Source organism: Litorisediminivivens sp. KMU-197 (assembly GCF_056858395.1).
In genome coordinates this window covers 960,058-1,016,335 of the sequence record NZ_JBXEQG010000001.1, presented here as the reverse complement: position 1 = coordinate 1,016,335, position 56,278 = coordinate 960,058, and the positions used below count along the sequence as shown (strand labels likewise).

General features: G+C 65.1%; 54 protein-coding genes. 32 read left to right on the top strand and 22 right to left on the bottom strand.

Features of this window, described 5'->3' with window-relative positions; genetic code table 11:
• Positions 1-18 precede the first annotated feature (18 nt).
• Both AC04PT_RS04885 and AC04PT_RS04880 read right to left on the bottom strand, forming a co-directional pair.
• Positions 19-516: a tyrosine-type recombinase/integrase gene (locus tag AC04PT_RS04885; RefSeq protein WP_482872415.1), complete on the bottom strand. Its 498-nt coding sequence runs from the start codon at positions 514-516 to the stop codon at positions 19-21.
• 81 nt (positions 517-597) lie between these two features.
• Complete coding sequence (locus tag AC04PT_RS04880) at positions 598-795, bottom strand: hypothetical protein (RefSeq protein WP_482872413.1); 198 nt, start codon at positions 793-795, stop codon at positions 598-600.
• A gap of 833 nt (positions 796-1,628) precedes the next feature.
• Between AC04PT_RS04880 and AC04PT_RS04875 the strand changes: the two genes are divergently transcribed.
• From AC04PT_RS04875 to AC04PT_RS04850, 6 genes are all read left to right on the top strand, one after another.
• Positions 1,629-3,269 (top strand): LuxR C-terminal-related transcriptional regulator, encoded by a 1,641-nt coding sequence (locus tag AC04PT_RS04875; protein ID WP_482872411.1) that lies wholly within the window; start codon positions 1,629-1,631, stop codon positions 3,267-3,269.
• A gap of 116 nt (positions 3,270-3,385) precedes the next feature.
• A complete protein-coding gene (locus AC04PT_RS04870; protein ID WP_482872410.1) occupies positions 3,386-4,585 on the top strand; it encodes a flavin-containing monooxygenase in 1,200 nt (399 codons plus the stop codon).
• 31 nt (positions 4,586-4,616) lie between these two features.
• Positions 4,617-5,054, top strand: a complete 438-nt coding sequence (locus AC04PT_RS04865) for a DUF302 domain-containing protein (RefSeq protein ID WP_482872409.1) — start codon at positions 4,617-4,619, stop codon at positions 5,052-5,054.
• A 466-nt stretch (positions 5,055-5,520) separates the two neighbouring features.
• Entirely contained in the window at positions 5,521-6,522 is a 1,002-nt protein-coding gene (gene dusA / locus AC04PT_RS04860; protein WP_482872408.1) for a tRNA dihydrouridine(20/20a) synthase DusA, read from the top strand.
• Positions 6,523-6,586: 64 nt separating this feature from the next.
• Complete coding sequence (locus AC04PT_RS04855; RefSeq protein WP_482872407.1) at positions 6,587-7,411, top strand: sulfite exporter TauE/SafE family protein; 825 nt, start codon at positions 6,587-6,589, stop codon at positions 7,409-7,411.
• A gap of 223 nt (positions 7,412-7,634) precedes the next feature.
• Positions 7,635-8,369 (top strand): hypothetical protein, encoded by a 735-nt coding sequence (locus AC04PT_RS04850; protein WP_482872406.1) that lies wholly within the window; start codon positions 7,635-7,637, stop codon positions 8,367-8,369.
• 3 nt (positions 8,370-8,372) lie between these two features.
• Here the strand turns inward: AC04PT_RS04850 and AC04PT_RS04845 are convergent, their stop codons facing one another.
• Both AC04PT_RS04845 and ruvX read right to left on the bottom strand, forming a co-directional pair.
• Entirely contained in the window at positions 8,373-8,630 is a 258-nt protein-coding gene (locus tag AC04PT_RS04845; RefSeq protein WP_482872405.1) for a DUF1289 domain-containing protein, read from the bottom strand.
• A complete protein-coding gene (gene ruvX, locus AC04PT_RS04840) occupies positions 8,627-9,097 on the bottom strand; it encodes a Holliday junction resolvase RuvX (protein WP_482872404.1) in 471 nt (156 codons plus the stop codon). Before ruvX ends, AC04PT_RS04845 begins: the two co-directional genes overlap by 4 nt.
• Before the next feature lie 148 nt (positions 9,098-9,245).
• Between ruvX and AC04PT_RS04835 the strand changes: the two genes are divergently transcribed.
• The 9 genes from AC04PT_RS04835 to rarD all read left to right on the top strand — a co-directional run bounded on the left by AC04PT_RS04835 (position 9,246) and on the right by rarD (position 17,770).
• A complete protein-coding gene (locus AC04PT_RS04835) occupies positions 9,246-10,490 on the top strand; it encodes a sarcosine oxidase subunit beta family protein (protein WP_482872402.1) in 1,245 nt (414 codons plus the stop codon).
• 100 nt (positions 10,491-10,590) lie between these two features.
• Complete coding sequence (locus AC04PT_RS04830; RefSeq protein WP_482872401.1) at positions 10,591-10,911, top strand: hypothetical protein; 321 nt, start codon at positions 10,591-10,593, stop codon at positions 10,909-10,911.
• 225 nt (positions 10,912-11,136) lie between these two features.
• Entirely contained in the window at positions 11,137-11,370 is a 234-nt protein-coding gene (locus AC04PT_RS04825) for a hypothetical protein (protein ID WP_482872400.1), read from the top strand.
• Between the two features lie 78 nt (positions 11,371-11,448).
• Entirely contained in the window at positions 11,449-11,775 is a 327-nt protein-coding gene (locus AC04PT_RS04820) for a sarcosine oxidase subunit delta (protein WP_482872399.1), read from the top strand.
• Between the two features lie 68 nt (positions 11,776-11,843).
• Positions 11,844-14,801, top strand: a complete 2,958-nt coding sequence (locus tag AC04PT_RS04815) for a sarcosine oxidase subunit alpha family protein (RefSeq protein ID WP_482872398.1) — start codon at positions 11,844-11,846, stop codon at positions 14,799-14,801.
• Positions 14,794-15,372, top strand: coding sequence for a sarcosine oxidase subunit gamma (locus AC04PT_RS04810; RefSeq protein ID WP_482872397.1), 579 nt, complete (start codon positions 14,794-14,796; stop codon positions 15,370-15,372). Before AC04PT_RS04815 ends, AC04PT_RS04810 begins: the two co-directional genes overlap by 8 nt.
• Positions 15,373-15,521: 149 nt before the next feature.
• Complete coding sequence (locus AC04PT_RS04805; RefSeq protein WP_482872396.1) at positions 15,522-16,130, top strand: superoxide dismutase; 609 nt, start codon at positions 15,522-15,524, stop codon at positions 16,128-16,130.
• Between the two features lie 139 nt (positions 16,131-16,269).
• Entirely contained in the window at positions 16,270-16,713 is a 444-nt protein-coding gene (locus AC04PT_RS04800) for a nuclear transport factor 2 family protein (protein WP_482872395.1), read from the top strand.
• Between the two features lie 79 nt (positions 16,714-16,792).
• Positions 16,793-17,770, top strand: coding sequence for an EamA family transporter RarD (gene rarD / locus AC04PT_RS04795; RefSeq protein WP_482872394.1), 978 nt, complete (start codon positions 16,793-16,795; stop codon positions 17,768-17,770).
• Here the strand turns inward: rarD and AC04PT_RS04790 are convergent.
• Positions 17,677-18,228: an LOG family protein gene (locus tag AC04PT_RS04790; protein WP_482872393.1), complete on the bottom strand. Its 552-nt coding sequence runs from the start codon at positions 18,226-18,228 to the stop codon at positions 17,677-17,679. The genes rarD and AC04PT_RS04790 overlap by 94 nt on opposite strands.
• A 282-nt stretch (positions 18,229-18,510) precedes the next feature.
• Between AC04PT_RS04790 and AC04PT_RS04785 the strand changes: the two genes are divergently transcribed.
• Positions 18,511-20,679 carry a LysM peptidoglycan-binding domain-containing protein gene (locus tag AC04PT_RS04785; protein ID WP_482872392.1) on the top strand — a complete coding sequence of 723 codons (2,169 nt, stop codon included), beginning with the start codon at positions 18,511-18,513 and terminating at the stop codon, positions 20,677-20,679.
• 6 nt (positions 20,680-20,685) lie between these two features.
• Here the strand turns inward: AC04PT_RS04785 and AC04PT_RS04780 are convergent, their stop codons facing one another.
• From AC04PT_RS04780 to AC04PT_RS04765, 4 genes are all read right to left on the bottom strand, one after another.
• Positions 20,686-21,093 carry a lysozyme inhibitor LprI family protein gene (locus tag AC04PT_RS04780; protein WP_482872391.1) on the bottom strand — a complete coding sequence of 136 codons (408 nt, stop codon included), beginning with the start codon at positions 21,091-21,093 and terminating at the stop codon, positions 20,686-20,688.
• A 107-nt stretch (positions 21,094-21,200) separates the two neighbouring features.
• Positions 21,201-23,027, bottom strand: coding sequence for an ABCB family ABC transporter ATP-binding protein/permease (locus tag AC04PT_RS04775; protein WP_482872390.1), 1,827 nt, complete (start codon positions 23,025-23,027; stop codon positions 21,201-21,203).
• Positions 23,028-23,157: 130 nt separating this feature from the next.
• A complete protein-coding gene (locus AC04PT_RS04770; RefSeq protein WP_482872389.1) occupies positions 23,158-26,889 on the bottom strand; it encodes an efflux RND transporter permease subunit in 3,732 nt (1,243 codons plus the stop codon).
• A complete protein-coding gene (locus tag AC04PT_RS04765) occupies positions 26,886-28,208 on the bottom strand; it encodes an efflux RND transporter periplasmic adaptor subunit (protein ID WP_482872388.1) in 1,323 nt (440 codons plus the stop codon). The genes AC04PT_RS04770 and AC04PT_RS04765 overlap by 4 nt, the downstream gene beginning before the upstream one ends.
• A 218-nt stretch (positions 28,209-28,426) precedes the next feature.
• On the opposite strand from AC04PT_RS04765, the gene AC04PT_RS04760 reads away from it, so the two are divergent.
• From AC04PT_RS04760 to der, 3 genes are all read left to right on the top strand, one after another.
• Positions 28,427-29,083 carry a tetratricopeptide repeat protein gene (locus AC04PT_RS04760; protein WP_482872387.1) on the top strand — a complete coding sequence of 219 codons (657 nt, stop codon included), beginning with the start codon at positions 28,427-28,429 and terminating at the stop codon, positions 29,081-29,083.
• A 66-nt stretch (positions 29,084-29,149) separates the two neighbouring features.
• On the top strand, positions 29,150-30,448 hold the full coding sequence (locus tag AC04PT_RS04755) for a PQQ-like beta-propeller repeat protein (RefSeq protein WP_482872386.1): 1,299 nt from the start codon (positions 29,150-29,152) through the stop codon (positions 30,446-30,448).
• Between the two features lie 43 nt (positions 30,449-30,491).
• A complete protein-coding gene (der, locus tag AC04PT_RS04750; RefSeq protein ID WP_482872385.1) occupies positions 30,492-31,955 on the top strand; it encodes a ribosome biogenesis GTPase Der in 1,464 nt (487 codons plus the stop codon).
• A 178-nt stretch (positions 31,956-32,133) separates the two neighbouring features.
• Here der and AC04PT_RS04745 read toward each other — a convergent pair whose 3' ends face one another.
• Both AC04PT_RS04745 and serS read right to left on the bottom strand, forming a co-directional pair.
• Entirely contained in the window at positions 32,134-32,871 is a 738-nt protein-coding gene (locus AC04PT_RS04745; RefSeq protein ID WP_482872384.1) for a hypothetical protein, read from the bottom strand.
• A 39-nt stretch (positions 32,872-32,910) separates the two neighbouring features.
• Positions 32,911-34,203 (bottom strand): serine--tRNA ligase, encoded by a 1,293-nt coding sequence (gene serS / locus AC04PT_RS04740; protein WP_482872383.1) that lies wholly within the window; start codon positions 34,201-34,203, stop codon positions 32,911-32,913.
• A gap of 215 nt (positions 34,204-34,418) precedes the next feature.
• Here serS and yajC point away from each other — a divergent pair, with 215 nt between their 5' ends.
• The 9 genes from yajC to ccmD all read left to right on the top strand — a co-directional run bounded on the left by yajC (position 34,419) and on the right by ccmD (position 40,811).
• Positions 34,419-34,709, top strand: a complete 291-nt coding sequence (yajC, locus tag AC04PT_RS04735) for a preprotein translocase subunit YajC (RefSeq protein WP_482872382.1) — start codon at positions 34,419-34,421, stop codon at positions 34,707-34,709.
• Positions 34,710-34,730: 21 nt separating this feature from the next.
• A complete protein-coding gene (gene secD / locus AC04PT_RS04730; protein WP_482872381.1) occupies positions 34,731-36,383 on the top strand; it encodes a protein translocase subunit SecD in 1,653 nt (550 codons plus the stop codon).
• 4 nt (positions 36,384-36,387) lie between these two features.
• Positions 36,388-37,356, top strand: a complete 969-nt coding sequence (secF, locus tag AC04PT_RS04725) for a protein translocase subunit SecF (RefSeq protein WP_482872380.1) — start codon at positions 36,388-36,390, stop codon at positions 37,354-37,356.
• On the top strand, positions 37,349-38,101 hold the full coding sequence (locus tag AC04PT_RS04720) for a sulfite exporter TauE/SafE family protein (RefSeq protein ID WP_482872379.1): 753 nt from the start codon (positions 37,349-37,351) through the stop codon (positions 38,099-38,101). The genes secF and AC04PT_RS04720 overlap by 8 nt, the downstream gene beginning before the upstream one ends.
• A gap of 69 nt (positions 38,102-38,170) precedes the next feature.
• Positions 38,171-38,524 (top strand): Mth938-like domain-containing protein, encoded by a 354-nt coding sequence (locus AC04PT_RS04715; RefSeq protein WP_482872378.1) that lies wholly within the window; start codon positions 38,171-38,173, stop codon positions 38,522-38,524.
• Between the two features lie 57 nt (positions 38,525-38,581).
• The gene (ccmA, locus tag AC04PT_RS04710; protein WP_482872377.1) at positions 38,582-39,196 is read left to right on the top strand and encodes a heme ABC exporter ATP-binding protein CcmA; all 615 of its coding nucleotides are present in this window, start codon (positions 38,582-38,584) and stop codon (positions 39,194-39,196) included.
• Positions 39,193-39,849, top strand: coding sequence for a heme exporter protein CcmB (ccmB, locus tag AC04PT_RS04705; RefSeq protein WP_482872376.1), 657 nt, complete (start codon positions 39,193-39,195; stop codon positions 39,847-39,849). The genes ccmA and ccmB overlap by 4 nt, the downstream gene beginning before the upstream one ends.
• Before the next feature lie 72 nt (positions 39,850-39,921).
• On the top strand, positions 39,922-40,653 hold the full coding sequence (locus AC04PT_RS04700) for a heme ABC transporter permease (protein WP_482872375.1): 732 nt from the start codon (positions 39,922-39,924) through the stop codon (positions 40,651-40,653).
• Positions 40,650-40,811 carry a heme exporter protein CcmD gene (ccmD, locus tag AC04PT_RS04695; protein ID WP_482872374.1) on the top strand — a complete coding sequence of 54 codons (162 nt, stop codon included), beginning with the start codon at positions 40,650-40,652 and terminating at the stop codon, positions 40,809-40,811. The genes AC04PT_RS04700 and ccmD overlap by 4 nt, the downstream gene beginning before the upstream one ends.
• Here the strand turns inward: ccmD and AC04PT_RS04690 are convergent.
• The 5 genes from AC04PT_RS04690 to acnA all read right to left on the bottom strand — a co-directional run bounded on the left by AC04PT_RS04690 (position 40,796) and on the right by acnA (position 46,755).
• Entirely contained in the window at positions 40,796-40,924 is a 129-nt protein-coding gene (locus tag AC04PT_RS04690) for a hypothetical protein (RefSeq protein WP_482872373.1), read from the bottom strand. The two genes, ccmD and AC04PT_RS04690, sit on opposite strands and share 16 nt — an antisense overlap.
• A gap of 199 nt (positions 40,925-41,123) precedes the next feature.
• Positions 41,124-41,771, bottom strand: coding sequence for a Hint domain-containing protein (locus AC04PT_RS04685; protein ID WP_482872372.1), 648 nt, complete (start codon positions 41,769-41,771; stop codon positions 41,124-41,126).
• Between the two features lie 384 nt (positions 41,772-42,155).
• Positions 42,156-42,695: a toxin-activating lysine-acyltransferase gene (locus AC04PT_RS04680; RefSeq protein WP_482872371.1), complete on the bottom strand. Its 540-nt coding sequence runs from the start codon at positions 42,693-42,695 to the stop codon at positions 42,156-42,158.
• Entirely contained in the window at positions 42,696-43,802 is a 1,107-nt protein-coding gene (locus AC04PT_RS04675) for a hypothetical protein (RefSeq protein WP_482872370.1), read from the bottom strand.
• A 178-nt stretch (positions 43,803-43,980) separates the two neighbouring features.
• Positions 43,981-46,755, bottom strand: a complete 2,775-nt coding sequence (acnA, locus tag AC04PT_RS04670; protein WP_482872369.1) for an aconitate hydratase AcnA — start codon at positions 46,753-46,755, stop codon at positions 43,981-43,983.
• Positions 46,756-46,988: 233 nt separating this feature from the next.
• On the opposite strand from acnA, the gene AC04PT_RS04665 reads away from it, so the two are divergent.
• The gene (locus AC04PT_RS04665) at positions 46,989-47,702 is read left to right on the top strand and encodes a DUF1223 domain-containing protein (RefSeq protein ID WP_482872368.1); all 714 of its coding nucleotides are present in this window, start codon (positions 46,989-46,991) and stop codon (positions 47,700-47,702) included.
• Between the two features lie 48 nt (positions 47,703-47,750).
• Here AC04PT_RS04665 and AC04PT_RS04660 read toward each other — a convergent pair whose 3' ends face one another.
• The 5 genes from AC04PT_RS04660 to AC04PT_RS04640 form a co-directional block, all read right to left on the bottom strand.
• Positions 47,751-48,635 carry a DMT family transporter gene (locus tag AC04PT_RS04660; RefSeq protein WP_482872367.1) on the bottom strand — a complete coding sequence of 295 codons (885 nt, stop codon included), beginning with the start codon at positions 48,633-48,635 and terminating at the stop codon, positions 47,751-47,753.
• 92 nt (positions 48,636-48,727) lie between these two features.
• The gene (locus tag AC04PT_RS04655) at positions 48,728-49,816 is read right to left on the bottom strand and encodes a flagellar motor switch protein FliG (RefSeq protein ID WP_482872366.1); all 1,089 of its coding nucleotides are present in this window, start codon (positions 49,814-49,816) and stop codon (positions 48,728-48,730) included.
• 93 nt (positions 49,817-49,909) lie between these two features.
• Entirely contained in the window at positions 49,910-50,062 is a 153-nt protein-coding gene (locus AC04PT_RS04650; RefSeq protein ID WP_482872365.1) for a hypothetical protein, read from the bottom strand.
• 79 nt (positions 50,063-50,141) lie between these two features.
• Entirely contained in the window at positions 50,142-51,449 is a 1,308-nt protein-coding gene (purB, locus tag AC04PT_RS04645) for an adenylosuccinate lyase (protein WP_482872364.1), read from the bottom strand.
• A gap of 193 nt (positions 51,450-51,642) precedes the next feature.
• The gene (locus AC04PT_RS04640) at positions 51,643-52,857 is read right to left on the bottom strand and encodes a bifunctional alpha/beta hydrolase/OsmC family protein (RefSeq protein WP_482872363.1); all 1,215 of its coding nucleotides are present in this window, start codon (positions 52,855-52,857) and stop codon (positions 51,643-51,645) included.
• Positions 52,858-53,027: 170 nt separating this feature from the next.
• Between AC04PT_RS04640 and AC04PT_RS04635 the strand changes: the two genes are divergently transcribed.
• Positions 53,028-53,324, top strand: a complete 297-nt coding sequence (locus tag AC04PT_RS04635; RefSeq protein ID WP_482872362.1) for an antibiotic biosynthesis monooxygenase family protein — start codon at positions 53,028-53,030, stop codon at positions 53,322-53,324.
• Positions 53,325-53,424: 100 nt separating this feature from the next.
• On the top strand, positions 53,425-54,654 hold the full coding sequence (locus AC04PT_RS04630; protein ID WP_482872361.1) for a glycerophosphodiester phosphodiesterase family protein: 1,230 nt from the start codon (positions 53,425-53,427) through the stop codon (positions 54,652-54,654).
• Between the two features lie 54 nt (positions 54,655-54,708).
• On the opposite strand, the gene mnmA is transcribed toward AC04PT_RS04630, so the two are convergent.
• Positions 54,709-55,854, bottom strand: coding sequence for a tRNA 2-thiouridine(34) synthase MnmA (gene mnmA, locus AC04PT_RS04625; protein ID WP_482872360.1), 1,146 nt, complete (start codon positions 55,852-55,854; stop codon positions 54,709-54,711).
• Positions 55,855-55,976: 122 nt separating this feature from the next.
• On the opposite strand from mnmA, the gene sciP reads away from it, so the two are divergent.
• Positions 55,977-56,255, top strand: coding sequence for a CtrA inhibitor SciP (sciP, locus tag AC04PT_RS04620; RefSeq protein ID WP_482872359.1), 279 nt, complete (start codon positions 55,977-55,979; stop codon positions 56,253-56,255).
• The last annotated feature ends 23 nt before the right edge of the window (positions 56,256-56,278 follow it).

Genomic DNA, 56,278 nt, shown 5'->3' with positions numbered 1-56,278 from the left:
CAAACCCGCAGACTCTCGTTATGAATGAGGGAGCCTTGGGGGGCAGGTCACCGCGCCCGTGACGTTGGCAATCCATTTCCACCCCGCATACTTGTCGCCGATTTCGCGGACGTGGGTATAGCGGTCGAGGCTGGCGACCGACCTGTGCCCAGTCACATGCCTGATCTGGTAAGTGCCCCAGCCCATCTCTGCCAAGCGTGAAGCGCCTTCGTGGCGCAGGTCGTGGAAGTGCAGGTCGTCAATCTCTAACACTTTGCAGGCGTTAGTGAAGCGTCTGCTGAGCGTATCGCTGTTGAACGGGAAAATACGATTCTTGGTCCGGGGCATGGTCGCGATAATGGCGCAGCAGGGAGCAGGAAGACCGACCATGGTATCCAGCCCGCCCTTGTCGCCTGGGTTCTTCATTTTTCGAACCATGACGCGTTGGGTGCCGGGGTCGTAGTCGTTCCATGTGATCCGGCACACCTTTGCCTGACGACGGGTACTGAACAGCGCGAATAACACCACCTTGTGCATTGGCAGAGACCGAGGATTGTGGGCACTCGTGGTGCAAAGTGGGCCATCAAGCGGTTCAACTCGTCCAAGGTCGGGCGACGGTTACGGCTGTCGGACTTCGCCACGATCCAAATGCGACAGGTAGTTCATTACCGTAGAGGGCGAAGACAACTTCTTGCGGTGGTGCAGTTCTTCCGCGAACCGCACGATGTCTTTCGAGGTGATCCCATCGCAAGGAAACTCCGCGATGGCGTATTCCGTTCGGATCGTCTGGAGAACCTGAGCCTTGGTCTTACCCATAGCCCGGCGCGATCCAGAAATGTAGGCGTCGATGGCCTGTCCGAGCGTGGCACGCTTCTCCTTGCGTCCTGAACTCCCGGCCTGCCTTGATGTCCTCGTCGATCTCGCGCTCGCGGTTTTTGGCCCAGGTCTCTGCCGTCTTCCGCTTGTCGAACTGCCGCGATTCACTGACCCCCGCCTTGCGTCTGGTGATCTGAACGAGGTATGCCTTCGACCCATCCCCGAGTGTGCGTTCTCTGATGCTCGCCATTTGTATGACTCCGCCAAATTTCGTATGACTCGGAGTCATACGGTATGACTAAACGGGGGTAAATAAGCCAAAACAAGCGAAAACAGTATGACTCGGAAATGACGGAAAACCAAGCGAATTCATACACTTTCAGGGCTTCTCGCCTTTCCGTCGCACCAATGATGGATGGAACGGGTAGTTTGAATTTCCCTTTTTATTCCCAGTGCTTTGCTGAGACCAACTGGGCGATGTTGTAAAAAATGTTGTAAGTGTTTCGAGCCGGTTTACTGGTGCTCTGGAACTATCGAAAATTCGCAAACCTGCGCCGCGTTATCCCGCCGTGACACCTGACGTGACTTTGGTTGATGACTTCTAAGTTCTCGATGTCCCGCGAAAGATCTTGGTAACCGCATGTTTCCCCTTTTGTCAGGGCGTATTGAACGGTCGCTTCGCCTAGTCCAGCCTTTCGTGCATCTTGCGGCGAATGTCGGGTCAGAGCCCATTCTCAAGTCAACACGATAGCTGTCGGAATCATCTGGTAAGTCGTCTGTCACCGGCCCCACTCTGGTCAGACACAAGCGGAGCAGCTAGACTTCCGCCTAGTATGAAAGGGGCACCTACCGAGACCATCGACGCGGCGAGAGCCGCTTACCGTCGCAGCGCTTGGGCCGACGCGACCGAACTGTTCCTTCGCGCGGATGCCGAGGCCGCGCTGGATGCGCCGGATCTTGAGGCGCTGGTTTGGGCGGCAGGCATCGCGGCGCACGACGTTGAGATGCTGGCGGCGCTGGAACGGCTCTATGCACATTACGAGGTGAACTGCGATCACGAGAACTGCGCCCGCGCGGCGTTCTGGTGCGGATTGCGTAACATGATGATCGGCGAGGTCGGGCTTGGTTCCGGCTGGCTGCAGCGCGCCGACAAGCACGCAAAGGAGACGCCGCCAGACTGCGTCCAGCGCGGATATCTGATCCTGCCGCAGGTCATCATGCAACGCAGCAAGGGCAATTACGACGCGGCCGTCGCCGCCGCCGCCAAAGCGCTGACCTTCGGCGAAACGGCTGGCGACGACGACCTGATCGCGCTGGCCGGCAGCCTGAAGGGCGGCATCCTTTTCCGCCTCGGACGGATCGACGACGGCTACGCCCCGATCGACGAGGCGATGCTGCTGGCCAACGCCGGGCGGCTGTCGCCGATCGTCAGCGGCGTCGTCTATTGCGAGATCGTGGGCTCCTGCTGCCGGGTGCTGGAGATGGGGCGCGCTCGCGAATGGACCGCGATCCTTGACGCCTGGTGCAAGCGGAACCCGCAGGCCCGCGCCTTCAACGGCGTCTGCCAGGTGCACCGCGCCGAGGTACTGCAACTCGAGGGCAACTGGGCCGAAGCCTATGCCGAGGCGGAACGCGCCGGCGAGGGTCTGAACGGCACCACCGAGCAGACCGCGATGGCCACCGCCGCCTACCGGAGGGCAGAGATCCTACGCCTGCGTGGACGCTTCGACGAGGCCGAAGCCGAGTATCGCCTGGCCGGTGAGATCGCTCTCGATCCGCAGCCGGGGCTTGCTCTTCTGCGGCTTGTGCAGCGCAAGGAGGACGAGGCCTCAGCGATGATCCGCCGTGCCATCGAGACTGCGCCCGACATGCCGCGCAAGACGGCGCTATTGCCGGCAGGGATCGAGATCTGCGTCGGCTGTGGCGATCTGGACGCCTGCGACGCGCTCTGCACCGAACTGTCGGAGATTGCCGAGCGGTTCGGGACTGAGATCCTCGGGCGCGTCGCCGACCAGGGCTACGGCATGTTGGCGCTGGCGCGCGGCGAAGCTGCCAGCGCGGTCGCCGCGCTGGCCAGGGCGCGGCGCTTCTGGTCGGAGTTCGGCGCGCCCTACCTTGTCGCCCGGCTGCGCGTCGACATCGCTCGGGGCTGCATGGAACTGGGCGATACCGACAGCGCCGCGATGGAACTAGAGGTCGCTGAAAAGACCTTTCGAGACCTCGGCGCCGAGCCCGACCTGGAACGACTGCGCGCGATCCGTGGCGACCGTGCGGCGGGCAAGGGCGACCTGACTGCACGCGAGCGCGAGGTGCTGGCACTTCTGGCTGAGGGCCGCTCGAACCGGGAGATCGCTGCCGATCTCGGCCTAAGCCCGAAGACCGTGAACCGGCATGTCGAGAACATCTTCGATAAGCTCGGCGTTTCCTCCCGCGCCGCCGCCGTTGCGAAGGGTCTGAAGGGCGGCATCATCTGAAACCGGTATGGGGTGAACGACCCATGCGCGCGAACGCTGGTATGGGGCGTTCTCACGATGATGGCCGGCGGACGGCCGACTAGGCTGGCATCCAGCAATCAAACTAGAGCAGCCCAATGGCACAGACCCTGGAGAGTAGGTCCCGAACCCGTCACCCCGCGGACCTGGTGGAGACCGGCAACGCGCTGAGGACCCAGCCGGAGAGCTTCCACGCCCCCGCCCGCGCAACGGCGCCGGAACAGCACCCGGTTGTGGTGATTGGCGCCGGGCAGGCCGGCCTGTCGGTCGGCTATCACCTGAAGCGGCGCGGTATCGACCACGTCATCCTCGAGGGCGCGGACCGGATCGGCGACGTCTGGCGAAACCGATGGGATTCGCTGCGGCTGTTCACCCCCGCGAAATTCGACGGCCTCGACGGGTTACGCTTCCCTGCGGGCCGCAATGATTTCCCAACCAAGGACGAAATGGCCGACTACCTCGACACCTACGCCGCCCATCACGCCCTGCCGGTCCGCACCGGCGCCCGGGTCGAGCGCCTGCACCGCTCAGGTGCCCAGTTCCGCGTCGAGACTACCGCCGGCAATTTCAAGGCGCTGCAGGTAGTGATCGCCGCGGCGAGCTACCAGAAACCGCGGATCCCCGACTTCGCAGATGGTTTTGGGTCGGATGTGACACAACTGCATTCCCGCGACTACCGCAACCCGGCCCAGATCGGCGACGGCCCGGTGCTGCTGGTCGGCGCCGGCAATTCGGGCGCCGAGATCGCGATGGACTTGGTGCCGACGCACGAGGTCTGGCTCGCTGGCCGCGAAGTGGGCCACATTCCCTTCGACCCCGCTGGTTTCATGGGCCGCAAGCTGCTGGTTCGGCTGGTTATCCGGGGCCTGTTCCACCGCACGCTGACGATGCGCACCCCGATGGGGCGCAAATTCCGCGCCAAGATGCACGGCCACGGAATGCCACTGATCCGCACTCGGCCGGGTCAGCTTGACCGCGCCGGGGTGCGCCGGATCGGCCGCATCACCACCGTCCGCGCCGGCAAGGCCGTGGCCGAGGACGGGACAGAAATCGCCCCGGCGACCGTGATCTGGTGCACCGGCTTTCATCTCGGCTTTGACTGGATTGACCTGCCGGTACTCGATGCGCAGGGCGAGCCGCGGCACCGCTTTGGTCGTGCCTCTGACATCGACGGGCTATACTTCGCTGGCCTGCCGTTCCAGTACGCGGTTTCATCCGCGATGGTCGCCGGCGTCGGCCGTGACGCGCACCGCGTCGCCGGCTGGATCGCCGCCGGGTTGCCGCAGCAGCGGCGCTGACACCCCTTTCAACCAACCCAAGGAGGACGACATGAAACGCATTCTAGTAGCAGCAATCCTGGCCAGTCTTGCCAACGTGGCGGCTGCCGAGCCAGTGATCGTAACCAGCACCGGCTCGGTGACGGAGACGGTAGACCGGCTTAAGACCTCGATCGAATCCGCCGGCGGCCGCGTCTTCGGCGTCTTCGACTTCGGTGGCGGCATCCGCAGCATTGGCGAGGACGTGGGCGAGGTGCAATTGGTGATCTTCGCCGACCCGCAGATCGGCGCACTGGCGCTGTCGGCAGACCGCATGGCGGCGCTCGACCTGCCAGGCAAGGTGTTGGTCTACGACACCGCTCAAGGCTCGGCCATGGCCTATGAAAAGCCCGCCGAGATGCTGGCGGAATGGAACATCCCCGCCGATGCGCCGGTCCTGGGCATGATGTCCCGTACACTGCACTCAGTCACCTCGGCAGCCGCCAGATAGTTTCGGCACCGGGCTCAGAAGGACGCCTCTACCGACGCCGCCAGTTCGAGGCGTCTCCAGTTGATCGCAGTGGCATCGAGAGCGAAGGATTGGTGTGCCTCGGTTCGAAATCAGACCGGGACCGAGGGAGCCAGACGGACCACCAAGGATCCGATTGCCAAGGCATTGGTACGCTTGATGGTATGCGAATACGAACTCAAGGCCTGTCAGATTTTGCCTCGTTCGGCGTAGCAGTATAGTCCGCATGCTGCGAGTTCGGGCGGCGCGGGTCGAATTGCGGCAAAGCTGCGCGCACGCCTCGGATAATATCACCCCCACTGAAACGGGGAAGGGTGGGGCTGAGCTACAACATAGCGGCTAGGTCGCAACATTTGTTGTAACTCGACCGAAAATGACCTCGGATCGGCGGGCAACGGACTAAAATGATGCTCTGGCGTGATTGCCCACCCTGCGGTAAACGTAAGCAATGGAAAGAAAATCGCAGAATATCGTACCTTGGCGTATGTCTTGCGCACCTATGATGGACTGGACCGACCGCCACTGCCGCTACCTGCATCGGCTGCTCAGCCGCCACGCGTTGCTCTATACCGAGATGGTCACCGCGCCGGCGCTGGTCAGGGGCGGGGCAGTGCATCTTCTGGAGTTCAACCCAGAGGAACATCCGGTGGCACTGCAGCTGGGCGGGTCGGAGCCGCGTGAGCTTGCCGAGGCGGCCCGGTTGGGGGCCGAGGCGGGCTATGACGAGATCAACCTCAACGTCGGGTGCCCGTCGGACCGGGTGCAGTCGGGCACCTTCGGGGCGGTGTTGATGAAACAGCCGCAGCTTGTCGCGGATTGTTGCGCTGCGATGCAGGACGCGGTCGCAGTCGAGGTCACGGTCAAATGCCGCATCGGCGTCGATGACCAGGAGCCGCGCGCGGTCCTGCCAGCGTTTCTGGACACGCTCAGCACGGCCGGCGTGACGCGCGTTGCGATCCACGCGCGCAAGGCGTGGTTGCAGGGGCTTTCGCCGAAGGAGAACAGAGACATTCCGCCGCTCGATTATCCGCTGGTGCAGGAGATGAAGGCGGCGTTTCCGGATCTGCACATCTCGGTCAACGGCGGCATCACCTCGCTGTCGCAGGCGCGCGCCTTTCTCGAGGCCGGGCTGGACGGGGTGATGATCGGCCGCGCGGCCTATCACCAGCCCTGGGATGTTCTGGGCGAGGCGGATCGGGTCATCTTCGGCACCGAACCGGCCATGGCAGCGCCCGAGGACGCCGTGCGCGCCATGTTGCCCTATATCGAGGCGCATCTGGCCGCGGGTGGCCGGCTCAACCAGATCACGCGGCACATGCTTGGGCTGTTCGCCGGGCGGCCGGGCGCGCGCAACTGGCGGCGGGTGCTGTCCGAAGGCGCGACGCGCAAGGGGGCGGGGCCGGAGCTAGTGGAACAGGCGCTGTCGCAGGTTGTGGAGCTGGCGGCCTGAGGGCGGCGCTTTTCCTTTGGCGCGGGGCGGTGTAAGGCAGCGAAACACCGGACCGGAGACCGAAATGCCCGACTTGATGCTTCTGTTGCAGATGGCGCTTCTGCTTGTCGTGATCGGCGGGTTCGCGGGCGTTCTGGCGGGCCTTCTGGGCGTCGGCGGCGGCATCGTCTTGGTGCCGGCCTTTTTCTATGCCTTCCAGACGCTGGGTTACGGCGGGTCGCAGCTGATGCAGATGTGCCTGGCGACGTCGCTTGCGACGATCATCGTGACCTCGATCCGTTCCGTCCTGTCGCACAATCGCAAGGGCGCGGTGGATTGGGATATCCTGAAACGCTGGGCGCCGGGAATCGCCATCGGCGCGGTCGCGGGCGTCTTGGTGGCCTCGTCCTTGCGGTCTGTAACCTTGCAAATGCTGTTTGGCGTGCTGGGGATCGTGATCGGGCTCTACCTTGCCTTCGGACGGCCGAACTGGCGGCTTGGCGCGGCGATGCCGGGCGGCATCGCGCGCGCCGTCGTGTCGCCCGCGGTGGGGCTGCTGTCGGTGCTGATGGGGATCGGTGGCGGCAGCTTCGGGGTGCCGCTGATGAGCCTTTACAACACGCCGATCCACCGGGCCGTGGCGACGGCGGCGGGGTTCGGGGTGATCATCGCGGTGCCCTCGGTCGCCGGATTCTTGCTGCTGGAGATCGACGCGGCGGACAGGCCGCCCCTGACCATCGGCGCGGTCAACCTTGTGGCCTTCGGGATCGTCATCGCGATGACCCTGATGACCGCGCCGTTGGGTGTGCGGATCGCCCATGCGATGGACCCGAAGCCGCTGCGGCGTGTCTTTGCCTTCTTCCTGATCCTCGTGGCGCTTAACATGCTGCGAAAGGCACACTTCGGCTAGACCGGGGCGATTGTTTCCAGCGCCATGCCATGACTGCGCCATATGTTTCGCGCGCGAAATCGCAGAGACCTGTGTATTAACAAACGGTTAACCAAAGCGGCGAAAGCGCCCTCCGAAGGGGCCGGCGCAATTTCGCCATTTCCCGAGCCGAAACAATCCAGAATTGGTCAAATTCGCCCCAAAGTTGAGGCGTATCCCTGCGGTGAGCAACGAGGAGCAGATCATGCTGGAAATGTTGATGCTATTGGGATTGGGGCTGGTCGCGGCAGGCGCCGTGGGCATGTCCGGGATCGGGTCCGACGAAACGGCGACCGCTGATCCGCAAGGCGCCACGACCACGCATTATTCGGAAGAACTCGGGTCGGCGGACGGCGGTATCCTTGCCCAGATCCGGGCCATGGGCGGAAGCCTCAACGCAGCCGCCGCTGCCGCCAACGATGCCGAAACCTCTGACGAACAGACGGTCATCTCGGACACCGCGCCGCTTGCCGCCGAACCGGGAACCGAACTGGCCGATGCCAAGATGTCCGAGGACGATCCGTCCGACCCGCCCGAGATGGCGGCGTTGATGGACCGCCTTGGTGAATTGACCGACATCAGTGTCACCTCGGCCTCGTTCACCGAGACGTCCGAAGACGCTGAGGGACCGGACGACTTCCTGACCGCGCTCATCCAGGCCGCGCCGGAAGAACCTGCCGAAGACCCGGCGATGGTGGCTGAAGCCGACGACATGGACGAGATCCCCGAGATCACCGATTTCGCCGCCGGCGAGGAAACCCTCGTGCTGATGCTGCCGGAAGACATGGACGACGCCACCACGGTGCGCATCGAGCCGGCAGGCGAGGCCGGCACGGACGCGGCTGTGGTTCTGGAAGACACGCTTGGCAGTGTCATGGCAGCGGTGATCAAGGGCGGTTTCGGGCTGGTCACACCGCAGGACATCGAACTTCAGCGTTAAGGGTCAGTCCGGGGTCTGGTTCAGGCGCCCGGACCGTCCACCGCGCCGCTTACGCAGGTGGTTTCGGCGGTTCGGAAGATCCGCCATGATCCTTTTCCGCTCATCCGGCCCCATTTTGGACCAGTGGCTGATCTCGTCCATGGTGCGCAGGCAGCCGGTGCAGACCTTGGCGCGGGGATGCACGAGGCAGATGTTCACGCAGGGGCTTTCGATCTCGTCGCGTTGCCACAGCGGCGGATTGCTTGGTTTGCTCTCGGTCATCTGCCCAAATGCCTCAACCTGTCCAGTGCGCCTTGCAGGATATAGGAGGCCGCCACGTGGTCGATAACTTCTGAGCGACGCTTGCGTGACGTATCCGCCTCGAGCAGGGCGCGTTCGGCGGCCACGGTGGACAGCCGTTCATCCCAGAAGGTGATCGGCCCGTCCCAGAGCCGCGCGAAGTTGCGGGCGAAGGCGCGGGTCGATTGGCAGCGCGGACCCTCCGATCCATCCATGTTGCGCGGCAGCCCGAGAACGATGCCGCCGATGCGGCGCTGATCAAGGATCTCCTGCAGGCGGGCGGCGTCCAGCCCGAACTTCTTGCGCCGGATCGTCTCGAGCGGGGTGGCGACCGAACGCAGCCCGTCCGAGACCGCCACGCCGATGGTCTTGTCTCCGAGGTCGAGCCCGGCAAGCGCCTGCATCGGTTTCAGGTCGGCGGCGAAATCGGCAATATCGTCATGGATCATGTCTTCCTCTAGACCGCCGGAGGGGCCGGCGGAAACCCCCGATTTCGGCGGATTTCGCCTTTGCCGGGGATTGTGGCGGATTTGATCGCGGTGCAGTCTGTCGGTGAGTCCCGCAGTGGGGCGCACCAGACTTCGGGAGCCTGCCCGCATGAAACGCTATTCTGCCTTTGCCGTTGCCCGCGAAGCCCAGCGCTATCACCTCGGATGGGAACGCGCGTGGCGCTCGCCCGATCCGAAACCCGGCTACGAGGTGATCATCGTCGGTGCCGGCGGGCACGGGCTGGCGACGGCCTATTACCTGGCCAAGAACTTCGGCATCACCAACATGGCGGTGCTGGAAAAGGGCTGGCTGGGTGGCGGCAACACCGGGCGGAACACCACGATCATCCGGTCGAACTATCTTCAGGATCCTTCTGCCGCGATCTACGAAAAGGCCCGTTCGCTCTATGAGACGATGAGCCAGGATCTGAACTACAACGTCATGTTCAGCCCGCGCGGCGTGATGATGCTGGCGCAGACCGAGCACGAGATCCGCGGCTACCGGCGCACTGCCCACGCCAACGCCCTGCAGGGGGTGCAGACCGAATGGATCAGCCCTCGCCGGGTCAAGGAACTGGTGCCGATCATCAACCTCGACGGCCCGCGTTACCCGGTACTGGGCGCGCTGTGGCAGGCGCGCGGCGGCACGGCGCGGCACGATGCGGTGGCTTGGGGCTATGCGCGGGCCTGTTCGGACATGGGCGTCGACATCATCCAGCAATGCGAGGTCACGGGAATTTCGCAGATGAACGGGCGGGTGACGGGCGTGTCGACCACGCGCGGCGACATGTCCTGTGACAAGTTGGGACTGGTGGTGGCCGGGCATTCAGGCGTGCTGGCCGAAATGGCGGGGTTCCGGCTGCCGATCGAGAGCGTGGCGCTTCAGGCGCTGGTCTCGGAACCGATCAAGCCCTGCATGGACGTGGTGGTCATGGCCAACACCGTGCACGGCTACATGAGCCAGTCCGACAAGGGCGAGATGGTGATCGGTGGCGGCGCCGACGGCTACAACAACTATACCCAGCGCGGCAGCTTCCACCATATCGAGGAAACCGTCAGGGCGCTGGTCGAGACCTTCCCGATGATCTCGCGCCTGAAGATGCTGCGTCAGTGGGGCGGGATCGTCGACATGACGGGCGACCGTTCACCGATCCTGTCGAAGACCCCGGTCGAGAACATCTTTGTCAATTGCGGTTGGGGGACGGGTGGGTTCAAGGCAATCCCCGGCTCGGGCTGGGGCATGGCGGAACTGATGGCCAAGGGTCATTCGCCGCTGACCGACGCCTTCTCGCTCGACCGTTTCCGCGAGGGGCGGTTCATCGACGAGAGCGTGGCGGCGGGAGTGGCGCACTGATGTCATGCCGCAGTGCCGAAAAATTGATGGAACATGCTCGGAACCTGGGCGCGGGCGGCGACGTTGAGCCCCCGATAGCCAAGTTCAAAGGAGCTTTCCAATGGCCGAACCGACCAACCGCCCGGTGTCCGATCACACCCGTGAGCACACCAACACCACCACTACCACGACCACCAATTCCGGTGGCAACAGCGGGATGGCCTTCATCGTCGGCATCCTTGTCGTCATCGTCGCAATCATCGCATGGTTCCTGTTCGCAGGCGCCGACGTCGATGACGGTGTCAGCGATGTCAACGTCAACATCGAAGGCACCGCGGAAGGTGCCGGTGACGCGCTGGAAAACGCCGGCGAATCCGTCGAGGGCGCGGCAGAAGGCGCTGCGGACTCGGTCGAAGGTGGCGCGGAAGCTGTCTCGGAATAATCGATTTCCATCACTCACGACACGGAACGGCCCGGACACCTCTGGTGTGCCGGGTCTTTCCATATCTGCCTTGTCTGTTCACGTTGCGGTGACATCGGCCAAGCTTGACCTATTTGCAGCGCAGAAAGACGCTGGAATTGGCCGATGCCGGGCAGCGTTGTCGCTGCGTCACAACCAGACAGCCCGACAGGCGTTATCCTTTCACGACCGAAAGGAGGCGACACCATGTCGGACCATACTCACGACTATTACAAGCTGGACACTGAAAGCAGGCGCGGGACACCCTGGGCCTGGCTCATTCCGGCGCTCTTTGCGCTGGGGATCATCCTCGCTATCGGGTACGTCGGGGCAGGCTCGGACGCGCCTGACAAAGCGCGCCCGGGTGGAGCCGGAGATCCCGCAGTCACGACCGTCGATGAACCCCCGGCTGTCCCGGGCACCGTTCCTGCCGCAGACTGACCCACGCGCAATCCGTTTCGCAAGGCGGGCGTCCCCGGACGCCCGCCTTTCGACGTTCCAATACCGGAGCCAGACCCCATGCTGATCCTGCACTGTCCCTGTTGCGGCATCGACGCCGATGAGACCGAGCTTGCCCCCGGCGGCGAGGCCCACCTGAAACGCCACGGGCCCGGGTCCTCGGACACAGAATTCCACGACTACCTATTTTCGCGCGCCAACCCGAAGGGTGTGCATCTGGAACGCTGGCGCCACGCCTATGGCTGCGGCAAATGGTTCCTCGCGGCCCGCGATACCAACACGCTGGAGGTCTTCGGCACCTATTTTGCCCAGACGACAGAGCCGCCCGAAGAAATTCGTGAGGCCATTGCCGCGAAGCACCCGGATTGGCGCTGGCGCGACCAATGACCTTCATCCCGCCAACGAAACTCCCGACGGAGGCGCCGGCAGCCTCCTTCCGCGAAAGGGCCTGATCCATGAGCACACGTCTTGCCACAGATGGCCGCCTGATCGACCGCGCGAAACAGCGCAACTTCACCTTCAACGGCAAACGGCTTGCCGGGTTCGAGGGCGATACGCTGGCCTCGGCGCTGCTGGCCAACGATCAGGTGCTGGTCGGGCGGTCCTTCAAGTATCACCGTCCGCGCGGCATCGTCGCCTCGGGCCCAGAGGAGCCCAATGCGCTGATGGGGCTGGGGAAGGGCGACCGGTTCGAGCCGAACCAGCGCGCCACAACCACCGAACTTTTCGACGGGCTGACGGCGGAAAGCCAGAACCACTGGCCCAGTCTCGAAACCGATTTCGGCGCCGTGACCTCGGCCATGGCGGCCTTTCTGCCGGCGGGTTTCTACTACAAGACCTTCATGAAGCCGCGCGCCTTCTGGAAACATGTCTACGAGCCGCTGATCCGCCGCTCCGCCGGGCTGGGCAAGGCACCCGACGCCGAGGTCCGCGATCCCGATACCTATGAGCACTTCAACCTGCATGTCGATGTGCTGGTGATCGGCGGCGGCGTCGCCGGGCTCGAGGCCGCGCGCCGGCACGGGGCCGAGGGCGCGCGGGTGCTGCTGATCGAACAAACGGCGCATTGGGGCGGGCGGTCCCCGGTCGACGGGGGCGAGGTGGACGGCCAGCCGGTCGCGACGCATATCGACGCGCTGGTGGCGGAGTTGCAGGCAATGGAGCACGTCACCCTGCGCAGCCGCTGCATGGGCGCCGGGGTCTATGACCACGGCTACGTGCTGGCCTATGAACGGGTAAACGACCATCGGCCCGGGGCGAGGGGCCCGCGTCACCGGCTGTGGCGCATCCGGGCCGGGCAGGTGGTGCTGGCCACCGGCGCCATTGAACGCCCGCTGAGTTTCGCGGGCAATGACGTGCCGGGGGTGATGCTGGCCTCGGCCGTGCGCGACTATGTGGTCAACTGGGCGGTCAGCCCCGGCGATCGCACCGTGGTGGTGACCAATAATGACGATGCCTATCGCACCGCGCTGGCGCTGCGGCAGGCCGGTCTTTCGGTGCCGGCGATCATCGACGCGCGGGTGTTGCCCAAGGATTCCCCGCTGATGGCCGAGGCTCGCGCGCAGGGCATCCGTATCCTTCAGGGTCATGCGGTCGATCACGTGATGGGCACCAAGCGCGTGCGCGGCGCTGCAATCTGTTCGCATGCCGGCGAGGGCGGGGCGGTGATCGAGGAAATCCCCTGCGAGGCGGTCGCCATGTCGGGCGGCTGGTCACCGGCGGTGCACCTCTGGTCACACTGCGGCGGCAAGCTGACATGGGACGAGCCCCGGGCGATGTTCAGGCCCGATGCAGAACGGCCGCCGACAGGTGCCGACGGGCAGGGGTTCATGACGGTGACCGGGTCGGCCAACGGGGCGCTGAGCCTGTCCGAGGTGATCTCGGACGCCACCGAGACACAGGAGGCGCCGCTCGCGCCGGTGTGGATGATGCCGCAAGGGGCGAGCGTGAAGCACAGGATGAAGGCGTTCCTCGACTTCCAGAACGACGTCAAGGTGTCGGATGTGCAGCTTGCCGCGCGTGAGGGGTTCGAGAGCGTCGAACATGCAAAGCGCTACACCACGCTGGGTATGGCCACCGATCAGGGCAAGCTGTCCAACATCAACGGGCTGGCGATCTTGGCCGGGGCGCGGGGCGATGCCATCCCCGATGTCGGCACCACCACCTTCCGTCCGCCCTATACTCCGATCTCGATGGGGGCCATCGCCGGCGAGGCAAGAGGCGCGCTGTTCCAGCCGATCCGCCGCACGCCGATGCACGACTGGCTGGACGAGCATGGCGCGCAGTGGGAGCCGGTCGGCCAGTGGCGGCGGCCCTATTGCATCAAGCGTCCCGGCGAAAGCACCGAGGACGCCGTGCAGCGTGAGGTCACCAACACCCGTGAAAAGCTGGGCCTGCTCGATGCCTCGACTTTGGGCAAGCTGATCGTCAAGGGGCCGGACGCGGGGCGTTTCCTCGACATGATGTACACCAACATGATGTCGACCCTGAAGCCGGGGAAGTGCCGCTATGGGCTGATGTGCAATGAAAACGGCTTCCTGATGGATGACGGCGTGGTGGCGCGGCTAGATGAGGACACGTTCCTCTGCCACACCACCTCGGGCGGGGCGGACCATATCCACGCCCACATGGAGGACTGGCTGCAATGCGAATGGTGGGATTGGCAGGTCTATGTCGCCAATGTCACCGAGCAATGCGGACAGATCGCCGTGGTTGGGCCGAACGCGCGCAAGGTGCTGGAGGCGATCGGCGGGCTGGATGTCTCGAAAGAGGCGCTGCCCTTCATGGGCTGGGCGGAAGGCGCGCTGGGCGGCATCCCGGTCAGGGTGTTCCGGATCTCCTTTTCGGGTGAACTCAGCTACGAGATCGCTGTGAAGGCGGGTTATGCGCGACAGCTGTGGGACCTGCTGCTGACCGTGGGGCGGCAGTTCGGCGTGATGCCCTATGGCACCGAGGCGCTGCACATCATGCGGGCCGAGAAGGGCTTCATCATGATCGGCGACGAGACCGACGGCACGGTGATCCCGCAGGATCTCGGGCTCGACTGGGCGATCTCGAAGAAGAAGGACGACTATCTGGGCAAACGGGCGCAGCAAAGGCCTGACATGCAGCGCGGCGACCGCTGGAAGCTGGTCGGGCTGGAGACCGTCGATGGATCGGTGCTGCCGGACGGCGCCTATGCGGTGGGCGAGGGCGAGAACGCTAACGGTCAGCGCAATGTGATCGGGCGGGTGACGTCGTCCTACCACTCCCCGACTTTGGGGCGGGGCATCGCCATGGGGCTGGTGCAGCACGGGCCGGACCGCATGGGCGAGGTGATCCAGTTCGCCAAGGACGACGGCAAGACCATGGTGGAGGCGACGATCGTCGACCCGGTTTTCTATGACAAGGAAGGGGAGAAGCAGGATGTCTGAGGCTCTTGCAACACCCGCAACGCCGCTTGGCGGGGCAAGCTTCGATGGGCTGGTCTCGGTCCGCGAGATGGCGGCGCAGGGAATGATCCTGATGCGGGGTGATCTGACGTCGAAGCTGGTCAGCCATGCGGTGAAGGAGTTCGCGGATACCGACATGCCGGCGTCGCGCCAGTCAGTGACTGAAGGCGACCGCAGTGTCCTGTGGATGTCGCCGGACGAGTTGCTGTTGCTTTGCCCTTACGATGCGGTGCCAGAGGCGCTGGGCGACCTGACCGACAGGCTTGGTGATGACTACGCGCTGGCGGTCGACATCTCGGACGCGCGGGCCTGTTTCGAGTTGCGCGGCGCGGGCCTGCGCGAGGTGCTGGCCAAGCTGACGCCTGCGGACATGTCGGAGCAGGGCCTCCCGTCGGGCGAGGTGCGGCGCACCCGTCTGGCGCAGGTGCCGGCTGCCTTCTGGCTGACCAGCGAGACCCGGGCGCAGGTGATCTGCTTCCGTTCGGTGGCGCAATACGTGTTTGACCTGTTGAAAACGGCCGCGGCACCGGGATCGGCGGTCGGGGTGTTCTGAGGCAGGGTCCCGTCCCCGCGCGGGGGCCGCGACACGGGATCGCAAAAACCTTCCGCAGGGGCAAGCGGCACCCGAGCAGGGGTTGACCTCCCTCGCGCACGCGCTCACTTATGACACCGGAACAGTGAACACAAACAGGGGGTGCTCCCATGGCTTTCGAACTTCCCGATCTTCCTTATTCTCACGACGCTCTGGCCGGCAAAGGCATGAGCCAGGAGACACTGGAATACCACCATGACATCCACCACAAGGCCTATGTCGATAACGGCAACAAGCTGATTTCCGGCACCGAGTGGGAAGGAAAGTCGGTCGAAGAGATCGTCAAGGGCACCTATGACGCCAATGCCGTGGCGCAGTCGGGCATCTTCAACAACGCCTCGCAGCACTGGAACCACACCCAGTTCTGGGAGATGATGGGCCCGGGCGAGAATGCCATGCCGGGCGAGCTGGAAAGCCGCATCAAGGATGCCTTCGGTTCCACCGACGACTTTAAGAAGGAATTCGCGGCCGCAGGTGCCGGCCAGTTCGGTTCGGGCTGGGCCTGGCTTGTGGTCGATGGCGACGGGTCGCTGAAGGTCACCAAGACCGAAAACGGCGTCAACCCGCTTTGCTTTGGCCAGACCGCGCTGCTGGGCTGCGACGTGTGGGAGCATTCCTACTACATCGACTTTCGCAACAAGCGGCCCGCCTATTTGGACAACTTCCTCGACAACCTGGTGAACTGGGAAAACGTCGCCGAGCGCCTGTCGAACGCCTGACCGGCGGCGGGGACGATACCAAGGCCCGCCGGAGACCCCGGCGGGCCTTTGAATGATGTGCCACGCACGGTCGGCCACTGCCCGGACCCTTCTGCTGCGTGCCTGCACGACTGCGCGACTTCGGCCATACGGATTACATATGTCGGCTCATCTGGACCTCGCCCGAACCTTCCTCGACCGTGTCTGGGGCGAATACGATGTCGAGGCGATTTATGAATTCTTTGCCGACTCCGCCAAGGTAAGCGGGCTGGAAGAACCCGTTCAGATCGGCCCCGGCGATTTCCACGATTTTCACCGCATGATGACGGCGCAATTCCGAGACATCCGGCACACCATCCTGAGGGCGGTTGAAGAGGACGATTGGCTGGCGCTGCTCTGCGACGTGACGGCGATCTACCGCGAGACCGGCACCCCGGTAGGAAGTCGCTTTCAGATCATGATGCGGATCGTCGATGGCAAGATTGTCGAGGCTCACAACCTGCTCGACCTGATCCCGATTTTCGAGGCCACCGGTCGGCTTCCGCCCCGCACGCTTGATCTTTGCCTGCTGGGCGCCACGCTGGACGTGAAACGCTCGGGCTGACCAATAATGGGCGTGGTGGGCATTGCAACTTGCCCGCGCCCCTGCGTAACTCGGCGCCGCAACAATCCGGAAATCTTCCATGTCCCAGGCCCGTCTCGGCATCCTGTCCATGGTGGCCGCCTGCGCGATCTGGGGGCTGTCAGCGCTGTATTACAAGATGCTCGCCCACATTCCCCCGATCGAAGTGCTGGCGCATCGCACCCTGTGGTCGGCGCTGTTTTTCGTGGGCGTCGTGGCGGTGCAGGGGCGCCTGAAGCTGATCGGCGAATTGCTCGGCGGACGGCAGGCGCTGGCGGTGATCTGCGCCGCCTTTGCAATTTCGCTTAACTGGTTCTTCTTCATCTGGTCGGTCAGCAACGGCCGCGCCACCGAGGCCAGCCTGGGCTATTACATCTTCCCGCTGGTTGCGGTGCTGTTGGGGCGGGTGGTATTTGGCGAGCGGCTGGCGCTGGCACAGTGGCTGGCCGTGGCTTTGGCAGGCAGCGCAGTGGCGCTGCTGACCTGGGGGTTGGGCGTGCCGCCGTGGATATCGCTCATCCTTGCTTTCAGCTTCGGGTTCTACGGCCTTGTGAAGAAACAGATTTCCTTCGGCCCCGTGATCTCGGTCACCAGCGAGGTTCTGGTTCTGTCGCCGATCGCGCTCGTGGTGATTCTGGCTTTCGGCACGGACGCCGGGGCCGGTCTGGACCGGGTGTTGGCCGTCGGCACCGAGACGGGGCTCAGCTGGCGCGACCTTCTGCTTCTGATGGGGGCAGGTCCATTGACGGCACTGCCGCTGATCCTGTTCTCGACGGCGGCGCGGCGGGTTTCGCTTGCCAGCGTGGGCCTCGTGCAATACCTGAACCCGACGCTGCAATTCCTTGTTGCGACAGTGATTTTCGCCGAGCCGGTCAGCCAGTGGCACGCCATGGCCTTCCCATTGATCTGGCTGGCGCTGGCGGTCTATACCGTCAGCAGCCTGCGTCAGGACAGGGAAGCGCGCAGGCTGGCCACGCAATCCTCGACCGAGGCGGTCTGGCCCCAGAACCGCCGCAGGGAGTCCTCTGCGAAACCCTGAGCGATGACGTGGTCCAGCAGCTTCAACAGCGGGTCCCAGTAGCCCGCCACGTTGAGCAGCATGACTGGCTTAGCATGCAGGCCCAATTGGGCCCAGGTCAGCACCTCGAAGAACTCGTCCAGCGATCCGGCGCCACCGGGCAGCAGCACCACCGCATCGGCGTTCATCAGCATGACCTTTTTGCGCTCGTGCATCGTTTCGGTCACCACGAAGGTCGACAGGTCGCGTTTGCCGACCTCGACGTCCATCAGGTGCTTGGGAATGACGCCGAAGGTTTCGCCGCCGGCTTCCTGCGCGGTACGTGCCACCCGGCCCATCAACCCGATGTCGCCGGCACCGTAGACCAGCCGCCAGTCCTGCGCCGCCAGCGCGCGGCCCAGTTCTTCGGCAGCGGCCGCATAGGCCGGATCAGCGCCGTCGCGCGATCCGCAGTAAACGCATACGGAAGTCTCGGCCATGGTCGCTTGCTCCTGCCTCGGGTCACTCTTGATGGTGCGGTCATGTTGCCCGTGCAGCATGGGAAGTCAACGCGGGCCCGATCGCAGGATGCCGCGCCGGACCGGGTTTGCAATGCGTCGGCCGATAATGTCGCCGGAAATCCACATTTTGACCGCGCTGGGCCTCGCTGGTACCATATTTTACGTTTTTTGGAGGCAGAGGCTTTGCAAACCGTGCAAATCTGCTGCCAAAAGACGATGGGCGCATCCCTTGGGGACGGTGGGTGTGCGAAGGGGATGATCATGACGAATTGGATACGGGTGCTTGGCGGGGGCGCCGTCGGCGTGGCGGTGGCCGTGGCGGGCTATGTCTTGTGGTCGCTGGACCGGCTGGACAGCGGGTCGGGCACCGGCGATCAGACCGCCGCGATGACGACTCCGGAACCTGCCAACCGGGCGCAGGCGCCGACGAGCGAGGCACCGGAAAGCACAGCACCCGCGACGGAAGCCGATTTTGCGCCACCCAGTTTCGATCTGGTCCGGATCGAAGCCGACGGCTCGGCGCTGGTGGCCGGGCAGGGGCTGCCCGCGGCGCTGGTGAAGGTGTTTCTCGACGGCGCCGAGATAGCCACGCTGACCTCCGGCGGTGACGGAAAATTTGCCGGCCTCATGAATATCCTGCCCAGCCCGCAGCCACGGATGATGACCCTCGCCATGCGAGTGGGCGACCGCGACATCTTTGCCGAGACCGAAATCATTGTCGCCCCCTTCGGCCCAGCTGCGACGCGGGTCGCGACCGCTGCCGTGGATGCCGGGGACGCAGGCGCGGACACGCGGGACGAAGCGGGCGGCGCAATCGCGGCGGCCGGGGCGCCGGACCCGGAGCAGCCTGCGGCCGAGGTGGCGCTGGCGGCGGACGACCGGAGCGCCGAGGAGGACGTGATCGCCTTTGCCTCGGAGACCGGCCTTGCCGGAGATCAGCCTGCACTGAGCCTGGTTGCGCCGGAGGAAGCCGGCCCGGGTTTCGGGTCGGAGGGCGTGGAGCGCGCCCCTGAGCAGTCGACGTCGGCAGGGTCTGCGGGACAGGCGGCTGAGGATGTGCGCGAAGTGGCGGCGAGCGACGAGCCCGCCGCGGCGAAAGAAATCACGACAGCCGGTTCGGTTGTCGAGGACAGTGAGGATGCGTCTCGGCCTGTCGCCGGTGATGCTGGGGAAGGCGTCGATGTTTCGGTGGCAATGCAGGAAGATAATTCCGGCGCTACTGGCGCGGTAGTGGCGGATGGGCCGACCTCGGACGCAGCAAGTGGCGAGCCCATGCAGGTTGGAACGACCACGCCAGCGGAGGTTGATGCCCCGACCGGCGCGGACCAGGGCGGGCTTGCCGCCGTGGCGACGTCGTCCGGCGATGACCAAGCGGCCTCTGACCAAGCGGGCGGGACCGAGATGGTGACGGCGCGTCAGGCCGAGAGCAATGTGACTACATCGCGTACAGAGCAACAGCCGGCGACACAGAGCGTCGGGCCTGAAACGGAGGTCGTTGACGGCACCGCACCTGATGCCAATACCACGGCGGATCGCCCGACGCGCGAAAACGCGTCTGTCTCCGACGACGGAGCCGATGAGGCAACCCCGATCGGCACAGTTGCGGATCCGGTTGGCGAGGTCGCGGCGGTTGAAGATTCGACACCGGTGGAGGAGGCCACTCTGGCAGTCGAGCCGGCTGAGACTGAAAGCCGGAATGACACGGATACGGACCAGATTGCCGCGGTTGCCGCGACCGACGATGCGGCCCAGGCTCTCGACGACGGAAATGCCGCGCGCGAGGCCGAGACGGTTGCCGATGGGACCGTCCAAGCCACGGAAGCTGGCGATGGTACGGCTGTTGCGCCCAACCAGTCCGGTTCACAAGATGCGTCTTCGCCCCGGCTGCTGGCCTCGGACGAAGAGGGGGTGCGGGTATTGCCCGGACCGGAGGTGCTGGACCGGGTGGCCATCGACGCCATCAGCTATGACGACGCGGGCGAAGTTGCGCTGTCCGGACGCGGGATCAATACCGAGGCCGGAGGCTTCGTTCGGGTCTACCTCGACAATACGCCGGTCACGACCTCGCGTATCCGGCCCGACGGGTCGTGGCGCGTTGATCTGCCCGAGGTGGATAATGGCGTCTACGTGCTGCGGGTCGACGAGGTCGATGCAGCAGGCGAGGTCCGGTCGCGGGCCGAAACGCCTTTCCTGCGCGAAGACCGTGACGCGCTCGAACGGGCGGGAGGGGGCGCCGAGGGCGGACCGGTCAAGGTTGTCACGGTCCAGCCCGGCAATACGCTGTGGCAGATCGCCCGCGACCGCTATGGCGAGGGGCTGCTTTACGTGCGCGTGTTCGACGCCAACCGCAACCAGATCCGCGATCCCGATCTGATCTATCCCGGGCAGGTCTTCGATCTGCCGACAGATGACGAGATCCCGACGGACTAGCGCCGGTCAGCCCCCTCTTGGCGGCAGAAGGTCGGCGCTGATCGGCACGCCGCCATATGGGCTTTCCGCGCAGCCGAAGCCGGGCGGCAGCCCCCGTGCCGGCGCGAGGTCGATGATCCGTTGCTCATAGCGTCGCCGCAGGCAAGAGACGCCCCGGCCGCAGGTGTCCCGCCAGCGCAGCCACAGAGCTTGTTCGCGGCGAAGCGCCTGCCGGGACAGGGACGGCGCGTTGTCGCGGGCGTCGCGATAGAGGTCGGCCATGATCCAGTCGAGGTCGCCGAGGATCGGCGTATCGCAGATCGCGCGCTCGGTCGGGGTCAGGGGGCTGCCGCAGGCGAAGCTGGGCGCCGCCGGCGCGGGCGCGGCGAGCAGCAGCGTTGCAAAGACCGCCGCGAGTGAACAGGCAAGGCGCATGTGGGACCTCGTGCTTGGAACAGCGCGAGCCTGCCACGGGCACCGGATCCGATCCAGTGAGGCTCGCGCAGAGTTGAAACCGGCGGAGGCAGGCCGCGGTTCCTTGCTCAGGCGGCTTCGTCCTCGGCCTGCTGGCGACGCCAGAGGCTGGCATAGCGGCCGTCTTTCGCAAGCAGTTCCGCGTGGGTGCCGCGTTCGGCGATCTCGCCATCCTGCAGCACGACGATCAGGTCGGCCTCTGCCACGGTGGACAGGCGGTGTGCGATCATCAGCACGGTGCGGCCCTCGGCGGCCCGGTTGAGCGCGCCCTGAATTTCCTGTTCCGTCTCGCTGTCGAGCGCCGATGTCGCTTCGTCCAGCAGCAGGATCGGTGGGTTCTTCAGGAGCGTGCGGGCGATGCCGACGCGCTGTTTCTCGCCGCCCGAAAGCTTCAATCCGCGTTCGCCGACCATGGTGTCGTAGCCTTCGGGCAGGCTTTCGATGAAGTCGTGGATCTGAGCCGACTTGGCGGCGGCGATGATCTCGTCCCGGCTGGCGCCCTCGCGGCCATATTCGATGTTGTAGAAGATGGTGTCGTTGAACAGCACTGTGTCCTGCGGCACCACGCCGATGGCGTTGTGCAGGCTTTCCTGCGTGACGTCGCGCACATCTTGCCCGTCAATTGTCAGCGACCCCGAGGTGACATCGTAAAACCGGAACAGCAGCCGCCCGATGGTGGACTTGCCGGACCCGGAGGGGCCTACAATGGCAATCTTTTGCCCGGCGTCGCAGGCGATCGAGACGCCCTTTAGGATCGGCCGCGCGGGATCATATCCGAAGTGCACGTCGTTGAGGGCGACGCAGCCGCCGGTGACATGCAGCGGCTTGGCGTCCGGCTTGTCGGTGACCTCGGCGGGCTGCTCCAGCAGGGTGAACATCTCGCCCATGTCGACAAGGCTCTGCCGGATCTCGCGGTAGACGGTGCCGAGGAAGTTGAGCGGCATGGTGATCTGGATCATGTAGGCGTTGACCATGACGAAATCGCCGACCGTGAGATCGCCGTTCTGGACGCCAAGCGCGGCCATGACCATGACGCCCACCAGCCCGGCGGTGATCAGGAAGGACTGCCCGAAGTTGAGGAACGCCAGCGAGTACGAGGTCTTGAGCGCCGCTGTCTCGTAGCCCGCCATGGCCACGTCGTAACGCGCGGCCTCGCGCTTCTCGGCCCCGAAATACTTGACGGTTTCGAAGTTGAGCAGGCTGTCGATCGCCTTCTGGTTGGCGTCGGTGTCCTGATCGTTCATCTGCCGGCGCAGCTTCACGCGCCATTCAGTGACCGTGAAGGTGAACCAGACGTAGAGCCCGATGGTCAGAGCCACCACCGCCAGATACCAGATATCGAACAGGAAGAAGAGCACGATGGCGATCAGGAAAAGCTCCAACGCCAGCGGGCCGATCGAGAACAGCATGAAGCGCAGCAGGAAGTCGACACCCTTCACCCCGCGTTCGATGATGCGGCTCAGCCCGCCGGTCTTGCGGGTGATGTGATAGCGCAGCGACAGCTGGTGGATGTGGCTGAAGGTTTCGAGCGCCAACTGCCGCAGCGCGCGTTGGCCGACGGCGGCGAACAGCGCGTCGCGGAGTTGCTGGAAGCCGTTGGTCATCAGACGCGCCATGCCGTAGGCCACCGTCAGCCCGACCGCGCCCAGCAGCATGGGCGAAGCGTCGCCGCCCAGCGTGTCCACGGCGGCCTTGTAGAGCATCGGCGTCACCACCGCGATCAGCTTGGCCAGCACCAGGATCGCCAGCGCGCCGACAACGCGGCGTTTCACCCAAGGGTGCGCATCGGGCCAGAGATAGGGCGCGACACGGCGGATGGTGCGCCAGCCTGAGCGGCGTTCTTCTTCGGCAACGGCGGGGGCGGCCTCGGCGGTGTTCGCGTCGGTGGCGGTCATGGCGATCTTTCTCAGGCTAGGCCGGACTTATCTATGCGTCCGTGGCCGCAAAGGCCAGTGCACGGATGCAGGAGGCCTGTGCGGCGGCTCGGTCTTTGACGGGTCGGCCCGGTCGTGTCGACACGTCCGGTCACTCCGCCGCGCGTAGGGGCAGTTCCGGCTCCGGGTCGGCTTCGGCCTCGGCCACCGCCACCGGCTCGGGGATGGGGGTGTCGGTCCAGAGGATTTCGGGGTGGCGGATCCTGCTGGCCTTGCGGTTCAGCGCCCAATCCTGCGCGGCCTTGCTCGACCGTCCCTGGCCGAGCCGCGCCAGCAGGCGGGCGAACCAGAACACGTAGGTCCAGAACCAGACCCTCGCCGCCAGCATGGCGGGCGTGAAGACCAGCGTCAGGACGGTCGCGATGCCCAGCCCGAACACCACCGCCGTCGCCAGTTGCTTCCACCACAGCGCCGTGGGGCTGTCGATCGAATAGCCGCCGTTCCAGAAATCGAGGCTGAGGCCGATCATCATCGGCGTCAGGCCGGCCATGGTGGTGATCGTGGTCAGAAGCACAGGTCGGATGCGATCCTCAGCGGTGCGCACGATGGCCTCGATCCGGGGCATGTAGCGTTCGTATTCCATGTAGGTGTCGATCAGAACGATGTTGTTGTTCACCACGATGCCTGCCAGCGCGACGATCCCGGTCCCGGTCATGATGATGCTGAAGGTCTGGTCCATCACCAGCATCCCGATCAACACGCCGGTGGTCGAGAGCACGACCGCCAGAAGCACCAGAACCGCGTTGTAGAACGAATTGAACTGAGCCAGCAGGATGATGAACATCAGCCCAAGCGCGCCCGCAAAGGCCGATTGCAGGAAGGCCTGCGATTCCTCCTGATCTTCCTGATCGCCGGTCCATTCGGTCTCGATACCCGCGCCAAACGGCGCGGTTTCAAGCCAGTTGGAGATCAGTGCGATGCGTTCATTAGCCGTGAGCGGCACGGCGCGAAGGTCTTGGGCACCGGCCAGTTCCCGAAGCAACGGCAGGGTGGTGCCGTCGGTGAGGCTGTCCACAACATAGCCCGTAGCGCCGATTGTGAGGTCGGCGGGGGCATCCTCGGCCACGCGGCCGTAGGCCAGCAGATCGGCCGTGTCGCCCTCGCCGCGCACGAAGGTGGTCAGGCCGGTTTCGATCCCGGCCTTGACGTCGAAAAAGCGCTTGCCGTCAACGCGGGATATCTCGGCCAGTTTGGCGACCGGCTGGCGGGTGACGAAGTTCGACAGCGGCACGAGGCCACCGGTGGTGCGCACCTTGAGCGTGTCCAGCGTCGATAGCACGCGGTCTTCCTCGGGCAGGCGCACCCGGATCTCGATCTCTTCGTCAGAGCTGTCCACCCGCATGGTGTCGAGCAGGATGCCGCGCGTCACCAGTTGCACCATGGCGCCCACGGTGGCGACGTCAGCGCCGAAGCGACCGGCCTTTTCCACATCGACGTCGATCTGCCAGTCGATGCCGGGCAGGGGGAGGGTGTCTTCGATCAGCGTCAGGCCGGGGGTCGCTTCAAACTGCGCGCGCGCCGTCTGTGTGGCGCTGATCAACCGATCCCAGTCGTCGCCCTTGAGCCGCAGGTGCACCGGCTTGGCCGAGGCCGGTCCGCGCGCCTGGGCCAGAATCTCGATGCGAATGCCGGGGATCTGCTCAAGCTGCGCCTGCAACTCGTCCAGCACGATGTCGCCGTCGAGGTCGGGCCGGTCGGCGCGATCCTCCCACGGTACGGTTTCAAGCTGGATCTGGCCGATGGTGTCCTTGGGCGGCATGGCGCCGCCGGTGTTGGCATTGAGCCCGCCGTCGCCCGCGAAGGCGAAGGCATTGTCGATGCCGGGATGCGCCAGTACGATCTCTTCGGCCTGCGCGACGATGGCGTCCTTTTCCTCAAGCGAGAGGTTGCCCCGCGCCATCACGTAGACGATGGCCTGCTCGGGTTCGCTTTCCACGAAGAACTCGACGCCCTTGTTGTTCTCGCCGAAGTAGCCGAAGACCGAGACGACAAAGCCGATGACGGCGGCGACGGTGAGAATGGGCATGATCGGATTGCCGGCGATCAGCTTGATGATCCAGCCGAACAGCGACCGGCGGCGCCCGGCCCGGATGCGTTTGCGGTGTGTGTGGAATTCGACGGCGCCTAAAGTGACCGAGGCCATGAAGGCCCCCACGAGGAAGATCACGGCGCCAGGCAGGACCGCAAGGATGCCGTCGGCGTCGTTTTCGAAAAGGTAGTCTGGATTGAGGGTCTGCATTGCGCCGACGAAGATCACCGGCAGCGCCACCGGCACCAAGGCCGCGCGGACGATCCAGGGGAAGCTGCGCTCCAGCCAGGCCGAGGAGCGTGCGAACAGCCGGCTCATCCGCCCGGTGACACCGCCCATGACCGGCAGGTAGATCAGCGCCACCACCAGCGAAGCGGAGAGCACGAAGATCAGCGTGACCGGCAGCATCCCCATGAACTCACCCGGGATACCCGGCCAGAACAGCATCGGCAGAAAGGCGCAGAGCGTGGTCGCGGTCGAGGACACGATCGGCCAGAACATGCGTTTGGCGGCCTCGGTATAGGCGTGCATGGGGCCCACTCCGTCGCGGATGCGCTTGTCGGCGTATTCCACCACCACGATGGCGCCGTCCACCAGCATGCCCACGGCGAGGATCAGCCCGAACATCACGATATTGGAGATGGTGATGCCCATCACCCCCAACAGCACGAAGCACAGCAGGAACGATGTCGGGATGGCGAATCCCACCAGCAGCGCGGGGCGGGTGCCCAGCGCCCCCAGCACCACGATCATCACCAACGCGATGGCGGTCAGCACCGACCCTTCGAGCTGGCTGACCATCGAGGCCACGACGCGGCTCTGGTCGTTGGAGGTGCCGACCTCGACGGCGGCCTGCAGTTCGGGCGGCCAGTCCTTCTGCGCCTCGGCGACGACGGCCTTTACCTCGCTGGCGGTGTCGATCAGGTTGAAGCCCTTGCGCTTGACCACTTGCAGCGCGACCGTCTCATCGCCATTGAAGCGGGCGGTGCCGATACGGTCTTCGAAGGTCAACTGGATGGTCGCAAGGTCGCCCAGAGTGACCACCCGGTCGCCGTTGGTCTTCACCGGCAGGTCGTAGACATCGCGCGGCTCGTCGAAGCTGGACGGGATCTTGACCGCGAAAGTCCCCTGAGCGGTTTCGATCTCACCCGCCGCGATCAGCTGGTTGTTGTTCTGCACGACATTGATCAGCTCGCCCGCGGTGACGTTGTAGGCCTCGAGCCTGAGCGGGTCGATCAGCACTTCGAGCATCTCGTCGCGATTGCCGGCGATGCCGGCCTCCAGCACTGCATCTAAAGCTTCAACACGGTCCTGCAAGTCCTTGGCAACACGTGCCATTGTCCGCTCTGGCACATTGCCGGTCAGGTTGACGATGACGATCGGGAATTCCGAAAAGTTGATCTCGTTGATGGAGTATTGCTCGGCGCCCTCGGGGAACTTGGCCTCGGCGTCCTTCATGGCGTCGCGCACATCGGCCATGACCTTGGTCTTGTCCCAGCCGAATTCGAACTCCAGCGCCATCCCGGCATAGCCTTCGGAGGCGGTGCCGGACATGGTTTCCAGACCGTCGAGATCGGAAAGCTCGGTCTCCATCGGCTTGACCAGCAGGGTTTCGCTGTCGGCAGCCGAGATGCCGGGGAAGGGGACCGAGACGAACAGCGCGGGTATCTCGATGTCCGGCTCGCCCTCTTTCGGCAGGCCGACATAGGCATAGGCGCCGGCCAGCAGCGACAGGATGATGAACGCCATCACCATCCGCGCGCGTGACGCGGCCCAATCGACGACGCCGGTCATTGCGTGGCCTCCGCGAGCGCGTCGCGGTAGGTGGGGATCACCTTGACGCCGTCCTCGACATATTCCTGACCCAGCGTGATGACGTCGACATTGTCAGGCAGACCCGCGACCCAGACACCTTCGCGGGTGTCGCGCAGCAGGGTGACAGGCAGGAAGGCGACGGTATTATCTTCCGTGACACTGCGCAGGCCCAAACGGCCCTCATCGTTCAGGGTCAGGGTGGATTGCGGCAGCAAGTGTGCCTTGACGCCTTCGGCTTCGATGGCGATCTCGGCGGTCTGTCCGGCGCGGATGGTCAGATCGGCATTGTCGGCGGTGATCTCGACGCGGAATGTGCGCGTGGTCCGATCGGACGAACGCGACAGGAAGGTGACCTCGCCCAGAACCTCGCTGCCCTCGGAAAGCTGCGCGCCGGCAGGGGCGCCCGGCCGGACGCGGTTGACCTCGGTTTCCGGCACGTAGGCGACGATCTTGATCGGGTCCAACTGGATGATCGTGGAGCAGAGCGCGCCCGGTTGCAGAAGGGTGCCAAGCTCGGCAGCATCGGATTCCAGCAGCCCGGCGAAGGGGGCGGTAATCTTCAGGCGGTCGATCTCTCTTTGCGCGGCGGCCACACCGGCCTCGGCCGAGCGGATCGATGCCTGCGCGCCCTTCAAACCGGATCGGGCGGTTTCCAGTCCGGCCAGCGCCGCCGACACCGAGGCTTCGGCGCTGCGAACGGCGGCCTGCGTTCCGGCAACCCGGGTCTCCGACGCAAAGCCGCCCTCGCTGAGGGTGCTGGCGGCGCGGGCGTTGATCTCGGCCTCCTGCAACCGCGCGCGGGCCTCCTCGACGCGGGCTTCGGCCTCGGGCACCCCCGCCTCGACACCGGGCACCCGGGCGCGGGCCTCTTCCAGCCGCGCCTCGGCCTCGTCCAGTGAGGCGACGCGGGTGCCGGGGTCAAGCTGGCAGAGCAGTTGGCCTTCCTTGACGAATGCGCCCTTGCGCAGCGGGTCGGAGATCACCAGCCCGGAGGTCTCAGCCTTGACGTCGACTTCGCGAGCGGCCTCGGTCTCGCCGCGCAGGATAACGGCGGTATCGACCCGACGCGCCTCGGAGCGATAGGCCACCACGCGCACGCCCTCGGGGGCTTGCGTGACATCCTCAGGTGCGTCTTCGACGACCGCGGGAACATCGGAATCGGCCGCGGGGTCGTCACCGCCCAGCAGACGGGCGAGATGGTTTTCACGCGCGAAGTCGAACAGGGCCTCGCGCTGGAGCACCGCCAAAACCAAAACAGCCATCACGGCCAATGCGGTGAAAATCGGTATAAGTCGCATGAGGTGCCTTCTCGATCCTCTACCCAAGGCCATCCCGCGAACTCACTGTGGGACAAGTAAGGGCACTAAGCTGAACTAACCGGTTCAGATTAGACTTTACTGCGGTGCGGCGCAAGTTGTGAAGCCGTGGCGCCTATTGCCGCACCCCGTGCGGGCCTTGGCACTTGCCGCAGGCCGGGTTATGACAGCCGCGAATATCGGGGAAGAGGCAAGCCACCGTGAGCAACAACGACAGTTTCATCGACGAGGTCACCGAGGAGGTCCGCCGCGACCGGCTGTTCGGTCTGCTCAGGCGCTATGGCTGGATCGGCATCCTCGCGGTGCTGCTAATCGTCGGCGGCGCGGCGTGGCGCGAATATTCCCGCGCGCAGGATCGCGCTGCCGCGGAAGCCCTGGGCGATTCGATCCTCGCGGCCCTGGGTTCGGAAGAGCCGGAGGCGCGTATCGCCGCGCTGGAAGAGGTGGATGCGGGCACGCCCGGTGGGGCGGCCCTGCTTGGCCTGCTGACAGCGGCCGAGCAAAGCAGCACCGAGCAGGACGCCGAGGCCATCGCCACCCTCGGAGAGATTGCCCGCAACGGTGAGGTGCCGCAGATCTACCGTGACCTTGCCAGCTTCAAGCTGCTGTTGTTGCAGTCCGGGACCGTCGAGGCCGACGAACGCCGCCAGGGCTTCGAGGCGCTGGCCCGCGCCGGCAGCCCGATCCGGCTGCTGGCGGAAGAGCAACTGGCGCTGGTCGAGGTGGAGACCGGTGACCGGGAGGCCGCACTGCAAAGACTTCAGGCCATTCTCGAAGACGCCGAGGTGACCGCGGGCTTGCGCCAGCGCGTCACACAGGTGATTGTCGCCTTGGGTGGTGAACTGGACGCCGCCTGACCGGGGCTAATCCGGCAGGAGCGACGACAGCGACGAACGGGGGCACGACAGGTGACAACGGCTAAGATGAGGACTTTGCTGGGACTGGGTGCCTTCGCCGCACTCATCGCCTGCGAGCGCGAGGTGATCCTGCCCGGCGAGCGTCAGGCGATCCGTCCCGAGGATGCCACGCTGGCGCCCGCGACCGCTGCCGCCGAGGCGCTGCGGCTGGCCCCGGCAACGCGCAACGCCAATTGGTTGCAAGGCCACGGCACACCGGCCACGCGGACCGACCACCCGGCCTTTGGCACCGCGCTGCGGCCGCTGTGGTCGGCGCCGATCGGGCAGGGCGACGAGCGCAAGTTCCGCATTACCGCAGACCCGGTGGTGAGCGGCGGCCTCGTCTTCACGCTGGACAGCGACGCGCAGGTCACTGCGACCTCGACCTCGGGTCAGACGCTCTGGACCCACAACGTGGCACCCGTGCGCGACGGCACCGGTCAGGGTTCGGGCGGCGGATTGGCGCTTGGCGGCGGACGGCTTTACGTCACTTCGGGCTATGGCACCGTGACGGCGCTGGACCCGGCCACGGGCCGCGAGGTCTGGAGCCAGAAGCTGCAGGCCACCGGATCGGCCTCTCCCACCTATTTCGACGGGCTGGTCTACCTCGTGGCGGGCGACAAGACCGCATGGGCGCTTGAAGCCGACAGTGGACGCATCCGCTGGCAGCTTGACGGGATCGAGGACATCAACAACATCCACGGCGGTCCCGCGCCGGCGCTGACCGATCAATACGCGATCTTCGGCTATGGTTCAGGCGCGGTGCAGGGCGCCTTTCGCAAGGGCGGTCTGCAGATGTGGAACGCCACTATCGCCGGCCAGCGCGGCGGCTTTGCGATCAACCGCATCAGCGACATCACCGGCGATCCGGTTGTTGTCGGCAATACCGTCTACGTTGCCAACCACACCGGCCGGCTGGTGGCGCTGAACGTCGGATCCGGCAAACGCATCTGGACGGCGCGCGACGCGGCGCTGCAGCCGGTCTGGGCGACCGGCGGCGCAGTGTTCTTCATCTCGGACCGCAACGAGCTGATCCGGGTCAATGCCTCGGATGGTGCGCAGGTCTGGTCGGTGGAACTGCCCGGCTATACCACGCAGCGCCCGCGGAGGCGCGACCGCATTTATGGCAACTACGGGCCGGTGATCGCGGGCGGCAGGCTTTATGTCGCGGGCGGCGACGGGGTGCTGCGTGCCTTCGATCCGGCCTCGGGACAACTGCTGAAGACCGCGACGATCCCCGGCGGCGCGACCGCCAACCCGGTAGTGGCGAATGGCGTGATGTACATCGTCACCAAAAACGGCCAGTTGCAGGCCTACGGCGGCTGATGTATCCGGGGCGCTTGATGCGTTCCGGAGCTTAAGTAGCCTCATGTCCTTCACCCTCGCCATCGTGGGCCGTCCCAACGTGGGAAAATCCACGCTGTTCAACCGTCTGGTCGGCAAGCGGCTGGCGCTGGTCGACGACCAGCCCGGCGTGACCCGCGACCTGCGCGAAGGCGAGGCGCGGCTCGCCGACCTGCGCTTTACCGTGATCGACACCGCCGGGCTGGAGGATGCCTTCGACGACAGCCTTCAGGGCCGGATGCGACGGCTGACCGAACGCGCGGTGGACATGGCCGATGTCTGCCTGTTCATGATCGATGCGCGCGTCGGGCTGACACCGGTCGACCAATTGTTCGCCGAGATCCTGCGCAAGCGCGCCAAGCATATCCTGCTGGCGGCCAACAAGGGCGAAGGCGCGGCGGCGGACAGCGGCGTGCTGGAAGCCTGGAACCTCGGGCTGGGCGAGCCAATCCGGTTGTCGGCGGAACACGGCGAGGGGTTGAACGACCTCTACAGCCAACTGCTGCCCATCGCCGAGCAGCTCGAGGCCGAAGCGGTGGACGACACGCCCGAGACCGATGTCACCGTGGACGAGGAAGACGACGAGGCAGAGGCCGATCACGCGCCAACTCGCGCCAAACCGTTGCAGATTGCCGTGGTGGGCCGGCCCAACGCAGGCAAATCGACGCTGATCAACCAGATTCTCGGCGAGGATCGGCTATTGACCGGTCCGGAGGCGGGCATCACCCGCGACGCGATTTCGCTTCAGATCGACTGGAAGGGCACGCCCTGCCGGATTTTCGACACCGCCGGGATGCGCAAGAAGGCGCGGGTGCAGGAGAAGCTGGAGAAGCTGTCGGTCTCGGACGGGCTGCGTGCTGTCAAGTTCGCCGAGGTCGTGGTGGTGCTGCTGGATGCCGCCATTCCCTTCGAGCAGCAGGATTTGCGCATTGCCGACCTGGCCGAGCGTGAGGGCCGCGCCGTGGTGGTCGCGGTCAACAAATGGGACGTGGAGCCGGAGAAGCAGGAGAAGCTGCGCGACCTGAAGGAGGCCTTCACCCGGCTGCTGCCGCAGCTGCGCGGTGCGCCGCTGGTGACTGTCTCGGCCAAAACCGGCAAGGGGCTCGACCGGCTGCACGACGCCATCTTGCGAGCGCATGACATCTGGAACCGCCGCGTGCCGACGGCGGCGCTGAACCGCTGGCTCGACGGTATGATCGCCGCGCATCCGCCGCCGGCACCGCAGGGCAAGCGGATCAAGCTGCGCTACATGACGCAGGCCAAGACCCGGCCGCCGGGCTTCGTGGTGATGTGTTCGCATCCCGACAAGATGCCCGACAGCTATACCCGCTACCTGGTCAACGGGCTGCGCGACGATTTCGACATGCCGGGCACGCCGATCCGCCTGTTCATGCGCGGGCAGTCCGACAAGAACCCCTACAAGGGCAAGAAGAAGGCCGGGCCGTCGAAACTGCGCAAGCACCTCGGGAAATACCGCGGCGACGACTGATTTCACTGGGCGCCTCCGCGCGCTCTTCTTTCAGTTGGCCGAGAGGTGACGTGCCGGTTCAGGGCGCAGTGCGTGTGGGGCGGCGGAGGAATTGCTGATGAGAGGCGGTTCATGGGCAGGTCTGCCCTGAACGCGCCGTTTCGATGATCTGGTGAGTCGGTTGCGCCTCAAGGACGCTTCACGCCGCCTTCGGCGGTCGCCTGCGTCGATCCTTGACCCACAGCCGACTCACGGCAAGCGCGGTGAGGGCAAGGGCGCCCGCGATGGCAAGTCCGAGGACGGAGATCGGTCCGCCGGGCCAATTGGCCACCACCACGCCGATCAGCGCCCAGACCACCGCCACGGGATAGCTGGGCGCGTCGGGGCGTTTCAGGATCACGGCGGCGGCGATCATAAGGGCGAGGGTCAGGGCGACGAGGGCGGCGGTGGTTTCACTCAGCAGCCCGTAGCCTGCGGTCAGCAGCGCCAGCGAGACGCAGGAGGCGGCGGTGAGCCATCCCGCGTAGAGACCGACCGGGCCGTGACCGAACCAGCCGTCCCGGGCCGGCGACCGGAACAGCGCCGCGAGGGCGGTCAGCAGCATCGCCCAGATCAGAACCGAGGCCCAGACCGGCGAGGCCTGCGCCACCGCCAGCCACGGGATGCCCAGCACCAACGAGGCCAGCAGCGGCGGGCGCAGCGCCTGCCAGTCTTCCGCGTCGCGGCGGGCAAATAGCTGGAAGGCCGCGCCGACGATCAGCCACAAGTAGATCACGCCCCATATCGCAAAGGCATAGCCCGCGGGCTGTCCGGGCGGGTTGTCCTGCGGCACCGGGAATTGATCGGGTTCGAAACCGTTGAAACCTGGGGTCAGCAGCGGGCTCAGGGCGAAGGCCACGGCGGCGGCGACGAGGGAAATGGCAAGCACATGTTTCATGCGCTTGCCAGATAAGCCGATTTCGGCGGCGGACCAGTGTCAGACCAGGGTGCCCTCGGCGGTCAGGCGGGTCTTGCCGCGCAACCAGGGGTGAAGTGCCTCGGGCAGATCGACCGAGCCGTCCGCCTGTTGGCCGTTTTCCAGTACCGCGATCAGGCAGCGCCCGACGGCGAGGCCCGAGCCGTTCAGCGTGTGCAGGTACTCGGGCTTGCCGCCGTCCGCGGGCTTCATCCGCGCGTTCATCCGCCGCGCCTGAAAATCGCCGCAGACCGAAACCGAGGAGATCTCGCGGTAGGTGTCCTGTCCGGGCAGCCAGACCTCGATGTCGTGGGTGCGACGTGCGCCGAAGCCCATGTCGCCGGTGCAGAGCACCACGGTCCGGTAGGGCAGGCCGAGCCGTTCGAGGATGCCCTGGGCGCAGCCGGTCATGCGGTCAAGCTCGTCGCGGCTTTGGTCGGGACGGGTGACAGAGACCATCTCGACCTTCTCGAACTGGTGCTGGCGCAGCATGCCGGCGGTATCGCGGCCAGCGCTGCCCGCCTCCGAGCGGAAACACTGCGAATGCGCCACGTACCGGCGCGGCAGGTAGCTTTCCGCCACGGTCATGCCATGGACGATGTTGGTCAGCGTGACCTCGGACGTGGGGATCAGCCACCAGCCGTTGGTGGTTTGGTAGCTGTCCTCGCCGAACTTGGGCAGTTGGCCGGTGCCGAGCATCATCTCTTCCTTGACCAGCACCGGGGTCCAGGTTTCGGCCAGGCCGTTTTCCTCGACATGGGTGTCGAGCATGAACTGCGCCAAGGCCCGATGGATGCGGGCGACGGCGCCCGAGAGCACCACGAAGCGGCTGCCCGAGAGCTTGGCGGCGGTTTCGAAATCCATGCCGTCCTGCACGCCGGCCAGGTCGTAGTGTTCCTTCGGGGTGAAATCGAAGGTCCGGGGTGTGCCCCAGCGGTGGATTTCGACGTTGTCGTCTTCGTCGGCGCCATCGGGCACGTCATCATGCGGCAGGTTGGGCAGCGACATCAGCGCCTCGGTCAGCTGTTGGTCAAGCTCCTTGGCACGGGCCTGCATTTCGGCCACTTCCGATTTCTTTTCGCCCACCAGCGCGCGGAGCCGTTCGAATTCGGCCTCGTCGCCCTTGGCCTTGGCGGCGCCGACCTCCTTGGCGGCGGCCTTCTGATCTGCCTGTGCGGTCTCGGCGGCGTGGATCGCGGCGCGGCGGGCCTCGTCGATTTCCAGCAGGGACGACGATGCGGTCTCCACCCCACGGCGAGCGAGTGCCGCGTCGAAAGCGGCGGGATTTTCGCGGATGGTGCGGATGTCGTGCATATCCATGTCCTCTGTATGGCGTTGAGTCGCGCGGAGGTTATGCAACAAGCCGGCGGTGAAGGGTAGGGCGGGGATCCGCCCCGCCGTGACGGAAGCGCAGTTTATGGCGCCCGCTTCCTTGCATCGCCTTGCAAAGCCACCGCGCCGCGCATAGGTTCCGGCAAAATTCGGCGGGGGTGCCCCCGCGGCCCCAGACCTCGAAAGGACCCGCCCCCATGGAAGGCAATGCGATCGCGCAATTCATCCCGCTGATCCTGATCTTCGCGATCATGTATTTCCTGCTGATCCGTCCGCAGCAGAAAAAGATGAAAGCCCATCAGGCCATGGTCAAGGCGCTGCGCCGGGGCGACCAGGTGGTCACCCAGGGCGGGCTGATCGGCAAGGTCACCAAGGTCAAGGAAGACGGCAACGAGGTGGAGGTCGAGATCGCCGACGGCGTCAAGGTCCGAGTGGTGCAGGCCACCATCGCCCAGGTGCTCAACAAGACCGAGCCCGCGAACTCGTAAACCCAAGGCGAGGAGCGGCTTATGCTGCAGATCGATCTCTGGAAACGGGTGCTCATCTGGGCGCTCTGTGCGGCGGGGCTTTGGCTGGCCCTGCCGAATGCGTTCTACACCCGTGTAGAACAGTACAACGACGCCAATGCCGCCATGGCGGTGCAGGGCGAGACCGCGGAGCAGGCCGAAGGCTGGCCCTCGTTCCTGCCTTCGGCACTGGTCAACCTCGGGCTCGATCTGCGCGGCGGCGCGCACCTGCTGGCCGAGGTCCAGGTGGAAGACGTCTACGAGGCGCGGATCAAGGCGCTCTGGCCGGACGTGCGCGATGCGCTGCGGCCCCTGCGTGACGAGGTTGGCACCATCCGCCGTCAGGACGGACCGGTGGACGAACTGCACGTCAGGATCGGCAACCCCGAGGGCTTGCAGGCCGCGATGACCGCGGTGCGCGCGCTGGCGCAGCCGGTGGTGTCGCTGACCGCGGCGGGCGAGCAGGACCTGGCCGTGAGCGGCGAGGGCGATCTTCTGGTGGTTACTCTGTCCGAGGCCGAACGCCTGGCGACGGACCAGCGCACGGTGCAGCAATCGCTGGAGATCATCCGCCGCCGCATCGACGAGGTCGGCACCCGCGAACCCACGATCCAGCGTCAGGGCAGCGACCGCATCCTGATTCAGGTGCCGGGGCTGGGTTCGGCGCAGGAGCTCAAGGACATCATCGGCACCACCGCGCAGCTGACCTTCCAGCCGGTTGTGAGCCGCACCACCGACGGCACTTCGGAACCCGGCATCGGCGAGGAAGTCCTGCCGTCGCTGGACGAGCAGGGCACCTTTTATGTGCTCGAGGAAAACCCGGTGGTCACTGGCGAGGAGCTGACCGACGCGCAGCCGTCCTTTGACCAGAACGGCCGGCCAGCGGTGAACTTCCGCTTCAATCCCTCGGGCGCACGCAAGTTCGGCGATTACACCGCAGAAAACATTGGCAACCCCTTCGCCATCGTGCTGGATGACGAAGTCATCAGCGCGCCTGTCATCCAGAGCCACATTCCCGGCGGCTCGGGCATCATCACCGGCAATTTTACGGTCGAGGAATCGACCAACCTCGCGGTGCTGCTGCGCGCCGGCGCCCTGCCTGCGGGTCTCGACTTCCTAGAGGAACGCACCATCGGCCCGGAACTGGGCGCCGACAGCATCGAGGCCGGCAAGATCGCCACCGTCGTGGCTTTCGCCGCGGTGCTGGTGTTCATGGGGCTTTCCTACGGACTGTTCGGTCTGTTCGCCAACGTGGCGCTGATCCTGAACATCGCGCTGCTGTTCGGGTTGCTCAGCCTGATCGGCGCGACGCTGACCCTGCCGGGGATCGCCGGTATCGTGCTGACGGTGGGCATGGCGGTCGATGCCAACGTGTTGATCTTCGAGCGTATCCGCGAGGAGCTGCGCACGGCGAGGGGGCCGGCGCGGGCCATCGAACTGGGCTATGAAAAGGCCCTGTCTGCGATCATCGACGCCAATATCACCACCTTCATCACCGCTGTGATCCTGTTCGTCATGGGCTCCGGCCCGGTGCGAGGCTTTGCCATCACGCTGGGGCTGGGCATTCTCACCTCGGTGTTCACCGCGATCTTCGTTACCCGGCTGATCATCGTGATGTGGTTCGAACGCCGCCGTCCCAAAACCATCGAGGTCTGATCCCATGCGTCTGAAACTCGTCCCGCAGGAGACCAACTGGGATTTCTTCTCGCGTCCGAAGCTGTGGCTGGGCATCTCGGCGGTGCTGATGGTGCTGGCTTTCGTGTCCTTCGGGCTGCGCGGGCTGAACTATGGTATCGACTTTCGCGGCGGCACCACCATCCGAACCGAGACCGCGCAGCCGGTCGACGTCGGGGCCTATCGCGACGCGATCTCGGCGCTGGAGTTGGGCGACGTGGTGATCTCGGAGGTCTTCGACCCGACCTTCGACGAAGACCAGAACGTTGCAATGATCCGCATCCAGGCCCAGGAAGGCCAGGAGAGCGTCGCGGCCGAGACGGTGGCCGAGGTAGAAGCGGCGCTCAAGGCAGTTGCGCCGGACATCAAGTTCGTCTCGGTGGAATCGGTCGGGCCCAAGGTCTCGGGCGAGCTGATCCAGACCGCCGCCATCGCCGTGGTGTTGGCGATCTGTGCGGTCCTTGTCTACATCTGGCTGCGCTTCGAATGGCAGTTCGCGCTGGGGGCGGTTGCGGCGCTGGTGCATGACGTGATCCTTACGATCGGCGTCTTCTCGGAACTTCAGATCAAGTTCGACCTCGCAATCATCGCGGCGCTGCTGACCATTGTCGGCTATTCGCTGAACGACACCGTGGTGGTCTTCGACCGGGTGCGCGAGAACCTGATGAAGTTCAAGAAGCGCCCCCTGCGCGAGGTGCTGAACCTGTCGATCAACGAAACCCTCAGTCGGACCTTCATGACCTCTGTCACCACACTCTTGGCGCTGATCGCGCTGTTCGTGCTGGGCGGCGACGTGATCCGGGGCTTCGTCTTCGCGATGATCTGGGGCGTGATCGTGGGCACCTATTCGTCGATCTTCGTGGCCTCGGCGGCGCTGCTGTTCCTTGGCGTCAAGCGCGACTGGACCAAGACCACCGACACCACCGGTAACCAGTTCGGCAACATTGATGCCTGACTGGCTGGCCCCGGTGCTTGAGGTGCCGGGGCTGGGCTGGATGGCCCTGACAATCGGCATCGCAGGCATCGTGCGCGGTTTTACCGGCTTCGGCACGGCGCTGATCTTCGTGCCGGTGGCGGGGCAATTCCTGCCGGCGGCGGACGTGATCTTGCTGATCACCCTGACTGGCGTCGGGTCGACGGCGGCGCTGCTGCCCAAGGCGTGGGGGCAGGCGGACAAGGCCGAAGTCGGCCTGATGGCGCTCTGTGCGGTCTTGACGGTGCCGCTGGGCGTACAGGCGATGAAGATGTTGCCCAACGAAACTGTCCGCTGGGCGGTCACGCTGATCGCGGGCGGTACGCTGGCCGCACTGGTGACCGGCTGGCGCTATCGCGGCACGGTCGGCAGGCCGGGGCTTGGGCTGATCGGGCTGGCAGCGGGGCTGCTGGGCGGGATGACGGGGCTGACCGGCCCGGTGGTGATCCTGTTCTACCTCGCGGGGCTGAAGGCGGCGCGGGTTGTACGGGCCAACACCATCCTCTATCTGGCGCTGCTTGATGTGGTCATCTTCGGCAACCTTTTTCTTGCCGGTGTGTCTAACCCGGGAATGATCTTGGTGGCCGTGGTTCTGACGATACCCTACGTCACCACCACGCTGATCGGACAACGTTTGTTCGACCCGGCCTATGAGCGGCAATACCGTTGGCTGGCCTACGGCGTGATCGCGGTTGCCGTCGTCTCTGGCGCGCCGCTGTTCGGGTAGGACGGGTGCCCGGCAGTCATCCCGCGGTGCAGATTGTACCCGCGCCGCAATCGCGCTATCTGGTGCGCCATGCGACTGAACGAGATCTCATACACTGATGCCAAGCCCGTCGACGGCTATGGCCCCGGCTTCTTCCGCATCGGCGGCAAGGTCCACCACGGCCACACCATCGCAGCGCACGACGGCACGCAGGCCTGGGGCGGGCTTGACGATGCCGGGGCGCTGCTGGCGCTAGCGGCGAACGCCGATGTGGTCTTTATCGGCACCGGCGCCGAGATTGCGCATATCCCTGCGGGATTGCGCAGCCAGCTTGAAGAAGCGGGGCTGGGGGTCGAGGTGATGTCGACGCCGGCCGCCTGCCGCACCTACAACGTGCTGCTCTCCGAGGGCCGCCGCATCGCGCTGGCCGCGCTGACGGTCTGAACGGTGTGAGGGTCCTATCGCCTTGCTGAACCGGGCGAATCCGGCAAATGTCCGGCCATGACATTGCAGGCCGACAATCTGTGCGTGACCCGTGGCGGGATCCCCGTGCTGGAGGGCGTGAGCTTCACGCTCGATCCCGGCCGGGCGCTGATCCTGCGCGGCCCCAACGGCATCGGCAAGACGACCCTGCTGCGCACCGTGGCCGGGCTGCAGCCGCCCTACCGGGGAATGCTGACCGGCGCGGACGAGCGTGTGGCCTATGCCGCCCATGCGGACGGGCTGAAGGCGCCGTTGACGGTGGCGGAGAACCTGACGTTCTGGGCGCGCGCCTTCGGGCTGAGCGACATTGGTCCCGCGCTGGCGGCCTATGCGCTGGCGCCTCTGCGCGACCGCGCGGCGGGGCATCTCTCTGCCGGGCAGAAGCGGCGGCTGGGACTGGCACGGCTGATGGTCACCGGACGCCCGATCTGGGTGCTGGACGAACCGACGGTATCGCTCGACCGCGATGCCGTGGCTCTGTTTGCGCACGCGGTGCGCGCGCACCTGGGGCAGGGGGGCTCGGCGCTGATCGCCACCCATATCGACCTCGGGCTGGACGGCGATACGCTGGACGTGAGCCCCTATCGCGCTGCGCCGCAGGCGTCGGACGATTTCGACGAGGTCTTCCTGTGATCGCGCTTCTGACCCGCGATCTGGCGCTGGCGGTGCGGGCGGGGGGCGGCTTCGGCCTCGGGCTTGCCTTCTTCCTGATCGTGGTGGTGCTGGTGCCGTTCGGGGTGGGACCGCAATCGGACCTGCTGTCGCGGATCGCGCCGGGCATCCTCTGGCTGGGGGCGCTTTTGGCCTGCCTGCTGTCGCTCGACCGGATCTTCGCGACGGACTGGGAGGACGGATCGCTTGACCTTCTGGCCACGGCGCCGCTGCCGATGGAAGGCATCGTGAGCATAAAGGCGCTGGCACATTGGCTGACCACCGGCCTGCCGCTGGTGGTCGCGGCGCCGGTGTTCGGGGTGTTGCTGAGCCTGCCGGCCCCGGGGTTCGTCTGGCTGACGCTGTCGCTGGCGCTGGGGACACCGGCGCTGTCGGTGATCGGCACCTTCGGCGCGGCGCTGACCGTGGGGCTGAAGCGCGGCGGGCTGCTGATGTCGCTGCTGGTGCTGCCGCTCTACGTGCCGACGCTGATCTTCGGGGCCGAGGTGGCGCGGCGGGGGGCGGAGGGTCTGGCGGTGCAGACGCCGCTGATGATGCTGGCGGGCATTTCGCTGGCGGTGATCGCGCTGCTGCCCTTTGCCTCGGCTGCGGTCTTGCGGATGAACTTGCGGTGAGGCGGGGGGAAACCACCCCTTCCTACGAAAATCGCGGTGGCGTCCACACACATTCACGAATAGGTATCTGTCATGGCCTCGATCTGGGAATACGCGAACCCGAAGAAGTTCATCGACACCACCGACCGGGTGATCCCGGCGTTATGGGTGCTGGCGGCCGCCTGTCTGGCCACCGGGCTGATCTGGGGGTTCTTCTTCACGCCGGATGATTACCGTCAGGGATCGACCGTCAAGATCTTCTACCTGCATGTGCCCTCGGCTCTGATGGCGATAAACGCCTGGTTCATGATGCTGGTGGCCTCGCTGATCTGGATCATTCGCCGCCACCACGTCAGTGCGCTAGCGGCGCGGGCGGCGGCGCCGGTGGGCATGGTGATGACGCTGATCGCGCTGGCGACCGGGGCGATCTGGGGCCAGCCGATGTGGGGAACATGGTGGGCCTGGGATCCACGGCTGACGTCGTTCCTGATCCTGTTCCTATTCTACCTTGGCTACATCGCGCTCTGGGCCGCGATCGAGAATGACGACACCGCCGCCGATCTGACCTCGGTGCTCTGTCTCGTCGGCTCGGTCTTTGCGGTGCTGTCGCGCTACGCGGTCAACTTCTGGAACCAGGGACTGCACCAGGGCGCCTCGCTTTCGCTTGATGCCGAGGAGAACGTGGCCGACATCTTCTGGTATCCGGCGCTGGTGGCGATGGCGGGATTCGTGCTGCTGTTCATCGTTCTGGTGCTGGTGCGCACCCAGACCGAAATTCGCGCCCGCCGGATGCGGGCCTTGCTGGCACGGGAGCGGATGCAATGATTCCCGAATTGGGCAAATACGCGGTGCCGGTTCTGTCGGCCTATGCCGTCAGCTTCACCGCGCTGGGGCTGATCGTCTGGTCAACCCTGCGCCGGGCGCGCAAGACCCGCGCCCAGCTGGAAGAGGTGGAAGCCCGCCGCGCTCAGCGTTCGCAATAGGTCCCGGGTTTGTTCACCGGGCAAACCGCCCGCTCGGTATCGCTGCCTTGCGCACCGATCACCGCCAGCATCAGCAGGACCGCCGCCTGCACCGTGACCACGATAATTCTCATACTTGTCTCCTTTTGCTGCCTCGCGTGCCCGTCTCAGTCGCGGGCTGAGGGCACTTAAGCGGGGAAACCGCCGGCTGTCGTCTCACGAAATCGCGATTGGCAAGGCTTTGACGTTTTCGCACGACGGCATCGGCGGAAAACCGGGCAGAGGGGGCAAGAAGCGCGGCAGCGGGCCGCCCGGAGGGGGCGGCCGCGCGCGTCAGCCGGCGAGGGTGAAATCGCCGTCGGACAGGATCTCGGCCAGCCCCAGCCGCGCCTTTATCGCCTCGGGCAACAGGCGCCGGTCGCCAATTCGGGGCATGTCGAGTTCGCGGATGATCCGCTCGGTGCCGTAGAGCGCGAGGTACTCGGCGTGGTTGTCGAAGACGCTGCGGCCGGCGTGGTCGATGAAGGTCTCGGCCGGAGCACCGTTGGCGAGGATCACGTCGTGGGCCTCGGTCTCGACGTGATAGACGGTGATCTGCGGCGGTAGGTCGGCCATCGGCACCCAGTCGATCGAGCCGCCGTTGACCAGCGCGCCGGCCGTGATCACAAGGCCGTCCAGCACCATGCCGTGATCGGAAGTGACGGTCAGATCGGCGTGGGGCGTGTTGTCCCCCAGCGCACCTGCGGCAATGCGGACTGGCTGCATCCGCGCGCCGGCGGTCCATTGGCGGACGGTCTGGCGCCCGATCCACTTCACCGGCACATCGCGCCCATCGGCGGTGCGCACCAGATCGCCGATTTGCAGGGTCTCGACCGCCGATTCGCCTTCGGGTGTGGCAATGGAGGTGCCGCGGGCGAAGCAGGTGATATTGAGGGTGTAGACGCTGTTAATTGAATCCGGCTCATCGTTGTTGAATGTCAACTGAATGCTGGCCGGGCTTCCCGCGGCCTCCCATTCGGCCCGGGTAATGGTAAAGGTGAAGACACCATTGGGCGACGTACTCGCGTCGAATGAACCAGGTCCGCTTTCGGATGACGAGAATGTCGGCCCGTCACTGGGCGGACCGCCGAAAAAATCCTGACTGGTAACATCGAAGCTGATTATTTCGGTCTCTCCAACCGAGAGGTCGATCGTGCCGGCGCCAGACCTATCTCCTGCGATGGTAATGTCAGTGTCAGCGCCGGTCGGTGTCGTTTCGAATATCGTGTTAGTGCCCATCGGTTATCCTTTTTCTGTAGAAATTGAGTTTGTCCCGCGGCGCGGGGAGGCTGTCGGCCAAACGGCCGAAATCGTCAAAGCGTACCGTCATGTGGTCTCTTGAAGCGGGGCGGCGCCCTCACCCTTCCGTTCCGGTTTCGCGACGTCGCGCATCACCGATCCGAATCGCCCCGAGGGCAGGCGCCGGCACAGGTAAACCCGTGCCAGCCCGTCCTTTCGGCTGGCCCGTGCTGCGCGATACTCGGTGACCAAGGGCTTCAACTGCTGCTCGAAGTACTTCACCATCTCGCGGGCGCTGCCTTGGCCATAGGGCGCAACGATATCCATCAGCCAGAGCCTGTCGCCCGAAATCCAGTCATGGCTGGTCAGCCGTTCTCCGGCACGCATCCGCGCCTCGGCCTCTTCGCTGAAAAACGCCCAGGTGACGGCGGCGCGCGGCACACCGTCCTTGCGCATGAGCGCGAAATGCCCGGTATCGACCACCGGCTCCAGCGCCGCGCGCAGAGTGTTGACGGACCGAACCTGGAAATTGGGCGCGCGCATGTAGAGAAAGCACAGTTCGCCCAGTCCGGTCAGCTGCTCGCGATGCGGATATTCGGAATTGATCTGCGTGATCCGGGGTTCCATTCAGCCTGTCCGTGCCAGTTGCGTGTCGATCTCTTGCTCAAGGGCCTGTGGCGCGCGGCGGTGGCCTTCGTAGAGGGCATCGAACACCGCATGCGCGTCGAGAAAGTCGATGGCGTCCTGCCGCGTCATGCGGGCCGAGAGCCTGTCGGCAAAGAACGCCGGATAGAGCGATGTATAGGTCTTGCAGCTGCGACAGGTGACCGAGGGGTGGCCGCAGGTCTTGCGGGATTCCGGTTTGCCGCCGTTCAGGTAATGCCTGTGTCTTGGGTCGTTGCCGGCGAAGCAGGCCGCGGGAATGCCGCCGTCATCGTTGATTTCAGGGTAGGTGACCGGCGCGGCACAGGCCCAGCGCGCCAGCGCCTTGGTGAAGACAACCGTGTCGGGATAGCGGTCGATGGCCGCGCAGATCGCGGCTTCGGCGCGGGTGAGGTCAGCCGGCGCGAGGACCAGGTTGTCCGCGGGCGCGTCGCCCCTGATATAGGTGTGATCGGTGCCGGTGGCCGAGGCCAGATAGTCGGCGTAATCCTCGGTGGGGCTGTAGAACTGGAAGGTGATGGGCAGGGCGCGGGCGTGGCAGTCGCGGACCACGGGCAGCAGGTCGTCGATGTTCTGGCGGCTGATCGTGTAGTTGATGATGGCGCGGGGATCGCCGGCCGCGTTGTTCAGGGTCTTGTCGTAGCTGTCCGCGCCGCGCCACTTGCGCGTCGCCTCGGGCCCGCCCCAGACCGAGACGTAGAGCCGAAACGGCAGCCCGCGCGGAATCGGCCTGATGCCGTTGGTATGCACCATGCCAGACTGCCAGTGCCGCGCCGCCAGCCGCAGCATCTCGGGCTCCAGCGAGGGTTCGGCGCCGCCGAACACCGGGTAGGTGACGCCGCGCTTTGCCTCGGCGGCGAACAGCCTGTCATAGCGGGCAAGGTCCGGCCGCGCCGCATCACCAGCGAAGTCCCCGTCGCGCGAGAAGAACAGGCAGCCTTCGCAGAACAGATTGCAGCGGGACGAGACGTCATAGACCGACGTGACCCGCCGCCGCGAAGCGCGAGCCCGTGTGAACACCTGCCTGTACCGGGCGTCCTGCTTGATGAGGTTTATGAGGGCATGTTGCATGGTAAGAATTCCTTAACCATTCGGCAAACCGTCACGCCCTGTCAAGTGCGTCAACCGGAGATTGACCCAATCCCGGGGGTAAAGCATTCAAAGGGTCAACAGCCCGACACCCATAATAGGAACGGGCGCCCGCAGGCGCCCGTTTTAATTGAATTTCCGTCTTTGTTTTGGCGAATCCTCAGGCCGACTTGGCCAGGTTGCGCAGCACGTAGTGCAGCACGCCGCCATTCTCGATGTATTCGATCTCGATCCCGGTATCGATCCGGCACTTGAGCGTGATTTCCTTGCTCGTGCCATCGGCGTACTTAATCGTGCAGGGCACCTGTTTGCCCGGAGTCACGTCGTCCAGTCCGTGGATCGAGACCTCTTCGTCGCCGGTCAGCTTCAGCGATTTGCGGGTGTCGCCACCGGTGAACTCGAACGGGATGACGCCCATACCCACGAGGTTCGAGCGGTGGATACGCTCAAAGCTCTCGGCGATCACTGCCTTGACGCCCAACAGAGCCGTGCCCTTGGCCGCCCAGTCGCGCGAGGAACCCGCGCCGTACTGCTCGCCGCCAAAGATCACCAGCGGGGTGCCCTGCTCCTGATAGGCCATGGCCGCGTCGAAGATCGAGGTCTGCTGACCGTCGGGCCCCTTGGTGTAGCCGCCTTCGACGCCGTCCAGCATCTCGTTCTTGATGCGGATGTTGGCGAAGGTGCCGCGCATCATGACCTCGTGGTTGCCGCGGCGGCTGCCGTAGGAGTTGAACTCGCGCACAGGGACCTGACGCTCGATCAGGTACTGGCCGGCTGGCGTCGTGTCCTTGAAGGACCCGGCAGGCGAGATGTGGTCGGTTGTGATCATGTCACCCAGAAGCGCCAGCACCTTGGCGCCTTCGATGTTCTCGATGTCCTTGGTGTCCATGGTAATGCCCTGGAAGTAGGGCGGGTTCTGGACATAGGTCGAGGTCGGCGGCCAGTCATAGGTTTTGGCGTCGGTGGTCTCGACCGACTGCCACTTTTCGTCGCCCTTGAAGACGTCGGCGTACTTCGATTGGAACGCCTCGCGCGTCACGGTCTGTTCGACAAGGTCAGCGACTTCCTTGGTCGAGGGCCAGATGTCCTTGAGATAGACGTCGTTGCCGTCGCGGTCCTTGCCGAGGCTGTCCTTGGTGATATCGACGTTCATGTCGCCGACCAGTGCATAGGCCACCACCAGCGGCGGCGAGGCAAGGTAATTGGCCCGCACGTCGGGCGAAATGCGGCCTTCGAAGTTGCGGTTGCCCGACAGCACCGAGGTCGCCACGAGGTCATAATCGTTCACCGCCTTCGAGATCGGCTCGGCCAGCGGGCCGGAGTTGCCGATGCAGGTGGTGCAGCCATAGCCCACGAGGTTGAAGCCGATGGCATCCAGGTCGTCCTGCAGGCCGGCGGCTTCAAGGTAGTGCGACACCACCTGCGAACCGGGCGCCAGCGAGGTCTTGACCCAGGGCTTGCGATCGAGGCCCTTTTCGCGCGCCTTGCGGGCCAGCAGGCCGGCGCCGATCATCACATAAGGGTTCGAGGTGTTGGTGCAGGAGGTGATCGATGCGATCACGATCGAACCGTCGTGCAACTGATAGGCGCCGTCGTCGGTCTTGTACCAGCCTTTCTTGTGGTGGCCTTCGTCGCCGGGGATGTCCACCGGCTCGGGCGCGCCGCCTTCGCCTTCCCAGCGCACTTCGGCGTTGGGGCTGGCGTCGGTGCCGTTGCGCAGGCCCTCGATGTACTTGCCGAACTCGGTCGCGGCCTTGTCCAGCGCGATGTAATCCTGAGGACGCTTGGGGCCCGAGATGGCTGGCACGATGGTGCCCATGTCAAGCTCGAGCGTTTCGGTATAGACCGGATCGTAGGTCTCGTCGCGCCACAAGCCGTTGGCCTTGGCATATTCCTCGACCAGCGCGACGCGGTCTTTGTCGCGGCCGGTGTTGGTCAGGTAGCGCAGGGTTTCGCGGTCGATCGGGAAGAAGCCGCAGGTGGCGCCGTATTCCGGGGCCATGTTGGCGATGGTTGCGCGGTCGGCCAGCGGCAGGTTGTCCAGCCCCTCGCCGTAGAATTCGACGAACTTGCCTACCACGCCCTTGGCGCGCAGCATTTCCACGACCTTCAGCACCAGGTCGGTGCCGGTGGTGCCTTCCATCATTGCGCCCGTCAGCTTGAAGCCGATGACTTCAGGGATCAGCATCGAGATCGGCTGGCCCAGCATCGCGGCCTCGGCCTCGATGCCGCCCACGCCCCAGCCCAGCACGGCGGCGCCGTTGACCATGGTGGTGTGGCTGTCGGTGCCGACCAGCGTGTCGGGATAGGCCACTTCTTCGCCGTTCTGGTCAACGTCGGTCCAGATCGTCTGGCTGAGGTATTCCAGGTTCACCTGGTGGCAGATGCCGGTGCCCGGCGGCACCACGCGGAAGTTGTTGAACGCGGACTGGCCCCACTTGAGGAAGGTGTAGCGCTCCATGTTGCGTTCGTATTCGCGGTCGACGTTCATCTGAAAGGCGCGCGGGTTGCCGAATTCGTCGATCATCACCGAGTGGTCGATCACCAAGTCGACCGGGTTCAGCGGGTTGATCTTCTCGGCGTCGCCACCCAGCGCCACGATGCCGTCACGCATGGCAGCAAGGTCAACCACAGCGGGAACGCCGGTGAAATCCTGCATCAGCACGCGGGCCGGGCGATAGGCCAGCTCGCGGGTGCCCTTGCCGCCGTCCTTGGCCCAGTCGCCGAAAGCGCGGATGTCGTCGGTGGTTACGGTCTTGCCGTCCTCGAAGCGCAGCATGTTCTCAAGCACCACCTTCAGCGCGGCGGGCAGCTTAGAGAAATCGCCGAGCCCTGCCTCCTGAGCGGCGGGGATCGAGTAGTACGACAGGGTCTTGCCGCCCGCCGAGATCGACTTGCGGGTGTTCGAGCTGTCATGACCGACTGTGATGGGCATGGAATGGCTCCCTTCCGATGATGCCAAGGGTTTCGCTACCGCCTGCAATAGACCTGTCACGGGGGCGCAATCAAGGGGGGTGCGACGAATTGTATGCGATTGTATGCAGATTGTTGATGCTTCCGTGGCGCAAGATCCCGGGACACGCGCCGTCACCCTACATCGCAAAACCTTGATTGGTTATTTCAGCCGGCGGTCTCTAGGTAGAAACATGCGACCAGACGGGGAAACGGATGACACTCAGCAAGACCCTGAGCGCCTTTGCCATCGCGCTGACGGCGACCACGTCGAGCAGCGCTTTGTCTGCGCAAGACGCGGCCGCGCCCCCTGTCGTCGTCGAGCTTTTCACATCGCAAGGCTGCTCGTCCTGCCCGCCGGCTGACGAATTCATGCATACGCTGGCCGCGCGTGACGACGTGATCGCCTTGGCCCTGCATGTCGATTACTGGGACTATATTGGCTGGAAGGACGAGTTCGCGCTGCCCGGCCATACTCGGCGGCAGCGAGGCTACGCCCGGTCCGCCGGTCGTCGCATGATTTACACACCGCAAATGATCATCAACGGCACCGATCACGTGGTCGGCAATCATCCGATGGACGTGACCGATCTCATTGCCTTGCACCAGACGCGGCAGCCCAGCGTATCGCTGGACCTGCAGCACGCGGATGGGGCGGTTGTCGTGACTGCGCGTGCCCGAGGTGAGGTGCCCGGCGCGATGCGCGTGCTGGCAGTGGATTACGAACCCGAAGCGACCGTGGAGATCCTGCGCGGCGAGAATGCAGGCAAGACGCTGACCTATGTCAACATCGTGCGCGGCTGGCAGGAACTTCCCGCTTGGGACGGGGCCGGAGACTATCGTGCAGAGATCGAGACGGACGGCACGGTGGCCGTGCTTGTGCAGGCCGCGGACTTCGGGCCAATCCTGGCGGCGCGCACGGTCGACTAACGCACACCTCACTCCCCGCGTTGGCAGGCAGACTTCAGACAGCGTTCCCTACGCCGCCGCCCGGGTCTCGCGATACCAGACGTAGAGACCCGAGACGACGATGACGGCTCCGCCGACGAGGGTCGGAATGTCGGGGAATTCGTCGAAGATCACGGCGCCCCAGATGGTAGCGAACAGCAGTCCGCAATAGGTGAAGGGCGCGATGACCCCGGCCTCGGTGATCTGCAAAGCCCGAATGAGCATCAGTTGCCCGACCGCGGCAATGGCCCCAATAATAGCGATCAGCCCGAACGCGCCGGCGTCCTGCGGCATCTGGCCAGCCACAGGCAGCAGGACGGTCATGACCACGGCTCCGAAGGCGGCGGTGTAGAACAGCGAGGTCCATGCGTCCTCATCGCGCCCGACGAACCGGGTAATCAGCGCATAGGCCGAGAAGCAGACCGCCGCGCCCAGCGGATAAATCGCGGCGGGGCTGAAGACATCGGTGCCCGGCCGAATGATGATCAGCGCGCCGGCCAGCGCAGCGGCGATGCCCAGCGTACGGCGCAGGCCGACACGCTCGCCCAGAAACAGCGCGCCGCCCAAGGTGATCAGCACCGGGTTGAGATCCATGATCGCTGTATTCTCGGCCAGACCGATACGCGCCAGACCCGAGAAAAAGCAGACAGTCGCGGCGAACAGGCAGACCGAGCGTGCGAACTGCAACTTCGGGTAACGGGTCTTCAGCACGCCCGGCAGGCGTGGCAGCACCATGAGAAAGACCACCAGCGTCTGTCCTGCATAGCGTGCCCAGAGCGTCGTGGGGACGCCGACGCGGCTGGCCAGTTCCTTGGCGCAGGCATCCATGACCGAGAAGAACAGCATGGTGCCGACCATGAGAAGGATTCCGCGACCGGCGTCAGTGCGGGGGGCGACGGCGTAGGACAGGGACATATGGCTGCCTTACGTTGGATCCCCCGAACTGTCCATCGTGCTTGCAGGGGCCAATGGGCGCAGAGCACCCATCCTTCACCGGGTCGCTGGTGTCAGTCTTGCTCTTCGGAGGCGACGAACGTGAGTGTGCCGGCATCGGCCAATTGCCGGATCGCGGCCACGATCTCGCTCATGGAGGCTTCGGCATCCTTGGGTTTGAGGTCGCCGACCTCGTTCATTTCGTCGCGCAAGTTTTCGGCCATGCGTTTCGACATGTTGGAAAGCATGAATTCTGCGATCTCTTGCATGCCCTGTTTCTCTGCCGCCGCCAATGCCCGCGCCGCGACCTGCTGGTCGACCTCGCGCATGATGGTGGGGATGTCCTTGGCGTCGATCCGGTCGCCGATATTGGCGAAAGTAAAGATCGCCTTGCGCACCTTTCCGGCAAAGGCCTCGTCCTCTTCCTCCAACGCGCTGAGCAGCTCGTCCCGGGTGGCGGCGGGGGAGTTGTTGAGGATCGCGCCGACCCGTGCCACCGGTTCCGTCTTGAAGGCGCGCACCGGGTCGCCGTCCAGCTGAGAGGCCAGTGACAGCCCGATCCGGTCGACCGCCTCGGGCGTGACATTGGCGGTGAGCGAGACCGCATAGGTGATCCGCCGCGCTTCGGGCCCCGGAAGCTTTGACAGGATGTCGGCGGCCTTTGCGGTCTCGAGTTTCGACAGCAGCACCGCGGCAACCTCCGTGCTTTCCTGGCCGATGAAATCCATCAGACGTTCGACTTTCAGCGCACGGATACGCGCCCAAGGATCGCCGGTCTGGCGCACCCCGGCCTCCTTGCGCAGCCGCGCGGCCGTCTGGGGCGAAATCTTGCCATCAAGCGCGTTGAGCGCCCCGGCGATGCCACCGGCGAAGTGCAACCCGATCGATTCCAGCTCGTCGGCGAATTCGCTGACCACATCTGCCAGCGTCGCCCGGTCGACATAGCGCATTCTGCCCATCTGCTGGGTGAGGTCGGCCTGAAGGCTTTCGGGAAGTTCCACCAGCGGCACCTCGGCACCCTCGTTGACCAGCAGGCGCACGATGATCGCCGCTTTCTGCTTGCGGCTCAACTGGGCGGCACGGGATGGAACGGACGGCGAATGGGTCTTGCCGGCCGACGCTGGAAGCGACGGCAGGTCGGACAAGGTGGCAAGCTGGTTCATCCCTGATACTCCGGATAGGCGGGTTCAGCATTATCCGGGAAGGGTGAACAAGTTCTGAATGCGCGCCCGCAGGGGCGGCGCGCACGGGCTGGCTTAACCGGTCACTTTCTCGACGCAGGTCTGCGACGCCGCATCCCAGACCGTGCCTTCGGCGCAGGACATTGCCTGGTGCGCGTCGGAACAGCCGGCATAAGACAGCGCCGGAAGCAGCGAGAGCATCGCGGCACAGACCACGGTTCTGATCATCATCTCTCTCCTCATGGGCGGCGGGACGGGCCCACCGGCCATGAGGGTAACACGTGACCGGATTCGTTCAAAATCCGGCTCAGGACTCGCCGAAAACGCGCTTGAAGATCGTGTCGACGTGCTTGGTGTGATAGCCCATGTCGAACTTCTCGCGGATGCTGTCCTCGCCCAGCGCCGCGACCACGTCTGCGTCGGCAAGCAGCTGTTCCTGGAAATCGACGCGCTCTTCCCAGACCTTGAGCGCATTGCGCTGCACCATGGCATAGGCGTCCTCGCGGCTGACGCCGGCCTGGGTCAGCGCCAGCAGGACCCGCTGGCTCATCACCAGACCGGGGAACTTGTTCATGTTGTCGAGCATATTGTCGGGGAAGATCAACATCTTCTCGACCACGCCCGCCAACCGGTGCAAAGCGAAGTCCAGCGTGATGGTGGCGTCCGGCCCGATGGCGCGCTCGACCGAGGAATGCGAGATGTCGCGCTCGTGCCACAGCGCCACGTTCTCCATCGCCGGGATCACGGCCATGCGGACAAGCCGTGCAAGACCGGTCAGGTTTTCGGTCAGCACCGGGTTCTTCTTGTGCGGCATCGCCGAAGAGCCCTTCTGCCCCATCGAGAAGAATTCGGCGCCCTCCAGCACCTCGGTACGCTGCATGTGGCGAATCTCGACCGCGATGTTCTCGATCGACGACGCGATGACGCCCAGCACGGCGAAGAACATGGCGTGCCGGTCGCGGGGAATGACCTGTGTGCTGATCGGTTCGGGCGAGAGGCCCAGCTGTTCGCAGACGTGTGCCTCGACCGCCGGGTCGATGTTGGCGAAGGTGCCGACCGCGCCCGAGATCGCGCCGGTGGCGATCTCTTCACGGGCAGCGACAAGACGGGCGCGGCTGCGGTCCATCTCGGCATAGAAGCGCGCGAAGGTGAGCCCCATGGTGGTGGGCTCGGCGTGGATACCGTGCGAGCGGCCGACGCGAACGGTGTCCTTGTGCTCCTGCGCGCGGGTCTTGAGCGCGGCCAGAACCCGGTCCATGCCTTTCAGAAGCAGGTCGGTGGCGCGCACAAGCTGCACGTTCAGCGTGGTGTCGAGCACGTCCGAGGAGGTCATGCCCTGGTGCACGAACCGCGCCTCTTCAGAGCCCACGTGCTCGGCCAGGTGGGTGAGGAACGCGATGACATCGTGCTTGGTGACGGCCTCGATCTCGTCAATGCGGGCAACATCGAACTCCACATCCTTGGCTTTCCACACCGCATCCGCGTTCTCTTGCGGGATGACGCCAAGCTTCGCCATGGCGTCGCAGGCATGCGCTTCGATCTCGAACCAGATACGGAACTTGGTGGCCGGCTCCCAGATGGCGGTCATCTCGGGGCGGGAATAGCGGGGGATCATGGGCGAAGCCTCTTGGTGGTGCGGTTTGCGCGGGGTCATACGCCGGAAGAGGCGGGAGGGACAAGGGCGCGGTGCGGTGACAACCCGGAGCGGACGTTCTGTGTGGCTGGGTGCCGAGCTGCGCGCTCGCCAACCGCGAGCCCGTGCAGGGGCATCCAGCTGCCTGTGACCTAGTCAGGCCAACAGCCCGCTTTCACCCTGCCATCTCGGTCACCACCCGCGCGCTCCGTTCCAGCGTCCGGTGTACCGGGCACTTGTCGGCGATTTCCATCAGTCTGGCGCGCTCGTCGTCGCTCAGGTCACCCTCCAGCCGTACCCTGCGGCGGAACTCGTCCACCTTGGAGCCTGCCGTATCGCTTGCATCCTGCGCGTGCACCTTGTCGTGGCACACGTCGACGCTGACATGATCCAGCGGCCAGCCCTTGCGCCGCGCATACATGCGGATCGTCATCGAGGTGCAGGCCCCCAGCCCGGCGGCGAGGAACCCATAGGGCGACATGCCGCGGTTGGTGCCGCCATAGGCCTCGGGCTCGTCGGCCAGCGTGTGATGGAACGGACCGTCGTTGACGTCCTGCAAAAACCCCTCGGGGTCGGCTTCGGAGACACGCACGATCCCCTCTGGCGCGCCGGGCGGCGGGGCCGGGGGCGTGAGGTCGAGGTATCGCCCGGCCCAGGCGGCGATCACCTCGGCGGCGTATTCGGCGTCCTTGCCACGGGTGATCAAATGGTCGGCGTCATCCAGCGTGACGAAGCTCTTGGGGTGTTTCGCGGCCATGAAGATGTTGGCGGCATTGTCGATGCCAACGACATCGTCCAGTGGCGCGTGCAAGACCAGAAGCGCGCGTTTGAGCGACGCGATCGCTGGCCCGAGGTTCTGTGCCGCGACATCCTCGACGAAGCCTTGCCCGATCTCGATCTCGCGCCCCCCGAGGTGGACCCGCGCCGCGCCCTTGTCGGCGATCTCGTCCAGCGCGCCGCCGAAGTTGTGGGTCACATGGCCCGGATCGTAAGGCGCACCGAGCGTCGCCACCGCCTTGACCGAGGGCAACTGCGCCGCCGCCGCAAGCACCGCCGCGCCGCCCAGCGAATGGCCGATCAGCAGGGTCGGCGTCATGCCACGCCCGGACAGCGCGCCGCAGGCAGCCACCAGATCCCCGACATTGCTGGAAAACGTGGTGTTGGCGAACTCGCCGTCGGAATGCCCCAGACCGGTGAAGTCGAAGCGCAGCACCGCGATCCCCATCGCCGCCAGCCGGCCGGCAATGCGGCGTGCGGCGGGAATGTCCTTGGAGCAGGTGAAGCAATGGGCAAAAAGCGCCGTCGCAAGGTGCGGCCCGTCGGGCAGATCGAGGCGCGCGGCCAGCGTCTCGCCGGAGTGGCCGCGGAAGGTGAAGCGTTCGGTGGTCATGGCGGTCCTCTCTGGCTGGCGATATCCCAAGACTAAGCGCGCCGCCGCGGTCCGGCCACGTCCAACTGTCCCGCGTCACGAGGGTGTGACAGACCGTGTCGCCCGTGGGAGCCCCCAATGGCGTTGAGGCAAACGTGCTATGATTGCCGGATGCACCGAGGGAGGCCCCCATGATCATGCGCATATTCCAGGTCACCACCCACCCCGGCAAGGAAGCAGCCTTTGCCGAGTTCTTCCACCAGACCGCGATACCGCTGATGAAATCCACCAAAGGTTGCGTCGAGGTCCTGCCCGGCGCGGCGCGGTCCGATCACCCGCGGGACTTTGCTTTCGTGATGGTCTGGCGCGATCTCGACGCGCTCAAGGCTTTCGTGGGCGAGGATTACGACAGCCCGCATATCGCGCCCGACGAAGCCGAACTGGTCGCTCACCGGCGCATCGCCCACTACGATCTTGTGCCGGTCTGAGGGCCAGGCGGCACGAGATCTTCGCGATGGTGTCACACGGCTTTTGCCGTAAGGTGTACCTATTGCGTGCAATTACAGCGCCAACACACGGATGGATAGCATGATAAAAACCACATTTGCCGCCGCATTGCTTTGCGGAGCCGCAAGCCTGGCCTGGGCCGAGGCACATGCCATGAGCGATGCCGTCACCTACGGCCCGCGGCCCTTCTACCTGATCGACCGGATGGAAGACGGCGACCTGAAGGACAAGCTCGCTGCCTGTCAGGCGCAGACGCCGGCGCGCTCGAAGTTCTCGATCGGCCACCGCGGTGCTCCGCTGCAATTCCCCGAACATACCGTGGAATCCAACAAGGCCGCCGCGCTGATGGGTGCCGGCATTCTGGAGTGCGACGTCACCTTCACCGCCGACAAGGAACTGGTCTGCCGCCACGCCCAGAACGACCTGCACACAACCACCGACATTCTTGCCAGCGACCTGGCGTCGAAATGCACCGCCGGCTTCACCCCGGCCGAGGGCAAGGAGAAAGCCGCCGCCGAATGCCGCGCCTCGGACATCACGCTGGCCGAGTTCCGCACCCTGACCGGCAAGATGGACGCCGCCGACAGCGCCGCGACCACCGTCGAGGCATACATGGACGGCACCGCCAACTGGCGCACCGATCTCTACTCGGTTCAGGACGGCACGCTGATGACGCACGCCGAGTCCATCGCGCTCTTCGACAGCCTCGGCGCAGATTTCACCCCCGAGCTGAAATCGCCCTCGGTCGAGATGCCATACGATGGCTTCTCGTACGAGGACTACGCCCAGAAGATGATCGACGAATACAAGGCCGCCGAGATCGCCCCCGAACGGGTCTGGCCTCAGAGCTTCGACCTCGACATCGTCAAGTATTGGGTCGAGAACGAGCCCGAGTACGGTCAGCAGGCGGTCTACCTGATGGATGAGTACAACGACGACGGCTATGATCCGAACGACGCCTCGACTTGGCCCAACACCATGGCCGAGTTGAAGGAGATGGGCATCAATTATATCGCGCCGCCGATGTGGATGCTGCTGACGCTGGACGAGGGCGGCAAAATGGTCGCATCGGCGCTGGCGACCGAAGCCAAGGCCGCCGATCTGGGCATCATCACTTGGACGCTCGAACGCTCGGGCCCGCTGACCTCGGGCGGCGGCTGGTACTTCCAGACAGTGAAGGACGCCACCGACACCGACGGGGATTATTTCACCATCCTAGACGCGCTGCACGAAAAGGCCGGCGTCATCGGCGTGTTCTCGGACTGGCCGGCGACGGTCACTTATTACGCCAACTGCATGGGCATCGAATAAGCCTCACGCGGGCCGGGGCAGGTGCCCCGGTCCGTCCCGGATCTCTACAAGGCGTCAGTGCCCGCGCCAGATCCAGCCGCCGCCCAGCACGCGGCTGCCGCCGGTCTCGTAGAACACGCAGGCCTGTCCGGGTGAGACGCCTTCCTCGGGGGTCAGCAATTCCACCTCTGCCTCGGTTTCCGACAACGGCCTGAGGATCGCCTCGCGCGGCGGCCGGGTCGAACGGACCTTGATCGAGACTTGGCGCTCCGCCATGTCGGCAAACCCGCCGCCGCCCAGCCAATTCACCTCGCGCAGCGGCACCGTGCGGGTCGAGAGCATCTCTTTCGGGCCGACCACCACGCGCTTGGCATCGACGTCCAGTTTCACCACGTAGAGCGGTTCGCTGAGGCCGCCGATCCCCAGCCCGCGGCGCTGGCCGATGGTGTAGTGGATCACGCCGCCATGTTCGCCCAGCACGCGGCCGTCGGCATGGACGATCTCGCCCGGCTCGGCCGCACCGGGGCGCAGCTTTTCGATGACCTTGGCATAGTTGCCGTCCGGCACGAAGCAGATGTCCTGGCTGTCGGGCTTGTCGGCCACGCTCAGCCCGTGCCGTGCGGCCAGCTTGCGGGTATCGTCCTTCGAGGCCAGGTGGCCCAGCGGAAAGCGCAGATAATCGAGCTGCTCCTGCGTGGTCGAGAACAGAAAATAGCTCTGATCGCGATTGGCGTCCGCCGCCCGGTGAAGCTCGGCCCCGTCGGTGCCCATCTTGCGCTGGATGTAATGGCCGGTCGCCATGCAGTCGGCATCGAGGTCCTTCGCGGTGCCCAGCAGGTCCTTGAACTTGACGCGTTCGTTGCAGCGGATGCAGGGAACGGGGGTTGCGCCGCCGAGGTAGCTTTCGGCGAATTCGTCCATCACCGCGTCGCGGAACACGTTCTCATAGTCCAACACGTAATGCGGAAAGCCCATTTCCTCGGCCACCCGCCGCGCATCGTGGATGTCGCGCCCGGCACAGCAGGCGCCCTTCTTGGCCAGCGCCGCGCCGTGGTCGTAAAGCTGTAGCGTGATCCCCACGACGTCATAGCCTTCGCGCGCCAGTTCGGCGGCCACGACCGAGCTGTCCACGCCGCCCGACATCGCCACCACCACCCGGGTCTCGGACGGCGGCTTGGCGAAGCCCAGCGAGTTCAACTTGTCCATCGTGGCAGTGCCCATGCGAATCCCCTGATCGAAGTCCGCGAGAATATAGGAAAATCCAACATACTCTCAAGCCCGGCCTTCATCTGCAGTTAAACAAACAGTCACAGTGTCAGGTGGTAGCCCTGTACGAGGATGCCATGTACCTGAAAAAAGTCGAAGGTCCGCGCTCCGTCTCGCTTCCGGATGGGACGGTCATGACACGCGCCGATCTGCCTCCGCCCCAAACCCGGCGCTGGGTAGCCTCGCGCAAGGCCGCCGTGGTGCGCGGTGTGCTTTACGGATTGATATCGCAAGAAGATGCGCAAAAACGCTATGCCATCTCGGCCGATGAATTCCGCGAATGGGTGACAGCCGTTTCCCAATTCGGCGAGGATGCTTTGAAAGCAACCGCTTTGCAGAAATATAGACAACCATGAGTGGTGTTCTCTCAATTCCCCTG

Bases quoted from the DNA above. Each gene is read 5' to 3' on its own strand.
- AC04PT_RS04770 (WP_482872389.1), bottom strand. From the start codon at position 26,889: ATGACCGGCGTCGTCGATTGGGCCGCGTCACGCGCGCGGATGGTGATG.
- AC04PT_RS04720 (WP_482872379.1), top strand. From the start codon at position 37,349: ATGCCTGACTGGCTGGCCCCGGTGCTTGAGGTGCCGGGGCTGGGCTGG.
- acnA (WP_482872369.1), bottom strand. From the start codon at position 46,755: ATGCCCATCACAGTCGGTCATGACAGCTCGAACACCCGCAAGTCGATC.
- AC04PT_RS04875 (WP_482872411.1), top strand. From the start codon at position 1,629: ATGAAAGGGGCACCTACCGAGACCATCGACGCGGCGAGAGCCGCTTAC.
- AC04PT_RS04650 (WP_482872365.1), bottom strand. From the start codon at position 50,062: ATGATCAGAACCGTGGTCTGTGCCGCGATGCTCTCGCTGCTTCCGGCG.
- AC04PT_RS04690 (WP_482872373.1), bottom strand. From the start codon at position 40,924: ATGAGAATTATCGTGGTCACGGTGCAGGCGGCGGTCCTGCTGATGCTG.
- AC04PT_RS04635 (WP_482872362.1), top strand. From the start codon at position 53,028: ATGATCATGCGCATATTCCAGGTCACCACCCACCCCGGCAAGGAAGCA.
- AC04PT_RS04630 (WP_482872361.1), top strand. From the start codon at position 53,425: ATGATAAAAACCACATTTGCCGCCGCATTGCTTTGCGGAGCCGCAAGC.
- AC04PT_RS04665 (WP_482872368.1), top strand. From the start codon at position 46,989: ATGACACTCAGCAAGACCCTGAGCGCCTTTGCCATCGCGCTGACGGCG.
- AC04PT_RS04825 (WP_482872400.1), top strand. From the start codon at position 11,137: ATGTCGGACCATACTCACGACTATTACAAGCTGGACACTGAAAGCAGG.
- AC04PT_RS04745 (WP_482872384.1), bottom strand. From the start codon at position 32,871: ATGAAACATGTGCTTGCCATTTCCCTCGTCGCCGCCGCCGTGGCCTTC.
- AC04PT_RS04885 (WP_482872415.1), bottom strand. From the start codon at position 516: ATGCACAAGGTGGTGTTATTCGCGCTGTTCAGTACCCGTCGTCAGGCA.
- AC04PT_RS04805 (WP_482872396.1), top strand. From the start codon at position 15,522: ATGGCTTTCGAACTTCCCGATCTTCCTTATTCTCACGACGCTCTGGCC.
- AC04PT_RS04820 (WP_482872399.1), top strand. From the start codon at position 11,449: ATGCTGATCCTGCACTGTCCCTGTTGCGGCATCGACGCCGATGAGACC.
- AC04PT_RS04865 (WP_482872409.1), top strand. From the start codon at position 4,617: ATGAAACGCATTCTAGTAGCAGCAATCCTGGCCAGTCTTGCCAACGTG.
- AC04PT_RS04655 (WP_482872366.1), bottom strand. From the start codon at position 49,816: ATGAACCAGCTTGCCACCTTGTCCGACCTGCCGTCGCTTCCAGCGTCG.
- mnmA (WP_482872360.1), bottom strand. From the start codon at position 55,854: ATGGGCACTGCCACGATGGACAAGTTGAACTCGCTGGGCTTCGCCAAG.
- AC04PT_RS04830 (WP_482872401.1), top strand. From the start codon at position 10,591: ATGGCCGAACCGACCAACCGCCCGGTGTCCGATCACACCCGTGAGCAC.
- AC04PT_RS04765 (WP_482872388.1), bottom strand. From the start codon at position 28,208: ATGCGACTTATACCGATTTTCACCGCATTGGCCGTGATGGCTGTTTTG.
- serS (WP_482872383.1), bottom strand. From the start codon at position 34,203: ATGCACGACATCCGCACCATCCGCGAAAATCCCGCCGCTTTCGACGCG.
- AC04PT_RS04800 (WP_482872395.1), top strand. From the start codon at position 16,270: ATGTCGGCTCATCTGGACCTCGCCCGAACCTTCCTCGACCGTGTCTGG.
- purB (WP_482872364.1), bottom strand. From the start codon at position 51,449: ATGATCCCCCGCTATTCCCGCCCCGAGATGACCGCCATCTGGGAGCCG.
- yajC (WP_482872382.1), top strand. From the start codon at position 34,419: ATGGAAGGCAATGCGATCGCGCAATTCATCCCGCTGATCCTGATCTTC.
- ruvX (WP_482872404.1), bottom strand. From the start codon at position 9,097: ATGATCCATGACGATATTGCCGATTTCGCCGCCGACCTGAAACCGATG.
- AC04PT_RS04680 (WP_482872371.1), bottom strand. From the start codon at position 42,695: ATGGAACCCCGGATCACGCAGATCAATTCCGAATATCCGCATCGCGAG.
- AC04PT_RS04880 (WP_482872413.1), bottom strand. From the start codon at position 795: ATGGGTAAGACCAAGGCTCAGGTTCTCCAGACGATCCGAACGGAATAC.
- AC04PT_RS04835 (WP_482872402.1), top strand. From the start codon at position 9,246: ATGAAACGCTATTCTGCCTTTGCCGTTGCCCGCGAAGCCCAGCGCTAT.
- AC04PT_RS04815 (WP_482872398.1), top strand. From the start codon at position 11,844: ATGAGCACACGTCTTGCCACAGATGGCCGCCTGATCGACCGCGCGAAA.
- AC04PT_RS04845 (WP_482872405.1), bottom strand. From the start codon at position 8,630: ATGACCGAGAGCAAACCAAGCAATCCGCCGCTGTGGCAACGCGACGAG.
- AC04PT_RS04810 (WP_482872397.1), top strand. From the start codon at position 14,794: ATGTCTGAGGCTCTTGCAACACCCGCAACGCCGCTTGGCGGGGCAAGC.
- AC04PT_RS04850 (WP_482872406.1), top strand. From the start codon at position 7,635: ATGCTGGAAATGTTGATGCTATTGGGATTGGGGCTGGTCGCGGCAGGC.
- AC04PT_RS04660 (WP_482872367.1), bottom strand. From the start codon at position 48,635: ATGTCCCTGTCCTACGCCGTCGCCCCCCGCACTGACGCCGGTCGCGGA.
- AC04PT_RS04715 (WP_482872378.1), top strand. From the start codon at position 38,171: ATGCGACTGAACGAGATCTCATACACTGATGCCAAGCCCGTCGACGGC.
- ccmA (WP_482872377.1), top strand. From the start codon at position 38,582: ATGACATTGCAGGCCGACAATCTGTGCGTGACCCGTGGCGGGATCCCC.
- AC04PT_RS04675 (WP_482872370.1), bottom strand. From the start codon at position 43,802: ATGCAACATGCCCTCATAAACCTCATCAAGCAGGACGCCCGGTACAGG.
- AC04PT_RS04790 (WP_482872393.1), bottom strand. From the start codon at position 18,228: ATGGCCGAGACTTCCGTATGCGTTTACTGCGGATCGCGCGACGGCGCT.
- AC04PT_RS04855 (WP_482872407.1), top strand. From the start codon at position 6,587: ATGCCCGACTTGATGCTTCTGTTGCAGATGGCGCTTCTGCTTGTCGTG.
- AC04PT_RS04780 (WP_482872391.1), bottom strand. From the start codon at position 21,093: ATGCGCCTTGCCTGTTCACTCGCGGCGGTCTTTGCAACGCTGCTGCTC.
- sciP (WP_482872359.1), top strand. From the start codon at position 55,977: ATGTACCTGAAAAAAGTCGAAGGTCCGCGCTCCGTCTCGCTTCCGGAT.
- AC04PT_RS04640 (WP_482872363.1), bottom strand. From the start codon at position 52,857: ATGACCACCGAACGCTTCACCTTCCGCGGCCACTCCGGCGAGACGCTG.
- ccmD (WP_482872374.1), top strand. From the start codon at position 40,650: ATGATTCCCGAATTGGGCAAATACGCGGTGCCGGTTCTGTCGGCCTAT.
- der (WP_482872385.1), top strand. From the start codon at position 30,492: ATGTCCTTCACCCTCGCCATCGTGGGCCGTCCCAACGTGGGAAAATCC.
- dusA (WP_482872408.1), top strand. From the start codon at position 5,521: ATGGAAAGAAAATCGCAGAATATCGTACCTTGGCGTATGTCTTGCGCA.
- AC04PT_RS04700 (WP_482872375.1), top strand. From the start codon at position 39,922: ATGGCCTCGATCTGGGAATACGCGAACCCGAAGAAGTTCATCGACACC.
- AC04PT_RS04755 (WP_482872386.1), top strand. From the start codon at position 29,150: ATGAGGACTTTGCTGGGACTGGGTGCCTTCGCCGCACTCATCGCCTGC.
- AC04PT_RS04775 (WP_482872390.1), bottom strand. From the start codon at position 23,027: ATGACCGCCACCGACGCGAACACCGCCGAGGCCGCCCCCGCCGTTGCC.
- AC04PT_RS04870 (WP_482872410.1), top strand. From the start codon at position 3,386: ATGGCACAGACCCTGGAGAGTAGGTCCCGAACCCGTCACCCCGCGGAC.
- rarD (WP_482872394.1), top strand. From the start codon at position 16,793: ATGTCCCAGGCCCGTCTCGGCATCCTGTCCATGGTGGCCGCCTGCGCG.
- secF (WP_482872380.1), top strand. From the start codon at position 36,388: ATGCGTCTGAAACTCGTCCCGCAGGAGACCAACTGGGATTTCTTCTCG.
- secD (WP_482872381.1), top strand. From the start codon at position 34,731: ATGCTGCAGATCGATCTCTGGAAACGGGTGCTCATCTGGGCGCTCTGT.
- AC04PT_RS04785 (WP_482872392.1), top strand. From the start codon at position 18,511: ATGACGAATTGGATACGGGTGCTTGGCGGGGGCGCCGTCGGCGTGGCG.